Raw genomic sequence first — 56377 nt, 5'->3', positions numbered from 1 at the left:
GCGTGGGCCTGGGGCTCCGACATCCCCGGCACGCCGGCGTGGGTGCGCTCGCCGGGGCCGCGGCCGGGCTGGTACCTCAAGAACTTCTACGACGAGCAGCCCGCGCTCAACTTCGGCTGGACCGAGACGCCGGCCGACGAGCCGTGGCGCGACGGCGTCGACGACCCCGGACCGCGGCGCAATAAGGAGGCGCTGCGCGAGATCCTGGACTTCTGGCTGAGCCGGGGCGTGGCCGGCTTCCGCGTCGACATGGCGTTCTCGCTCGTGAAGGACGCCAGCGGGAAGAACGCCGGAGCCGTGGCCGCAGCCCAGGTGTGGCGCGACCTCCAGGAGTGGCTGGCCACCACGCACCCGGAGGCGGTGCTGGTCCCGGAGGGTTCGGAGCCGAGGACGGGCGGCGCGTCGGGCTTCGACGCCGACTTCATGCTCGTCATCTTCGCCGAGCACGCGAGCCTGTTCGACAACGGCGGCGCCGGCGTGCTGCCGTTCCAGCCGCCGGGCGAGCCGTTCTTCCACGCCGACGGTCGCGGCTCGACGCGGACCTTCCTCGACGGATGGGCCGCGGTGAAGGCCGACGACCCGGCGCGGCCGGTGCTGCTGGCGACCGCCGACCACGACTTCAGCCGGCTGCGCACCGACCCGCGCACACCCGAGGAGCTCGGCGCGGCGCTGACCTTCCTGCTGACCTGGGGCTCGGTGCCGTCGATCTACTACGGCGACGAGATCGGCATGCGCTACCTCCCGGGGATGCCGGACAAGGAGGGCTCGATCTGCAACCCGGGCTACAACCGGTCGGGCTGCCGCACCCCGATGCAGTGGGACGACTCGCCCAACGCCGGGTTCTCGACCGCCGCGCCGGACGACCTCTATCTGCCGATCGACCCCGACCCGGACCGGCCGACCGTCGCCGCCCAGGAGCGGGACCCCGGGTCGACGCTGCACCTCGTACGCCGGCTGGTGGCGCTGCGGCGGTCGACGCCGGCGCTCGGCGGCCGCGCACCGACGACCGTCCTGCACCAGGGGTACCCGTTCACGTGGCGCCGCGGCGACTCGCACGTCGTTGTGGTCAACCCGCGCCGGGAGCCGGCGTCGGTGGACCTGCCCGGGCTCGACGGTGCCACGGTGCTGCTGGGGCAGGGCGTGGAGGTCTCGTCGTCGGGGCTGAGGGTCGAGGGGTTCGGCTACGGGGTGCTCGAGCTCTGAGCCCTCACTCGAACAGCGGCCGCAGGTGGTCGTTGAGGAACACGCCCTGCGGGTCGAGCTCGCGGCGGATCGCGATGAAGTCCTCGGCCCGCGGGTAGAGGTCGAGCAGCCGCTCGCGGGTGAGGAAGTGGAGCTTGCCCCAGTGGACGCGCGCGTCGAAGTCGGCGAGGAGCGCGTCGACCGAGCGGAGGTAGGCCCAGTAGTCGGTGCCGGGAGTGCCGGACACGGAGATGACGACGGTGGGTGTCTGGTACTGCGAGGACAGGTACGCCTCGTCCGGCCCGACGGTGCGGACCTCGAGCGGGTAGATCGAATCAGGCAGGCTGCGCAGCATCAGCTCGCGCATCGCCCGCAACGCCTCCGGTGCGCGGTCGAGGGCGACGAAGTACTCCAGCTCGTGGAAGTTGGGGTCGTAGACCATCGGGTAGATCCGGTAGCACCGGTCGACGCGGTGGCCGACGGTGTCGTCGTCGGCGACGTCGGGACCGACCTCGTCGTAGACCTTGACGTAGCACTGGTCCTGCAGCCGCGCGCCGTGGCCGTCGAGGTTGTAGAGCGCGCCCGACTCCTCGGTGGGCAGCCAGAACATCCCGAAGTGCCGGTGGTCGGCGACCAGCTGGTCCCAGTGGTCGAGGACGTCGTCCCACGCGCGGAGGCCGACGTCCTCGCGCAGCCGGTAGGCCTCGGTGACCTCGAGCTCGAGCTGGGTCACGACGCCGAGCATGCCGACCGACACCTGCGCGGCGTGCAGCAGGTGGGGCTGGTCCTCGCCGATCTCGCGCACCTCACCGGACGCGGTCACGAGGCGTACGCCGCGCACCGCCCCGGACAGGCTGGTGTGGCGTACGCCCGACCCGTGCGTGCCGGTGGCGACGGCGCCCGCGATCTGCTGGGTGTCGATGTCGCCCTGGTTGCGCAGCGCGAGCCCGGCCTCCCACAGCGGCTCGTAGAAGTCGTGGATCCGGGTGGCGGGGAGCGCGGTCGCACGCCTGGCCGCGCCGTCCGTGCCGACGACGCCGCGCAGCGCGTTCATGTCGAGCAGCAGCCCGTCGGACTGCACGACGGGGGTGAACGAGTGGCCGGCGCCGGCGACCCGGACGTGGTGTCCTCGCCTGGCCGCGCTGCTGACCAGTCGGACGACCTCCTCCTCGTCGCGCGGCGCGGCGGTCGCGGCGGGGGAGAAGCTCTGGTTGCCCACCCAGTTCGTCCACGTCATGGGCCTCAGCGTGACCAGCGCGTGCGGTGGCGTCAACGGGTGATCTCGCCGGTCGTCTTGATGCGGTGGTGGCGGCGGGGGCCGCAGTTGTGGGTGCCGGTCTGGCCCGGTGGGGCGCCTCGATCGCGTGCTGCCCGTTCGGCCACACGTGTCCGACCTTTCGCCCTGTGCCTGGCAGCTCGAGGGCGAGATCTCGGACACGTGTACGGCGCCGCCGCACCGGCTCCGCACGTGCGGCGGTTCTCGCCCTTGAGGGTGCCGATGCAGGACCACGTCCGCCGCACGTGCGCTGAAGGGTCTGCACTCGCCATGAGACAGTGCCAGCGTGACCGGACGCGCACATCCCGGGGTCGACGCCTACATCGAGCCGCTGCCCGACTGGCAGCGGTCGATCTGCGAGGAGCTGCGGGAGATCGTCTGGGCCGTCGACCCCGACATCGAGGAGACGATCAAACGGACGGTGCAGCCGTACTTCGTGCTCGAGGGCAACGTCTGCGCGCTGCTGGCGACCAAGGACCACGTCAACCTGTTCCTCTACGACCCCACCGTCAGCGACCCCATGGGGGTCATCAACCAGGGCCACGGCAACGCGACGGGCCGCGCGATCCAGGTCTACGAGCACGACGAGATCGACCGCGACGCGGTGAGCGCGATCCTGGCCGAGATCGTCGACCACAACCGTCGCGGCGGGTGGCGCCGGCTCGCGAAGCAGTAGCGAGGGGCGGGCAGCCCTACGCCAGCGGGTCCGCCGGCAGGTCCTCCGGCCTGACCTCCTCCGGCGGCACGAACTGGAACGCGCTGCCCATGAACGTGTGCACGAACCCGCAACGCACGCAGATGACGCCGGTGGCGGAGGCGTTCAGCCAGTCGAGGTCGAAGAAGGTCATGCCCGTGGTCGTCATCTTCACCTCCCGTCGGTCGAAGAGCAGGCCCTCGCAGACGTGGCAGGACAGGAAGCGCTGGGCGGGACGGATGAAGACGTGCACGGGCAGAGGCTAGGGCACTCGCTAGGGTCGGAGGCATGTTCGCCGTCTACGCCGAGTCCTTCTCCTCCGACGACCCGCTGAGCGGCCTGGTGGTGGGGGAGCGCCCCGACCCCGAGGTGCCGGACGGCTGGGCGACGGTGACCGTGAAGGCGGCCAGCCTCAACCACCACGACCTCTGGTCCCTGCGCGGCGTCGGTCTGCGCGAGGAGTCGCTGCCGATGATCCTCGGCTGCGACGCGGCCGGGCTCGACGAGGACGGCAACGAGGTCGTCGTCCACGCCGTCATCGGCGACCCGTCGTGGGGCGGCGACGAGACCTACGACCCGAAGCGCTCGCTGCTGTCGGAGAAGCACCAGGGCACCTTCGCCGAGAAGGTCGTCGTGCCCCGGCGCAACCTCGTGCCGAAGCCCGCGTCCCTGTCGTTCGAGGAGGCGGCCTGCCTCCCGACCGCGTGGCTCACGGCCTACCGGATGCTCTTCACCCAGGGCCGGCTCACGCCGGGCGAGACCGTGCTGGTGCAGGGCGCCGGCGGCGGTGTCGCCACCGCGTTGATCGTCCTCGGGCGCGCCGCCGGCCTCCGGGTGCTGGCCACCAGTCGCGACGAGGGCAAGCGGGCGCGTGCGGTCGAGCTCGGCGCGCACGAGGCGTACGAGTCGGGCGCCCGGCTGCCGGTCAAGGTCGACGCGGTGATGGAGACCGTCGGCCGTGCGACGTGGAGCCACTCGATCCGCTCGCTGCGCCCGGGTGGCCGGATCGTCATCAGCGGCACCACGTCGGGCCCGAAGCTCGACGACGCCGAGCTGACCCGCATCTTCTTCCTCCAGCTCTCCGTCATCGGCTCCACGATGGGCACCCGCCACGAGCTCGACGGCCTGGTGAAGTTCCTCGACGCCACCGGCACCCGCCCGCTGGTCGACCGGACCCTGCCGATGGAGCAGGCCCACGACGGCTTCGCCGCGATGGCCGAGGGCGACGTCTTCGGCAAGATCGTGTTCACCCGGTGAAGCACGTCCTGACCGGCGCCGGGTCGGGCATCGGCCACGCCCTCGCCCGCCGGCTCACCGACCGCGGCGACGAGCTCGTGCTGCTCGCCCGCAGCCAGGCGCGCGGCGCCGAGCTGGGGCGTACGTTCCCGCAGGCGCAGGTCCTCGTCGCCGACCTGACCGACCCCGGCACCCTCAACGGGCTCGGCCGGCTGGTCGACGGGGGAGTCGACACGCTGCTGCACGTCGCCGGCGTCGTGGACCTCGGCCCGGTCTCCTCGCTGCGCCTCGCGCAGTGGGAGGAGCAGCTCACCGTCAACCTCACCGCGCCCGCGGTGCTGACCCGCGAGCTGCTCCCGCACCTGCGTGCGGCCCGCGGCACCGTCGTGTTCGTGAACTCCTCGGCCGGCCTCACCGCCAACGCCGAGTGGTCGGCGTACGCCGCGTCCAAGTTCGGCCTGCGCGCCCTCGCCGACGCGTTGCGTGCCGAGGAGCACGAGCACGGCGTGCGGGTGAGCACCGTCTACCCGAGCCGCACCGCCACCCCGATGCAGGAGAGGGTCCACGAGCAGGAGGGCCGCGACTACGACGCCTCGCAGTGGATCAGCGCCGACACCCTCGTCGAGACGATCGTCCACGTGATCGACCTGCCGGCCGACGCGACGATCCCGGACGTCACCGTCCGCCCGGGGACCTGAGGTTCAGCGCGAGCGCCAGTTGAGCGCACCGACCAGCAGCATCCGCAGCTGGGTGCGCGCGTCGGCGAGGATCCGCTCCTCGGCGTCCGGGTCCTCCACCAGCCGCTCGGCCATCGTCACCACGAACGACACGATCAGGTCCGAGAGCAGCGTGATGTCCTCGCCGGAGTACTGCTCGGCCGCGCCGCTGCGCGCGACGTCGGTGGCGAGCTCGCGGGTGATCACCTCGATCTCGCGGGCGATCGCCTCCCTCACCCGCGGCGGTCCGGCGGTGCGCTCGCGCGCGATGAAGGCGTAGTGCGGCCGGTTCTCGCGGACGTGCGCGGCCACGATCGGGAGCGAGCCGTCGATGAAGTCGCGGTACTCCGGGGCGTGGCGCCAGACGTCGAGCAGCATCAGCCTCAGCGAGCGGAAGCTCTCGTCGACGAGCGCCAGGCCGAGCAGCTCCAGCGACCCGAAGTGGCGGTAGAACGCGGTCGGCACCACCCCGACCTGCTTGGCGACCTGGCGCAGCGAGATCGCCGCGAGGTTGGAGTCGGCGGCCAGCGCGAGCGCCGCGTCGAGGATCGCGCGACGCGTGCGCTCCTTGCGCTCGGCGCGGGACTCCGGCTCCTCGGGCTCCGCCGCCCCCTGCTCAGCCATGGCCGCGATCGTAGGCCACCGCGCGTGCGGCGGATCACGGACGACACCGGTTGACGAGGTCCGACCCGACGGCCATATTTGAGTGAACACACGTTCACCGAAGAACGGAGGACGGGATGAGCACCCTCACCCGGATCGCCCGCTCCCGCACCCTGGCGGCGCTCACGTCCCCGCACGGGGTCGACCACTACCTCTCCCGCGTCAACCCGATGTGGGCCGCGCGCGAGGTGCGCGCCCGCGTCGTCGACGTACGTCGCGAGTCCGACACCCCCGGCGCGCCGGTCGCCACACTCACGCTGCAGCCGACCGCCACCTGGCGGGGCCACCGCGCCGGCCAGCACGTCCAGGTCGGCCTCGACCTGCCCGGCTCCGCGCGCCGCACCACCCGCTGCTTCACCATCTCCTCGGCGGCCTCCGGGCCGGGCGAGCCGATCACCCTCACGGTCCGGGCGCACGCCGACGGCCAGGTCAGCAGGCACCTCGTCGCTGCGCAACCCGGCCTGGTGCTCCACCTCTCGCAGGCGCAGGGCGACTTCACGCTTCCCGTCAGCCCGGCCACCCCCGGCATCGACCCGCTGCTGTTCGTCACCGGCGGCTCGGGCATCACCCCGGCGATGTCGATGCTCCGGACCCTCCTGCGCGACGGGTACGACGGCCGCGCCGGGCGTCCGGTGACGTTCCTGCACTACTCGCGCTCCGCCGAGGACCAGGTCTTCGCCGACGAGCTCGCCGCCATCGACGCAGCCGACAACGACGTCACCGTCCACCTGCGCCACGGCACCCGCGTGAGCGAGCTCGAGCTGCGGCGGTTCGCGCCGCGCTTCCGCGACACCGACACCTGGCTCTGCGGTCCGGCCGCGATGATGGACGTCGTCCGCGAGGCGTACGGCGAGAGTCCTCGTCTGCGGACCGAGCGGTTCAAGGCCCCCACCGCGCCGAGCGGCACGGCCGAGGGCGCGCTCACCTTCGCCGCCACCGACCGTTCCGTGCCCAACGACGGCACGTCCGTCCTCGAGCAGGCCGAGCGCGCCGGGCTGAGGCCCGAGTTCGGCTGCCGGATGGGCATCTGCTTCACCTGCACCGCCCGCAAGACCGAGGGCACCGTGCGCAACGTGCTCTCCGGCGCGGAGTCCTCGCTCCCCGACGAGGACATCCAGATCTGCGTCTCCGCCCCCGTCGGCGACTGCGTCGTCGACCTCTGACCCCGTCGAGGTCTCGAGGCTCGCTCCGCTCGCACCTCAACCACCGATCAGATTGGACCACCCATGAAGCCCCACCTGACCCCCGAGCAGCTCGAGGCCTTCGGCGAGGAGATGGACGCCCTGCGGCGCCGCGTCCTGGCCGACCTCGGCGAGGACGACGCGGCCTACATCCGGGGCGTCGTGAAGCGCCAGCAGCAGATGGAGGTGCTCGGCCGCGCGCTGTTCTACCTCCCGCCCGCCTGGCCGCTCGCGGTCGTCGCCCTCTCGGTCTCGAAGATCCTGGAGAACATGGAGATCGGCCACAACGTGATGCACGGGCAGTACGACTGGATGGGCGACCCCCACCTGAGCTCACGCGTCTACGAGTGGGACAACGTGTGTCCCAGCGAGCAGTGGAAGTACTCCCACAACTACGTCCACCACACCTTCACCAACATCCTCGGCAAGGACCGTGACATCGGCTACGGCATCCTCCGCATGGACGATGACCAGCCGTGGCACCCCTACTACCTCGGCAACCCGGTCTACGCCTTCTTGCTGATGGTCTTCTTCGAGTGGGGCGTGGCGATGCACGACCTCGAGGTCGAGAACATCGTCAACGGCACCCGCCGCCTCGAGGAGAACCGGGCTCTCCACGCCGGCATCATGCGCAAGGTGCGCCGCCAGGCGCTCAAGGACTACGTCCTGTTCCCCGCGCTCACCGGGCCGCTGTTCCCGCTGACGTTCCTCGGCAACGCCACCGCCAACCTGGTGCGCAACGTGTGGGCGTTCAACATCATCTTCTGCGGCCACTTCCCGGCCGGCGCCGAGACCTTCACCCAGGAGGAGTGCGAGGACGAGACCCGCGGCCACTGGTACTACCGGCAGGTCCTCGGCTCGGCCAACATCTCCGGCGGCCCGCTCTTCCACGTCATGTCGGGCAACCTGAGCCACCAGGTCGAGCACCATCTGTTCCCGGACCTGCCGGCCCGGCGGTACCCGATGATCGCGGGCGAGGTGCGCGAGATCTGCGAGCGCTACGGCCTCGACTACACGACCGGACCGCTGCGCCGTCAGCTGGCGAGCGTGGCGCGCAAGATCTGCCGCCTCGCCCTGCCAGGACGGCGTGCGCCGCAGCCGGCCGAGCCCGCGGCCGACCACCCCCTGGCGGCCTGAGGGAACGACGGAGGGGCGGACCCCACGGTCCGCCCCTCCGTCGTGCTGTGCTCAGTCCTCCGGGTCGTCGAGCCGCGCCAGCCACGTGGCCAGCCGCTCGACGGCCGTCTCGAACTCGGGGTGCGTGTCGACGAACGCCTGCATCTGGTCGGCCAGCCACGCCAAGGTGACCTCCTCGTCACCCCGGCGCTTCTCCAGCTCCTCGAGCCCGCGATCGGTGAAGTACACCCCGGGTCCTCAGTAGTCGTGACCGGCGGTGCGCGGCTCCGCGAACGCCGTGTCGAGGAGGGTCTTCTGCTCCTCGGTGTGGCGCTTGACGGTGCCGACCGACGGCGAGGCCGACGCGGGTCGGGTGACCGGCTCGACGACCAGGTCGAGCTCGGGCCACACGTTGAGCTGGTAGTGCGGCCACGGGCCCATGTTGCGGGGCTCGTCCTGCACCCAGCGGACCGCCTTGAGGTTGGGGTACTTCGCGACCTCGGCCTTGATCTCCTCGACCGGGTTCGGGTAGAGCCGCTCGACGCGCCCGATGGCGAACTTCTCGCCGTTGTCGCGCTTGCCGCGCTCGACCATCAGGTCCCACGTCACCCGGCCCGAGCACATGATCAGCGTCTCGACCTTCGCGGGGTCCGCGGCGTCGTCGCCGATGAACGCCCGGAAGGTGGTGTCGCCGACGAAGTCCTCGGGCCTGGAGGCAGCCTCCTTGCGCTTGAGCATCGACTTCGGGGTGAAGACGATCAGCGGGCGGTGCTCCTCGCCGAGCGAGTGCCGGCGCAGCAGGTGGAAGTACGACGCGGGCGTCGACGGCTGCGCCACGACCATCGCGTCCTCGGCCGACATGGTCAGGAAGCGCTCGATGCGCGCCGACGAGTGGTCGGGGCCCTGGCCCTCGTAGCCGTGGGGCAGGAGCAGGACGACGCCGGACTGCTGGCGCCACTTGGTCTGGCCGGCGGAGATGAACTCGTCGATCACCGTCTGCGCGCCGTTGACGAAGTCGCCGAACTGCGCCTCCCAGAGCACGAGCGCCTCGGGACGGGCCACGGAGTAGCCGTACTCGAAGCCGAGCGCGGCGTACTCGGAGAGCAGCGAGTCGTAGACGTGGAACTTCGCCTGGTCCTCGGTGAGGTTGGTCAGCGGGGTCCACTCGTCGGCGTTGGTCCGGTCGATGATCGTCGCGAAGCGCTGCACGAAGGTGCCGCGACGCGAGTCCTGGCCGGCCAGGCGCACCGGACGCCCGTCCATCAGCAGCGAGCCGAAGGCGAGGATCTCGCCGGTGCCCCAGTCGATCGGGCCCTCGGTGATCGCCGCCGAGCGGCGCTGCAGCTGCGGCATCACCTTCGGGTGGACGGTGAAGCCCTCCGGCGGCGTGACGTAGCTGTCGGCGATCCGCTTGAGCACCTCGGGGGAGACCGCGGTGGCGAACTCGCCGGCGGGCTTGTCCGGGTAGTCCGGGACGGTCGTCCACTCGGTCGGCGCCTCGGAGCTGGCCTCGCGGACCTCGGTGAAGACCCGCTCGAGCTGCTGCTGGTAGTCCCTGAGGACCTGCTCGGCCTCCTCGATCGTGATGTCGCCACGACCGATGAGGGACTCGGTGTAGAGCTTGCGCACCGAGCGCTTCTGCTCGATCAGGTCGTACATCAGCGGCTGGGTGTACGACGGGTCGTCGCCCTCGTTGTGGCCGCGACGGCGGTAGCACACGAGGTCGATGACGACGTCCTTGTTGAACGCCTGGCGGTAGTCGAAGGCGAGCCGGGCCACGCGGATGCAGGCCTCGGGGTCGTCGCCGTTGACGTGGAAGATCGGCGCCTGCACCATCCGCGCCACGTCCGTGGCGTAGAGCGAGGAGCGCGACGAGCCGGGTGCGGTGGTGAACCCGACCTGGTTGTTGATGACCACGTGCACGGTGCCGCCGGTGCGGTAGCCGCGCAGCTGGGAGAGGTTGAGCGTCTCGGCCACCACGCCCTGGCCGGCGAAGGCCGCGTCGCCGTGCACCAGCAGCGGCAGGACCGGGAAGTCCTCGCCCTGGTCGAGGATGTCCTGCTTGGCGCGGGCGATGCCCTCGAGCACCGGGTTGACCGCCTCGAGGTGCGAGGGGTTCGCCGCGACCGACACCTTGATCTTGTCGCCGGATCCGGCGACGAACTCGCCCTCGGCGCCGAGGTGGTACTTCACGTCGCCGGAGCCCTGCACCGTGCGCGGGTCGATGTTGCCCTCGAACTCACGGAAGATCTGGCTGTACTTCTTGCCGACGATGTTGGCGAGCATGTTGAGCCGGCCGCGGTGGGCCATGCCGATCGTCACCTCGTCGAGGCCGGCCTCGGCGGCGGCCTCGCAGATCTCGTCGACGAGCGGGATCGTGGTCTCGCCGCCCTCGAGGCTGAAGCGCTTCTGGCCGACGAACTTGGTCTGCAGGAACGTCTCGAACGCCTCGGCCTGGTTGAGCTTGAGCAGGATCCGCAGCTGCTCCTCGCGGGGCGGCTTCACGTGCGGCTGCTCGACGCGCTCCTGGATCCACTTGCGCTGCTCGGGGTCCATGATGTGCATGTACTCGATGCCGGTGGTGCGGCAGTAGGAGTCGCGCAGGATCCCGAGGATGTTGCGCAGCTTCATGAACCGACGGCCCTCGCCGCCGAACGAGCCGGTGGCGAACTCGCGGTCGAGGTCCCACAGGGTCAGCCCGTGCGACTCCACCTCGAGGTCGGGGTGGCTGCGCTGGCGGTACTCCAGCGGGTCGGTGTCGGCCATCAGGTGGCCGCGGACCCGGTAGGCGTGGATCAGCTCGAGGATCCGCGCCTGCTTGACGATGTCGTCGTCGTGGCTGGCGACGATGTCGCGGGCCCAGCGGATCGGCTCGTAGGGGATGCGCAGCGAGCGGAAGATGTCGTCGAAGAAGTCGTTCTCGCCGAGCAGCAGGCCGTGCACGCGCTTGAGGAACTCACCCGACTGCGCGCCCTGGATGACGCGGTGGTCGTAGGTCGAGGTCAGCGTCATCGCCTTGCTGATGGCGTTGCGGTTGATCGCGTCGTCGGAGGCGCCCTGCCACTCCGGCGGGTACTCCATCGCGCCGACGCCGATGATCGCGCCCTGGCCGGCCATCAGGCGCGGCACCGAGTGGACGGTGCCGATGCCGCCGGGGTTGGTCAGGGACATCGTGGTGCCCTGGAAGTCGGCGACGGTCAGCTTGTTGTCGCGCGCCTTGCGGACCATCTCCTCGTAGGCGGTCCAGAACGCGGCGAAGTCCATCGCCTCGGCGCCCTTGATGTTGGGCACGAGCAGCTGGCGGGTGCCGTCGGGCTTCTGCATGTCGATCGCCAGGCCGAGGTTGATGTGGGCCGGGGTGATCAGGTTGGGCTTGCCGTCGACGACCTCGTAGCCGACGTTCATCTCCGGCATCGACTTCAGTGCCTTCACCAGCGCGTAGCCGATGATGTGGGTGAACGACACCTTGCCGCCGCGGGCGCGGGCGAGGTGGTTGTTGATGACCGTGCGGTTGTCCCACAGCAGCTTGACCGGGACCGAGCGCACCGAGGTGGCGGTCGGCACGGACAGCGAGGCGTCCATGTTGGCGGCCGTGCGGGCGGGGGCGCCGCGCAGGACGGTGTAGGTCGGCTCGTCGCTCGCCTGGCTCGGGGCGGCGGGCTTCGGGTCCTTGGCCAACGGCGTGCTGGTGCCCTTGGCCGGCTCGTCGGCCTGCGCCGCCGGGCGCGGGGTCGACTTCGGGGCGGAGGACTGCGCGGGCTTGGCGGGCGCAGCCGGGGCGGCCGGCTTCGCGGGTGCGGCCGGCTTCGCGGGTGCGGCCGGCTTCGCCGCCGCCGGGGCGGCCTGCTTCGCGGGGGCCGGTGCGGCCTGCTTCGCGGGGGCCGGTGCGGCCTGCTTCGCGGGGGCGGACGACCCGTTGCCGAAGTAGCTCGCCCACTCGGGCGCCACGCTGGCCGGGTCCTTGTCGTACTGCTCCTTCATCTCCTCCACGAGCCACTCGTTGGCTCCCAGGTCGGATGATGGAGCAACCGAGGTGTGGTTGCTGGACTGCCCGTTCGGGGACTGCGCCACGCTTGTTTCGCCTCTTCCAGATCTCTTCGCGCGAGGGTTGGACCAAAGTCGTCGTCAAGGCTAGTCCCACACGCACGCAAATGCAGGGGCGGGGAGGCCCTTTGAGGCATGGTGTCGCCCACACGGGTCGCTACCGATCGGTATCCCCTCCCGCCCCTGCCTCGCACCGCCTGTCACCACCGCTGGAGTCGTCATGCCACGACCGTGGATCCACCGCCTCGCCGCCGTCGCCTCCGTGGCGCTCCTCGCCGCCTCGGTCGCCGGCTGCCAGTCGTCCGTCGACCCGACCGCGTCACCCGAGCGGCTGTCCCGAGGTGACGCGGGCGTCGAGCTGGCCTCGCACGGCGTCGAGACGAAGACCCGGATCCACCGGGTGTTCGGACGCCTGCCGGACCGCCGGCGCAAGGCCGTACGGTCCGAGGTCGGTGCGGTCGTGGACGGCTGGTGGGAGGCGGCCTACCTCGGTGGCACCTACCCGCGCAGCAGCTTTCCGGCGGCGTTCCCCGGGTTCACCCGCGGGGCCGAGGCACGGGCCCGCGCGGACAAGGCCCTGCTCACCAACGAGACCCAGGGCCCGTCGATCGACTCGGTGACCGCGAAGCACCGCTCGGTCGTCGTCGACGTGCTCGCCACCGGCGGTCAGGCGCGCTCGGTCACGGCCCACGTCGTGCTGCGCTTCGAGACCACGGGGGACAAGGCCGGCACCACGACGGTGCGCGGCCGCCTCTTCCTCACCCGCCGGTCGGGGGAGTGGAAGGTGTTCGGCTACGACGTCTCGAAGGGGGCGAAGCGATGAGGTTCGCGAAGCTCGTGCGGTCGGCGGCGCTCGCCGCCGTGCTCGGGGTGACCGCGCTCGTGGTGCCGCAGTCCGCGGTGCAGTCGACCGAGGTGTCGCTGACCCGGGTCCGGCACGCACAGGGCGTCGCGGTCGGCGGACCGGACGTCGTCTGGATCCTCGCGGTCGGCTCGGACGCCCGGCCCGGTGAGGACATGACCCGCTCGCGCGGCGACGCGCTGCAGCTGGTCGGGATCAACACCCGCACCGGCGCGGCCACCGCCATCGGCGTGCCGCGCGACTCGTGGGTCGCCATCCCCGGCCACGGCCGGGAGAAGATCAACGCCGCGCTCTACTTCGCCGGCCCCCGGGGCATGGCGGGCGCGATGCGCAACCTGGTCGGCATCGAGCCCGACTACGTCATGGTCACCCGTTTCCCGTTCTTCGAGGACATGGTCGACGACATCGGCGGCATCACCGTCACCAACCCGCGCCGCTTCTCCGACCCCTACCTCAAGAAGGAGGGCTTCGCGCGCGGGCGGATCCACCTCAACGGCTACAACGCGATGGCGTTCTCGCGCATCCGCAAGGGCCTCGCCGGTGGCGACTTCGACCGCTCGGCCAACCAGCAGCGCACGCTGCGCGGCATCCACGCGCGGATCCGGTCCCAGGCCGACCGGCCCGGCTTCATCGAGCGGGGCGTGATGACGGTGATGGCCCACATGGACACCGACGCCTCCCCGCAGGAGCTCTACGAGCTGGCCCAGGCCGTCGCGCAGGTGGACCCGCGCAGGATCACGACCTGCGTGGTGCAGGGCCGGGTCGGCTACGTCGGTGCGGCCAGCGTGGTGTTCCCTGACGTGGCGCAGGCCCGTCGCCTGGGCCGTGAGGCCCGCGCGGACGCGACGCTGCGGCACTGCTGAGCGGACGCGGCGTCGGGTCGAACCCCATGGCCGGCCCGACGCCGCTGCTGCGAAGCGTACCCACTCAGCGCGGGTAGATCCGGCCCGCCGTGCGGGCCAGGTCGATGACCACGGCCTCGGAGAACAACGTGATCCGCAGGCCGATCACCTGAGACCCGCGGTAGCCGTTGTCGACCAGCTGGCGCTGGATCACGCCCGCCCCGTTCGGCAGCTCGACGACCCCGCCCGGCGGGGGCACCTCGACGGCCTGCCCGGCGATCGTGATCGAGCCGACGGCGGTGCGCACCTTCGACGCCACCCGCTTGCCGGCCTTCTGCCGCATCGCCGCCCGCGACGACACGTCGCCGATGACGAGCTGGGCCGAGGGGATCGAGACCGTGCCGATCGAGGTCCGGGACCATCCCTTGGCGACCTGCTTCCTCCGGTCCTGGTCGCCCTTGACCTGGTAGACCACGTCGTCGAGCAGGATCGGCACGGGCAGCAGCTGGCTGGCGTGGGGGACCGTGAAGGTCTGGGTCCGGCCGCGCGAGCCCTGGCACGCCAGGGCCTTGTGCTCGACGTTGCCGAAGCTGAGCGCGCCGTCGAGGACCTGGTAGTCCATCGCGGTGCCACCGGACCGGAACACGCCGACCGGGGCCGGGCCGCCCATCCGCACCCGGGCCGTCCCGAGCTCGACGAGCTGGCGGCGCTCGCCCGCGGTGACCTCGATGCGCAGCGCGGAGGCCTGCGACTGAGCGGCGTGGGCGGTGGCGCGCCCGTTCTCGTAGCCGAGGGAGATGCTGCCGAGACCGGGGATCTCGATCGGCCCGGTGACGTCGCTCAGCACCTCGAAGACCTGCTGGGCGGCCTGCTGGGTGCCGGTGAAGACGGTGCCGGAGACCTGGTCCAGGGGCTCGAGCAGCTCCTGGAGCTCGGGCGGCAGGGTGCCCACCACGGTCTCCGGGAGCAGCTCGAGGGTGATGCTGGCGAAGGTGAACCCCTCGGCGTGCCCGTAGCCCTGCGGCGTGTTGAAGGCGTCGGCCGTGGTCTGGAGCCCCTTGATCACCAGCTTCGGCGTGGTGAGCGGGCCGACGGTCCCACCGACGGTGACGTCGCCGATGGTGTTGGTGCCGCGGACGCCGTGGGTGCTGCCCTCCGCGTAGGTCTCGGTGCGGCTGGTGCTCGCCGAGACGTGGATCAGCGGGTTGTCGGGCACCGAGACCGCGGACTGCTTCTCGACGGTCTGCCCGACCGCGCGGGTGCAGAGCTGCTGGGCGTGCGCGTCCTTGAGGTCGAGCGCCTCCACGCTGTCGGTCACCAGCTTCACGCCGTAGACGTCGCCGCGGTAGCCGAAGTCGGTCAGGCGCTTCGCGCCGTCGTCGGCCCGTGTCGGGGCCACCGGTCCGGCGGCGAGGACGAGGCCGGCGGCGAGGCCGGCGCTGACGGTGGCCGCGAGGCGGCGGCGGGTGTGGTCGCGCATGACCCGTCAACGACGGACGCCCTGCGGGGTCACGCCCGGACGTCAGGGCGAAATGCCGGACGGCGGCACCCGCCTGGGTGCCGCCGTCGAGAGCGCCTCCGGCAGGATTCGAACCTGCGGCACCTGGTACCGGAAACCAGTGCTCTATCCCCTGAGCTACGGAGGCCAGCACCGGCCGGGCCGGTGCGCGCCGAACACTACCCGTCCCCCGACGACGTCGTGAAACCGCCTCGGCAGATCGGCCCGGCAGGTCAGCGCAGCGCGAGCGAGCCGGAGGTGTCGGCGGGGAAGGGGAGCGCGGCGTGCTCGGCGATGCGGGCGTCCATCTTCGCCGCGATGTCGGCCGGCCACGGGGCGGTGCGGCGCGTCGACAGGTCGATGTGCAGGAAGACCTCCTCGACGACGCACGCCACCTGCTGGTGGGTCTCGCTGAGCAGGTAGACCAGCACGTGCGCGGCCCGCTCCGAGCGCCCGAGGAGCCGCACGCGGGCCGACATCGCGTCGCCGGTGCGCAGCTCGTTGAGGTAGGTGACGTGGTGCTCGGCGGTGAAGCAGGCCTGCCCGTCGGTCAGCGGCCACATCGTCGGGATGCCGACCTCGACCAGCGACTCGTCGAGGCCCTCGCTGGCGATGCCGATGTAGTGGCGGACGTTGAGGTGGCCGTTGATGTCCTCGAAGGGCATCGGCACGGGCTGCTCGACGTAGGCCGGCAGGTCGATGAGCTGGTCGTAGGTGGGGTGCGTCGTCACAGGCCGAACCCTAGGTGAAACCGGTTCGGTCCGCCGGTCCGGCCGCCGATAGGCTTGGCGGGTGAACCCCGATCAGCTCTCCGAGACCATCGTCGACGTCCTGACGGCCCTCGTGGCCGACGGTGCGGTCACGCTGCCCGACGGCGTGCCCTCCCAGGTCACGGTGGAGCGACCCCGGCAGAAGGGGCACGGCGACTACGCCACCAACGTGGCCCTCCAGCTCGCCAAGAAGGCTGGGACCAACCCCCGCGCCTTCGCCGACCTGGTGGCCGAGCGGCTGCGCGCCTCCGACGGCGTCGCCGAGGTCGAGGTCGCGGGTCCGGGCTTCCTCAACGTGACGGTCGAGGCGGGCGCCCAGGGCCAGGTCGCGACCGACGTGGTGGCGGCGGGCGAGGCGTACGGCTCCTCGGACGCGTTCGCCGGCGAGAAGATCAACCTCGAGTTCGTCTCGGCCAACCCCACGGGTCCGCTGCACCTCGGCGGCGTGCGCTGGGCCGCGGTCGGCGACGCGCTGGGCCGGATCTTCACCAAGACCGGCGCGGAGGTCACCCGCGAGTACTACTTCAACGACCACGGCGCCCAGATCGACCGGTTCAGCTCCTCGCTGCTCGCCAGCGCGAAGGGCGAGCCCGCGCCTGAGGACGGCTACGGCGGTCAGTACATCCACGACATCGCCGCGGCGGTGATCGAGAAGCGCCCGGACGTCAAGGACCTCGACGACGCGGCTGCGCAGGAGGTCTTCCGCGAGGTCGGCGTCGACATGATGTTCGACGAGATCAAGAAGTCGCTGCACGACTTCGGGGTCGACTTCGACGTCTACTTCCACGAGAAGTCGCTGCACGACAGCGGCGCCGTCGAGCGCGCCATCGCGCGGCTCACCGAGATGGGCAACACCTACGAGGCCGACGGCGCGCTGTGGCTGCGCACCGAGAAGTACGGCGACGACAAGGACCGGGTGATCATCCGGTCCAACGGCACCCCGGCCTACATCTCCGGCGACCTCGGCTACTACCTCGACAAGCGCGAGCGCGGCTTCGACCGCTGCTTCATCATGCTCGGCGCCGACCACCACGGCTACGTCGGCCGGATGAACGCGATGTGCAGCGCCTTCGGCGACGAGCCGGGCAAGAACCTCGAGATCCTCATCGGGCAGATGGTCAACCTGCTCCGCGACGGCGAGCCGATGCGGATGTCGAAGCGCAACGGCACGATCGTCAGCATCGACGACCTCGTCGACGCGATCGGCGTCGACGCCGCCCGCTACGCGCTGGCCCGCTACCACAGCGACAGCCCGATCGACATCGACCTCGACCTGTGGTCGCGGGCGACCAACGACAACCCGGTCTTCACCGTGCAGTACGCCCACGCGCGGGTGTCGAGCCTGATGCGCAACGCCGCCGACCTCGGCGTCGAGGCGCAGTCGCACCCCGAGCTGCTCAGCCACGAGAAGGAGGGCGAGCTGCTGCGCGCCCTCGCCGAGTTCCCGCGGGTGATCAAGGCGGCGGCGGAGCTGCGCGAGCCGCACCGGGTCGCGCGCTACCTCGAGGAGCTGGCCGGGACCTACCACCGCTTCTACGACAGCTGCCGGGTGCTGCCGCGCGGCGACGAGGAGACCTCGGACCTCCACCGGGCGCGCCTCGTCCTGGTCGACGCGACCCGCGTGGTGCTCGCCAACGGGCTGTCCCTCCTCGGCGTCTCGGCGCCCGAGAGGATGTGAGGGGCTCGTGCCGACCGCCCACCCCTCCGGCTGGGCGCACGCCGACGGCGCGCTGCGCGGCCCGCACTGGCTGCGCGAGCCCGACGACCCCAACGCCCTCGTGCCGCACCTGTGGTCGCGCACGGCCACCAAGACCGACGGCGTGCTGGCCGTCGGCGGCGTGGCGCTGCCCGACCTGGTCCGCGAGCACGGCTCCCCGGCGTACGTCCTCGACGAGGCCGACTTCCGCGCCCGGGCGACGGCGTTCCGTGACGCCTTCGACGGCTACGACGTGTTCTACGCCGGCAAGGCCTTCCTCTGCACCACGGTGGCGCGCTGGCTCGCCGAGGACGGCCTGAGCCTCGACGTGTGCTCCGGCGGCGAGCTCACCGTCGCCGAGCGGGCCGGCTTCCCGATGGACCGGGTCGGCTTCCACGGCAACAACAAGACGCTGGGCGAGCTCGAGCGGGCCGTCGAGCTCGGCGTCGGGCGGGTGATCGTCGACTCGTTCGACGAGGTGGACCGGCTCGCCGAGGTGGTCTCGAGGCTCGCTGGCGCTCGCACCTCGACCACCGAGGGCATCGGCGTCATGGTGCGCGTCACCGCCGGCGTCGAGGCGCACACCCACGAGTACATCGCCACCGCCCACGAGGACCAGAAGTTCGGGTTCTCCATCGCCAGCGGCGACGCGCTCGAGGCCGTGCGCCGGGTCCACGCCGCCCCCGGGCTGCGGCTGCTCGGCCTGCACTCCCACATCGGCAGCCAGATCTTCGACACCTCCGGCTTCGAGGTCGCCGCCCGCCGGGTGCTGGCGCTGCACGCGGAGGTGGGCCGCGAGCTCGGCGTCGAGATGCCGGAGATGGACCTCGGCGGCGGGTTCGGCATCGCCTACACCACCCAGGACGACCCGTCGTCGCCCGACGCGCTGGCGGCCGGCATGACCGCGATCGTCGAGCACGAGTGCCGCGCGCTGGGCATCGCGGTGCCGCGGCTGTCCATCGAGCCCGGCCGCGCGATCGTCGGGCCCTCGATGTGCACCGTCTACGAGGTCGGCACCGTCAAGGAGGTCGCCCTCGACGGCGGAGCCCGGCGCTCCTACGTCTCGGTCGACGGCGGGATGAGCGACAACATCCGCACCGCGCTCTACGACGCCGACTACTCCGCGACCCTGGCCTCGCGCGGGTCGGAGGCCGGGGCGACGCTGGCCCGCGTGGTCGGCAAGCACTGCGAGGCCGGGGACATCGTCGTCAAGGACGAGTTCCTGCCCGGCGACGTGCGCCCCGGCGACCTGGTCGCGGTGCCCGGCACGGGGGCCTACTGCAGATCCATGGCGTCCAACTACAACCACGCCCTGCGTCCTCCGGTGATCGGAGTTCGGGACGGGAAGACTTTCACCGTCCTGCGACGAGAGACTGAGGCCGACCTGTTGGCGACCGATGTGGGTGTTCTCTGATGACTGAGGGTGACGAGCGGCTGCGCGTGGCCGTGCTGGGCTGCGGTGCGGTCGGCTCCCAGGTGGTGCGGCTGCTCGCCGAGCAGCACGACGACCTCGCCGCGCGCGTCGGTGCGCCGGTCGAGCTGGTGGGCGTCGCGGTCCGACGCCTCGACGCCCCTCGCGAGGTCGAGGTCCCCGAGGGCCTGCTGACGACCGACGCCGCCGGGCTGGTCGCCCGCGACGACGTCGACCTCGTCGTCGAGGTGATCGGCGGCATCGAGCCTGCGCGCGGGCTGATCCTCTCGGCGCTGGAGAACGGCGCGAGCGTCGTCACCGCCAACAAGGCGCTGCTCGCCGAGGACGGTCCGACGCTCTTCGAGGCCGCCGCGAAGGCGGGACGCGACCTCTACTACGAGGCCGCGGTCGCCGGCGCGATCCCGATCCTGCGCCCGCTGCGCGAGTCGCTGGCCGGCGACAAGGTGACGCGGGTGCTGGGCATCGTCAACGGCACCACGAACTTCATCCTCGACAAGATGGACACCTCGGGCGCCGGGTTCTCGGAGGCCCTGCAGGAGGCCCAGGACCTCGGCTACGCCGAGGCCGACCCGACCGCCGACGTGGAAGGCTTCGACGCCGCGGCCAAGGCCGCGATCCTCGCCAGCCTGGCGTTCCACTCCCGCGTCACCGCCTCCGACGTGCACCGCGAGGGCATCTCCGAGGTCACCGCCGCCGACGTGGCGAGCGCCCGCGACATGGGCTCGGTCGTCAAGCTGCTCGCCATCTGCGAGCTGCGCGGCGACCAGGTCGCCGCCCGCGTGCACCCGGCGATGATCCCGCGCTCGCACCCGCTCGCCAGCGTCCGCGAGGCCTACAACGCCGTCTTCGTCGAGTCCGAGGCCGCGGGCCAGCTGATGTTCTACGGCCCCGGCGCCGGCGGCGCCCCCACCGCCAGCGCGGTGCTGGGCGACCTGGTGACGGTCGCCCGCAACCGCCTCGCCGGCACCCGCGGTGCGGGCGAGTCGGCCTACGCCGACCGGGCGGTGCAGCCGATGGGGGAGACCCGCACCCGCTACCACGTCGCGATCGACGTCGACGACCGCGCGGGCGTCCTGGCCGCGGTCGCCAACGCGTTCGCCGACCACGATGTGTCGATCCAGACCGTCCGGCAGGAGGGTCGCGGCGCCGACGCCCAGCTCGTCGTCGTCTCCCACGCCGCCCCCGACGCTGCCCTCGCCGCGACGGTCCAGCAGCTGCGCGAGATGGACATCGTCCGCGAGGTCACGTCCGTCATGCGCGTGGAGGGTGGGGACGAATGACCCACCAGTGGCGGGGCCTGATCGAGGAGTACCGCGACCTCATCGACCTGCTCCCCGAGGGGCTGGAGGCGGTGACGCTCCGCGAGGGCGGGACGCCGCTGGTCCACTCCGGCTGGCTGTCCTCGCTCACCGGCGGCGAGGTCTGGCTCAAGGTCGAGGGCGACAACCCGACGGGGTCCTTCAAGGACCGCGGGATGACCACCGCGATCTCGGTCGCGAAGCACGAGGGCGCGCAGGCCGTCGTGTGCGCCTCCACCGGCAACACCTCGGCGTCGATGGCGGCCTACGCCGCGAAGGCCGGGCTCAAGCCGCTCGTGCTGGTGCCGGAGGGCAAGATCGCCGCCGGCAAGATGGCGCAGGCGGTCGTGCACGGGGCCCAGATCATCATGGTCCGCGGCAACTTCGACCACTGCCTCCAGATGGCCAAGGGGCTGGCCTGGAGCTATCCGGTCGCGCTGGTCAACTCGGTCAACCCGGTGCGCCTCCAGGGCCAGAAGACCGCCGCCTTCGAGATCTGCGACTTCCTCGGCGACGCACCGGACTACCACCTGCTCCCCGTCGGCAACGCCGGCAACATCTCGGCGTACTGGATGGGCTACGAGCAGTACGCCGACCTCGGCCGGACCAGCAGGCGCCCGGTGATGCGTGGCTTCCAGGCCGAGGGCGCCTCGCCCCTGGTCACCGGTGAGCCGTTCCCGGACCCCGAGACGAAGGCCACGGCCATCCGCATCGGCAACCCCGCGTCCTGGAAGCTCGCCGAGGCCGCCGCGCAGGAGTCCGGCGGCCGGTTCGCGGCCGTGAGCGACGCCCAGATCCTCGCCGCGCAGGTCGAGCTGGCCCGCCACGACGGGGTGTTCGTCGAGCCCGCCTCTGCGGCGGGCATCGCCGGACTGCTCGCCGAGCTCGCGGCGGGGGAGAGCTACGCCGGGGCGACCGTGGCCATCACCGTGACCGGCCACGGCCTCAAGGACACCGCCACGGCGCTCGAGTCGTTCGGTGACGTCGTCGACACGGTCGTCGACGCCGACGTCGAGGCGGCGGCCGCCGCGGTCGGGCTCGCCTGAGGATGGCCACCTTCGTCGACGGTCCGGTGCGGGTCACCGTGCCGGCCACCTCGGCCAACCTCGGGCCGGGGTTCGACTCCCTCGGCCTGGCGCTGTCGCTGCGCGACGAGCTCGAGGCGGAGGTGCTGCCCGAGGGCCTCGTCGTCGAGGTCGAGGGGAGCGGCGCCGAGGGGGTGCCGCGCGACGAGTCCCACCTGGTGGTGCGCTCGATGCGGGCCGCCTTCGCGCTGATGGGGGAGCAGCCTCCCGGCCTGCGGCTGTCGTGCCGCAACCGGATCCCGCACGCCCGCGGGCTCGGGTCTTCCTCGGCGGCCATCGTGGCCGGCGTGGTCCTGGCCCGTGCGCTGGTCGCCGGCGGCCAGCTGCTCGCCTCCGACGACACGCTGTTCGAGCTCGCCGCCGACCTCGAGGGGCACCCCGACAACGTCGCCCCCGCCTTCTACGGCGGCTTCGTGATCTCCGGTCGCGAGGACGAGCGCTGGTACGCCGTGCGCGCCGGCGTCGACCCCCGCATCGCGGCGGTCGTCTTCGTCCCGCCGACCGGGGTGGAGACCACCGTGGCGCGGGGGCTGCTGCCGGACGTGGTGCCGCACGCCGACGCCGCGGCCAACGCGGGCCGGGCCGCGCTGCTGGTCGCGGCGCTCACCGGCCAGCCCGAGCACCTCTACGCCGCCACCCGCGACTGGCTCCACCAGGACCAGCGCGAGCCGGCCATGCCGGACAGCCTGGCCCTGGTGCGCGCGCTGCGCGCCGACCGGGTGCCGGCGATCGTGTCGGGGGCGGGGCCGACGGTCCTCGCGTTCGGCACCACCGACTCGGCCGCGCTGGCCGGGCGGTGTCCGGAGGGCTGGTCGTGCCACGTGCTGGGTGTCGACCCCGAAGGCGCCCTGCTCGCCTGAGCCGCCTGCTAACCTGACGGCGCGCCGTTCGGCGCACCTGCCCGTCCCGGTCCGTGACCGCGTGGACGGGCGCCCACCACCCGCCCCGCGGACCGCTCGTCGGTGACCCGCAGGCGACGCGACGTGCGAAGGACCCACGTGACCGAGACTCCCTCTGCTCCGGCGGAGAACGTTGACGCGACCACTCCCGACGGCCCGGCCCCGAAGGCCGCCCGCAAGTCCGGCGGGCTGAGCTCGATGCTGCTCGCCGACCTCAAGTCGATGGCCGCCGGCCTCGGCGTGGCCGGCGCCGGCTCGATGAAGAAGGCCCAGCTCGTCGAGGCGATCAAGGCCGCCCAGTCCGGTCCGAAGCAGGAGGCCACGAAGCAGGAGGACGAGCAGGCCGCGGAGCCCGTCACCCGCACCACCGTCCGCACCCGAACCCGCCGCCAGCGCCAGGCCGAGCAGGCGGGCGAGGCTGACCGGGCGCCGGAGCAGGCGCCGGAGCAGTCGTCCGAGCGGGAGTCCGAGGACAAGCCCGAGCAGAAGCCCGAGCAGAAGGACCGCAAGGCCAAGCAGGACCAGAAGCAGGGCAAGCAGGAGCGCCAGCAGCAGGACCAGAAGCCCAAGCAGGACCGCCAGCAGCAGGACCGCCAGCAGCAGGACCGCCAGCAGCAGGAGCAGAAGCAGGCTCAGCAGAACCAGCAGCAGCAGGCCAACCAGCAGTCCGACGACGACGAGGACGGCGAGGGCGGCAGCCGCCGCAACCGCCGTCGCCGCGGCCGCGACCGCACCACGGCGCGTACCGGCGGGCGCAACGAGCCCGACACCACGATCCTCGAGGACGACGTCCTGGTCCCGGCCGCGGGCATCCTCGACGTGCTGGAGAACTGCGCGTTCGTGCGCACCTCCGGCTACCTCCCCGGCACCGAGGACGTCTACCTGTCCCTCTCGATGGTCCGCAAGTACCACCTGCGTCGCGGTGACGCGGTCGTCGGGCAGGTGCGCCAGCCCCGCGAGGGCGAGCGGCGCGAGAAGTTCAACCCGATGGTGCGCATCGACAGCGTCAACGGGACCGAGGCCGAGGGCGCCAAGGAGCGCCCCGAGTTCGGCGCCGCCACGCCCGTGCACCCCTACCAGCGGCTGCGGCTGGCCACCGACGCGGACCTCGTCGGCAAGGTCGTCGACATCGCGGCGCCGGTCGGCAAGGGCCAGCGCGGTCTGGTGCTGACCCCGCCGCGCACCGGCGCGACGTCGCTGCTGCAGTCGGTGGCCCAGTCGGTCACGACCAACAACCCCGAGTGCCACGTGATGGTGGTGCTGGTCGACGCGCGGCCCGAGGAGGTCACCGACTTCCAGCGCGCGGTCAAGGGCGAGGTCGTCGCCTCGACCTTCGACCGGCAGCCGGCCGACCACACCCTGGTCGCCGAGCTCGCCATCGAGCGCGCCAAGCGCCTGGTCGAGCTCGGCCACGACGTGGTCGTCCTGATCGACTCGTTGACCCGGCTCGGTCGCGCCTACAACCTCGCCGCCCCGGCCAACGGTCGGGTCCTCGGCGGCCTCGTCGACGCGTCGGCCGTGCACCCGGTCAAGGAGTTCTTCGGAGCGGCGCGCAAGGTGGAGGACGGCGGGTCGCTGACGATCCTCGCCACCGTCGCGGTCGGCAGCGGATCGGCGACCGACGAGTTCTTCCTCGAGGAGCTCGCCGGCACCGAGAACCTCGAGCTGGTGCTCAGCGCGGAGAAGGCGGCCAGGGGCATCGTCCCGGCGGTCGACGTCGCCGCGTCGGGGACGCGCCACGAGGACCGGCTGCTCGCCCCGGCCGAGGGTGCGGTCGTCGGCGACCTGCGCAAGCAGCTCGCCGCCGCGGAGACCCCGCAGGCCGTCGCGAAGGTCATCGGGGCGCGCTGATCACCCCTCGCCATCCGGGGAATGCCCGGATTGGCGCCGCTGTTCAGACCGGTGGCACACTTGTGCGCCGGCTCCGGTTCACGTCACTACGCATCCACGCGGGCGACCCGGAGCACATCGAGAGGAAGCCATGAAGAAGGACACCCACCCCGAGTACGTCGAGACGGCCGTGACCTGCACGTGCGGCGCGTCATTCACGACCCGCAGCACCGCGACCTCCGGCTCGATCCACGCCGACGTCTGCTCGCAGTGCCACCCGTTCTACACCGGCAAGCAGAAGATCCTCGACACCGGCGGTCGCGTCGCCCGGTTCGAGTCCCGCTACGGCAAGAAGGCTGCTGCCAAGCCCGAGACGGCTGAGAGCAAGTAGCCCACGTCAGGCGCCGGTCGCCCGCTCACCGCGGGTGGCCGGCGCCTTGTCGTCTGCCGGGGCCGTCACACAGGAAGCAGGAGCACCATGTTCGAGGCCGTCGAGGGCATGCGCGAGGAGCACGCGGAGCTCGAGCAGCGCCTGGCGCTCCCGGAGACCCACGCCGACCAGCGCCTGGCCAAGCAGCTCAACCAGCGCTACGCCGAGCTGACCGCCGTCGTCACGACCTGGCAGAACTGGCTCCAGCTCGGTGACGACGTCGAGGCCGCCCGCGAGCTGGGCACCGACGACCCGGCCTTCGCGCAGGAGGCCGAGGAGCTCGCCGCCCGGCGCGAGGCCGCGGCCGAGCGGCTGCGCCGGCTGCTGGTGCCGCGCGACCCCGCCGACGGCAAGGACGCCCTGCTCGAGATCAAGTCGGGGGAGGGCGGCGAGGAGTCGGCGCTGTTCGCCGGCGACCTGCTGCGGATGTACTCCCGCTACGCCGAGGCCCGCGGCTGGGCGGTGGAGGTCCTCGACGCCACCGAGTCCGACCTCGGCGGCTACAAGTCGGTCACGGCCGCGGTGAAGGCGCGCGGCACGGTCGAGCCCGGCCAGGCGCCGTACGCCCTGCTCAAGTTCGAGGGCGGCGTGCACCGCGTGCAGCGGGTGCCGGTGACCGAGTCGCAGGGACGGGTGCACACGTCGGCGGCGGGGGTGCTGGTGTCGCCCGAGGCCGAGCCGATCGACGTCACGATCGACGACAACGACCTGCGCATCGACGTCTACCGCTCCAGCGGTCCCGGCGGCCAGAGCGTCAACACGACCGACTCGGCGGTGCGGATCACCCACCTGCCCACCGGCATCGTCGCGAGCTGCCAGAACGAGAAGAGCCAGCTGCAGAACAAGGAATCCGCGATGCGGATCCTGCGATCGCGCCTGCTCCAGGCCGCCCAGGACGCCGCCGACGCGGAGGCCAGCGATGCCCGGCGCTCGCAGGTCCGCACGGTCGACCGCTCCGAGCGGATCCGGACCTACAACTTCCCGGAGAACCGGATCTCCGACCACCGCACCGGCTACAAGTCCTACAACCTCGACCAGGTGCTCGACGGCGACCTCCAGCCGGTGCTCGACTCCTGCGTCGAGACCGACATGGCCGCCCGCCTGGCCGCGCTCGAGTCGTGAGGGCTCGTGTCGTGAGGGACCTGCGCCGCAGCGCGGCCGAGCGGCTGCGCGTGGCCGGGGTCGCCTCGCCCGAGCGTGACGCCGACCTGCTCCTGGCCCACGTCCTCGACGTCCCGCTCGGCCGGCTGCCGCTGGTCGACGGCCTCGACGCCGCCCAGCGAGAGGCGTACGACGTGCTGCTCGCGCGCCGCGCGGCCCGTGAGCCGCTCCAGCACCTGACCGGCTCGGCGGCCTTCCGGCACGTCGAGCTGGCGGTGGGTCCGGGGGTCTTCGTCCCGCGTCCGGAGACCGAGCTCCTCGCCGGCTGGGCGGTCGACGCGGCGCTCGCGCTCGACCGGCCCGCGGTCGTGGTCGACCTCTGCACGGGGTCGGGCGCGATCGCGAAGTCGGTCGCCGACGAGGTGCCAGGCGCCGAGGTGCACGCCGTCGAGCTCGACGAGGGCGCGCTGGCCTGGGCCGAGCGCAACCTCGCCGGCACCGGCGTCGACCTGCGCCACGGCGACCTCGCGACCGCGTGCGAGGACCTTGCCGGCTCGGTCGACGTGGTCGTGTGCAACCCGCCCTACATCCCGCTCGAGGCCTGGGAGTCGGTCGCGGCCGAGGCACGCGACCACGACCCGCACCTCGCCCTGTTCTCGGGCCAGGACGGCCTCGACGCGATCCGGGTGCTGGAGCGCCGCGCCGCCGTGCTCCTGCGGGCCGGGGGAGTGGTCGGCGCCGAGCACGCCGACGTCCAGGGGGAGTCCGCGCCGGCCGTCTTCGCGGCGACCGGGCGCTGGGCGGAGGTGGCCGACCACCGCGACCTCGCGGGTCGGGCTCGTTACCTGACCGCGCGACTGGCACGATGAGCGCCGTGGACAGGATCGACACCTCGACCCCGGAGGGACGCGAGCAGGCGGTGACCGCTGCTGCTGCCGCCGTACGACGCGGAGAGCTGGTGGTGATCCCCACCGACACCGTCTACGGCATCGCCGCGGACGCGTTCTCCCACGACGCCGTGCAGGCCCTCCTCGACGCCAAGGGCCGCGGCCGCGAGATGCCGCCGCCGGTGCTCGTCTCCGCGGCGACCACGCTCGACGCCCTGTCCGAGGGCGTGCCGGCGTGGGCCCGCACGCTGGTCGAGCGGTTCTGGCCGGGGCCGCTGACGCTCGTGTGCCGCCAGCAGGGCTCGCTCATGTGGGACCTCGGCGAGACGCGCGGCACCGTCGCGGTGCGGATGCCCGACGACGAAGTCGCGCTCGCGGTCCTCGAGCGCACCGGCCCGCTGGCGGTGAGCTCGGCCAACCTCACCGGCCGCCCGGCCGCCACCGACGCCGACGCCGCCGAGGAGATGCTCGGTGACGCCGTCGCCGTGATCGTGGACGCCGGGACCTCGCCGGGCGGGGAGGCGTCGACGATCGTCGACGTCACCGTGCCCGAGGGCCGCGTGCTGCGCCTGGGGGCGCTCTCCCTCGAGGTGCTCAACGAGGCGCTCACCGAGCACGGCGTGGTGCTCGCCGACCAGGGCTAGGGCCGATGCGGGAGTACCTCCTCGTCTTCCTGGTCGCCCTGTCGGTGACCTACCTGCTCACCGTCGTCGCCCGGGAGATCGCGCTGCGCACGGGCGCGGTCGCCAAGGTCCGCGACCGCGACGTGCACGCGGAGCCGATCCCGTACCTCGGGGGTCTCGCGATGCTCGGCGGCCTGTGCGCGGCCTACCTCGTGGCCCAGCGGCTGCCGTTCCTGTCCCGCAGCGACACGGTCGTCTTCGACGACGCCGGCGTGGTGCTGCTGGCGGGCGCGCTGGTGTGTGCCGTCGGGGTGCTCGACGACATCTTCGAGCTCGACGCGCTCACCAAGCTCGGCGGCCAGGTGCTCGCCGCGGGCCTGCTCGTCGCCCTGGGAGTCCGGTTCTGGTTCTTCCCCGGCGCCGACGGCACCCAGTTCGTGCTCGACGACGCGCAGGGGAGCGTGCTGACGCTCATCGTGGTGATCGGCACCATGAACGCGGTCAACTTCGTCGACGGGCTCGACGGCCTGGCCGCCGGCGTGGTCGGCATCGGCGCCGCGGCGTTCTTCCTCTACTGCTACACGCTCTCGGCCACCAACAACCTCACGCTGGCCACCACCGGCGCCCTGCTGAGCGCCGCGCTCGCGGGCGCGTGTGCCGGCTTCCTGCCCCACAACTTCCACCCCGCGCGCCTGTTCATGGGCGACTCGGGGTCGATGCTGCTCGGACTGGTGCTCTCGGCGAGCGCGCTGACCCTGACCGGCCAGTTCGTCGGCATGCCCACGACCGGGGGCAACAGCCTCTTCGTCACGGTGCTCCCGGTGCTGCTGCCCATCTCGCTGCTGATGGTGCCGATCGTCGACCTCGTGCTCGCTGTCGTGCGCCGCACGCGTGCCGGTCGCTCGCCGATGAGCGCCGACAAGCAGCACCTGCACCACCGGCTCCTCGAGATCGGCCACTCCCAGCGACGGGCGGTGCTGATCATGTGGATGTGGGCGTTCACCATTGCGACCGGTGCGGTGATCGTGAGCCTCTACGAGACCGACCTGGTGTGGGTGGCCGTCGGCACCATGCTGGCGATCACCGTCGCGATGACCTTCGTGCTGCCCAAGGTGCACCGGCCCCGCAAGACCGGGCTGGGGGACACCGGGCTGCCGGAGAACGCCGTCGTCGAGGGGCGCGAGGACCTCGAGGAGGGCCCCGTTTCGGGGCCCGGCAGGACTTTGTGATAGTTTTCACGAGCAGTCGGACAGACCCAGCAGACCACGACGAACAGGCCGCCGCCATGACGACCGAGTCGCAGCACCACCCCCGTGCAGGGGCCCAGCCCCTCGCCGGGGCGCCGGGGATGCGGGTCGTCGTCCGGGCCGCCGGGCTCACCGCGGCCGTCGGTGCACTGATGGTGCTCGTCGCCCTCGTCGTGCACGGCGGCGAGGCGGCCGCCGCGGCCGCCACGGGTGCCGCGATGGTGGTCGCCGTCGTGTCCTTCGGGACGGTCGCGCTGCACCTGGTGGCCAGCGTGATGCCCCGTGCGTCGCTGCTCGTCGCCCTCGTCACCTACCTCACCCAGCTGGCGGTGGTGATGCTGGTGTTCCTGGCGATCAGCCGCGGGGACGTCTTCGCCGACGACCGCGCGCGCGGCTGGCTGGCCGCGTCGATGGTGGCCGCCACGCTCGTGTGGACCACCGCGCACCTGCTCCTCACCGCTCGTGCCCGCACCCCCTACTTCGACCTCCCTCCCGGGGGTGAGTCGTGAGCACGACGACTGCTAGAGTCCGCAGCGCCATGGCCGAGTCCAGCGCGACTTCCTCCACGCCCCCGCGCAGCAACGGTGCCCCCAGCTACCTGGTGGCCGGTGTGCTGTTCTACGGGGCGGTCGGATGGGTGCTGGACCAGTGGCTGGGCACCCGCTTCCTCGTGGCGGTGGGCGTCCTGCTGGGCGGTGGGCTCGGCACCTACATGATGATCGTGCAGCTCCAGCGGCAGACGGCCGCGGACCTGCCACCCACGAACACCCAGAACACGAACGAGGAGTCGGAGTGAGCATCACCCAGCCTGTTGCGGCAGAGGGCGGTTCGGAATTCCACGCCCCCGGTCCCGGGAGCTTCGAGCTGCCGCCGATCTTCGGTGACGTCACGAAGCCCATGGTGCTGCTGACCCTGTCGGCCGTGCTCGTGTTCGGCTTCTTCTACCTCGCCTCGCGCAACGCCTCGCTCGTGCCGGGCCGCCTGCAGTTCGCCGGCGAGATGGTCTACGGCTTCGTGCGCAACAACATGGCGCGCGACAACATCGGGTCCGAGCACTACATGAAGTTCGTGCCGTACCTCTTCACGCTGTTCACCTTCATCCTGGTGAACAACTACTACGGCGTGATCCCGTTCCTGCAGTTCCCGAGCTTCTCGCGCATCGGCTTCATCGTCCCGCTGGCGCTGCTCAGCTGGGGCATCTACGTCGGTGCCGGCATCTGGAAGCACGGCCCGCTCGGCTACCTCAAGCACGCCACGATGCCCGGCGGCGTCAAGGGCCCGATCCTGCTGCTGCTCGTGCCGCTGGAGTTCTTCTCGAACATCATCATCCGGCCGGTCACGCTCACGCTGCGTCTGTTCGGCAACATGTTCGCCGGCCACCTGCTGCTGATCCTGTTCGCCACCGGCGGTGCGGCCCTGCTCGCCAGCGGCAACCTGCTCTACGGCGCCGTCGGGGTCCTCTCCTTCGGCCTCGGCATCGGCGTCAGCTTCCTCGAGATGCTGGTCATGTTCCTGCAGGCCTACGTCTTCACCCTGCTGTCCTCGATGTACATCGGCGAGGCCCTCGCCGACGAGCACTGAGGCACACCCCGCACCACCCACAAGTTTCGCCAGAAAAGTCGGCACCACCAGCGGTGTCGAACGACGAAAGGAAAAAGCCGTGGAAGGCTCCATCAACCTGGTCGGTCTCGGCCTGTCCGCCATCGGTCCCGGTGTCGGCATCGGCCTGATCTTCGCCGCCTTCATCTCCGGTGTGGCGCGCCAGCCCGAGGCCCAGAGCCGCCTGCAGTCGATCGCCATCCTTGGCTTCGTCCTCGCCGAGGCGCTCTTCATCATCACCGTCGCGCTCGCGTTCGTCCTGCCTCTCTGACGACCTCGCAGCCCAGCTCTAGACCGTAGGAGTTCGACTCATGGACCACATCGTCCTGGCGGCGGCGGAGGGGGAGACCCACAGCCCGGTTCTGCCGGTCCTGTCCGAGGTCATCCTCGCCCTGATCGTCTTCGCGATCCTCTTCGTGCTCATGCGCAAGTTCGTCATCCCGAACTTCGAGAAGACGTTCGCCGAGCGCACCCAGGCCATCGAGGGTGGTCTGAGCGCGGCCGAGTCCAAGCAGGCCGAGGCCGACGCCAAGCTCGCCGAGCTCGAGAAGCAACTCGCCGACGCCCGGCACGAGGCGGCGCGCATCCGTGAGGAGGCGCGCGAGCAGGGTGCCCAGATCGTGGCGGAGATGCGGGAGCAGGCCCAGGCCGAGTCCACCCGCATCGTCGAGCACGGCAAGGCGCAGATCGAGGCCGAGCGCCAGCAGGCGGTCACCTCGCTCCGTGCCGAGGTCGGCACGCTCGCGACCGGCCTGGCCGGTCGCATCGTGGGCGAGAGCCTGGAGGACGAGGCTCGCCAGAGCCGCGTCGTCGAGCGCTTCCTCGCCGACCTCGAGGCCCAGGGCACGACGGGGAGCGTCAACTGATGATGCGAGGTGCGTCTGCCGACGCCTACGCCGCGACGGCCGGGGCCCTGACGGGCACCGGCGACGCCGGTGCCGTCGGTCAGGACCTGTTCGGCGTGGCCGACCTCCTGCGCTCCGAGCCGGGCCTCCGGCGCGTCGCCACCGACGCGTCGGTGCCGGGGGAGGCCAAGGCCGGCCTGGTCCGCGAGGTGCTGGGCGGCAAGGTCTCCGACCTGGCGCTCGCCGTGGTCACCGTCGCCGTCGCCCAGCGGTGGACCGCCAGCCGCGACCTCGCCGACGCGCTCGAGCGCATCGGCGTGGTCTCGGTCGCGCAGTCCGCCGGTGGTGACGCCGACCGGCTGGAGGACGAGCTCTTCGCCTTCGGCCAGGTGGTCCAGGGCAGCCCCGAGCTGCGCGACGCCCTGTCGGACCCGGCGCGCAGCCGCGCCGACAAGGCCCGCCTGCTCGGTGACCTGCTCGGCGACAAGGTGCACCCCGCGACGGTCCTGCTGGTCCAGCAGGCGCTGTCGGGCAGCCACCGGACGGTCCAGGTCGCGCTGACCGAGTACCAGAAGGTGGCCGCCGAGGTCCGCAACCAGGGCGTCGCCACCGTGCGCGTCGCCCGCCCGCTGGCCGACGCCGACCGCGAGCGGCTGGCCGCATCGCTGTCGCGGACGTACGGTCGGGAGATCCACCTCAACGTCGTCGTCGACCCCGCGGTCATCGGCGGCATCCGGGTCGAGATCGGTGACGACGTCATCGACGGGACGGTCGCGAGCCGCCTCGACGACGCCGGGCGCCGGCTCGCCGGCTGACCCCCAGATCCAACACAACTTTCGAGCCCCATCCCATGCGGCACAGCAGAGAACAGGTGAGATGAAATGACGGAGCTGTCCATCCGTCCGGACGAGATCCGGGACGCGCTGCAGCGCTTCGTGTCGGACTACAAGCCCGAGTCGGCGACCACGGAAGAGGTCGGCACCGTCGCGGAGGCCGCTGACGGCATCGCCCGCGTGAGCGGACTGCCCTCGGTCATGGCCAACGAGCTGCTCGAGTTCGAGGACGGCACGCTGGGCATCGCGCTCAACCTCGACACCCGCGAGGTCGGCGTCGTGGTCCTCGGTGACTTCGACAAGATCGAGGAGGGCCAGACGGTCCGCCGCACGGGCGAGATCCTCTCCGTCCCGGTGGGCGAGGGCTACCTCGGCCGCGTGGTCGACCCGCTCGGCCAGCCGATCGACGGCCTCGGCGACATCGAGACCTCCGGCCGCCGCGCCCTCGAGCTCCAGGCCCCGACCGTGGTCCAGCGCAAGTCGGTCCACGAGCCGCTCGCCACCGGCATCAAGGCCATCGACGCGATGACCCCGATCGGCCGCGGCCAGCGCCAGCTGATCATCGGCGACCGCGCCACCGGCAAGACCACCATCGCGATCGACACGATCATCAACCAGAAGCAGAACTGGGAGTCGGGCGACCCCGACAAGCAGGTCCGCTGCATCTACGTTGCCATCGGCCAGAAGGGCTCCACCATCGCCTCCGTGCGCGGTGCCCTCGAGGAGGCCGGCGCCCTGGAGTACACCACCATCGTGGCCTCCCCGGCGTCCGACTCGGCCGGCTTCAAGTACCTCGCCCCCTACACCGGCTCGGCCATCGGCCAGCACTGGATGTACGACGGCAAGCACGTCCTCATCGTGTTCGACGACCTCACCAAGCAGGCCGAGGCCTACCGCGCCGTGTCGCTGCTGCTGCGCCGTCCGCCGGGCCGCGAGGCCTACCCCGGTGACGTCTTCTACCTGCACAGCCGGCTGCTCGAGCGCTGCGCGAAGCTCTCCGACGACATGGGCAAGGGCTCGATGACCGGCCTGCCGATCATCGAGACCAAGGCCAACGACGTCTCGGCGTTCATCCCGACCAACGTCATCTCGATCACCGACGGCCAGATCTTCCTGCAGTCGGACCTGTTCGCGGCCAACCAGCGCCCCGCCATCGACGTGGGTGTCTCGGTCTCGCGCGTGGGTGGTTCGGCGATGACCAAGGCGATGAAGGCCGTCACCGGCTCGCTCAAGGTCGACCTGGCGCAGTTCCGCGCCATGGAGGCGTTCGCCATGTTCGCCTCCGACCTCGACGCGGCCTCGCGCCAGCAGCTCGACCGCGGCCAGCGCCTGATGGCCCTGCTCAAGCAGCCGCAGTACTCGCCGTACCCGGTCGAGGAGATGACCGCCTCGCTGTGGCTCGGCACCACCGGCCGCCTCGACAAGGTCCCCACCGACGACGTGCTGCGCTTCGAGGGCGAGTTCCTCGACTACCTGCGTCGCTCGCACGAGGGCATCCTCGCCGGCATCCGCGAGTCGCTGAAGTTCGACGACGCCGCGGAGGCGGAGCTGGTCGCGGCCTACGACTCCTTCCTCGACCAGTTCGAGACTTCCGACGGCCAGAGCATCAAGGCCGGCAAGGAAGAGCACGTCGCCCTCGAGGACGAGGACGTCGAGCAGGAGCAGATCGTCAAGCAGAAGCGGGGCTGACGCAATGGCTCTCTCGGTACGCGAGTACCGCGCGCGGATCAAGTCGACGGAGTCGATGAAGAAGATCACGCGTGCCATGGAGCTCATTGCTGCGTCGCGGATCATCAAGGCACAGCAGAGGGCACAGGCCGCCGCGCCCTACGCCCGTGAGCTGACCCGAGCGGTGTCGGCCGTGGCGACGTTCTCCAACGTCGACCACGCGCTGACCACCGAGCCGGAGGACCCGAAGAAGGCTGCCGTCCTCGTGGTCACCTCCGACCGCGGCCTGGCCGGCGCCTACTCCTCGAGCGTGCTCAAGGAGGCCGAGCGCCTCGTCGAGAAGCTCAAGGGCGAGGGCAAGGACGTCGACCTCTACGCCAGCGGTCGCAAGGCGGAGGCCTACTTCAAGTTCCGCCAGCGCCCCGTGGTGCAGGCGTGGACGGGCTTCTCCGACCAGCCGACCTACGACGTGGCGGCCGAGATCGGCGCGACGCTGATCGAGGCGTTCCTCGCCGAGACCGGCGAGGAGGCGACGGCCGTCGACGAGGTCCACGTGGTCTACACGCGGTTCCGCTCGATGCTCAGCCAGGAGCCGACCGCCGTGCGCCTGCTGCCGCTGGAGGTCGTCGAGGGCACCGAGGCGCCCGACAAGGCCGACCTGCTCCCGCTCTACGAGTTCGAGCCGTCGCCCTCCGAGGTGCTCGACTCGCTGCTGCCGCGCTACGTCCAGAGCCGGATCTTCTTCGCCCTGCTGCAGGCGGCCGCCTCCGAGCTGGCCGCCCGTCAGAAGGCGATGAAGTCCGCGACGGACAACGCCGACGAGCTCATCAAGAAGTACACCCGAATCGCCAACCAGGCCCGCCAGGCCGGCATTACCCAGGAAATCAGCGAGATCGTCGGTGGCGTCAACGCCCTTGCCGACGCCAACGCCGGGAGTGAGTGAGAGAAATGACTGCCACTGTTGAAGAGACCCAGGCCGCCGGCTCCGCCGGCTCGGTCGGTCGCATCACGCGCGTCATCGGCCCGGTCGTGGACATCGAGTTCCCGACCGACGCGATGCCGGCCATCTACAACGCCCTCAAGGTCGAGCTGACCCTGGGCGGCGAGACCCAGAGCATCACCCTCGAGGTCGCCCAGCACATCGGCGACGGCATGGTCCGCGCCATCTCGATGAAGCCCACTGACGGCCTGGTCCGCGGCGCGCAGGTGACCGACACCGGTGAGTCGATCACCGTCCCGGTCGGCGACGCGACGCTCGGCAAGGTGTTCAACACCACCGGCGACGTGCTCAACCTCGAGGAGGGCGAGACCTTCGAGGTCAACGAGCGCTGGGGCATCCACCGCAAGGCGCCGGCCTTCGACCAGCTCGAGGCCAAGACCCAGATGTTCGAGACCGGCATCAAGGTCATCGACCTGCTCACCCCCTACGTCCAGGGCGGCAAGATCGGCCTGTTCGGCGGTGCCGGCGTCGGCAAGACGGTGCTCATCCAGGAGATGATCGCCCGCGTCGCCAAGGACCACGGTGGTGTGTCGGTGTTCGCCGGTGTCGGCGAGCGCACCCGTGAGGGCAACGACCTCATCGTCGAGATGGAGGAGGCCGGCGTCATCGGCCAGACCGCCCTCGTCTTCGGCCAGATGGACGAGCCGCCGGGCACCCGCCTGCGCGTCGCCCTCGCCGCGCTGACGATGGCGGAGTACTTCCGCGACGTGCAGAAGCAGGACGTGCTGCTCTTCATCGACAACATCTTCCGCTTCACCCAGGCCGGTTCCGAGGTCTCCACGCTGCTCGGCCGCATGCCGTCCGCGGTGGGCTACCAGCCCAACCTCGCCGACGAGATGGGCCAGCTGCAGGAGCGCATCACCTCGACCCGTGGTCACTCGATCACCTCGATGCAGGCGATCTACGTCCCCGCCGACGACTACACCGACCCGGCGCCGGCGACGACGTTCGCGCACCTCGACGCGACCACCGAGCTCTCGCGAGAGATCGCCTCGCTCGGCATCTACCCGGCGGTGGACCCGCTCACGTCGACCTCGCGGATCCTCGACCCGCAGTACATCGGCGACGAGCACTACCGCTGCGCGGTCCGCATCAAGCAGATCCTCCAGCGCAACAAGGAGCTCCAGGACATCATCGCGATCCTCGGTGTCGACGAGCTCTCGGAGGAGGACAAGATCATCGTGTCCCGCGCCCGTCGCATCCAGCGCTTCCTGTCCCAGAACACCTACGTCGCCAAGCAGTTCACCGGCATCGAGGGTTCGACCGTCCCGGTGGCCGACACCATCGAGGCGTTCAACAAGATCGCTGACGGCGAGTACGACCACGTGGCCGAGCAGGCCTTCTTCATGTGCGGCGGTCTGGACGACGTCGAGCAGAAGTGGGCCGAGATCCAGAAGAGCCTCTGATGGCCGGGTCCACCGACAAGGTCCTCCAGGTCGAGCTGGTCGCTGCCGACCGGCTCGTCTGGTCGGGCCAGGCCACCATGGTCATCGCCCGCACGACCGAGGGTGACGTCGGGATCCTGCCCAACCACGCGCCGCTGCTGTCCTCGATCATCGAGGGCGTGGTGGACGTGCAGACCGTCGAGGGCGAGACCTGGATCGCGGCCGTCGACGCCGGCTTCCTGTCGGTGGCCGACAACCGCGTCTCGATCCTCTCCGAGCGGGCCGAGATGTCGCACGAGATCGACCTGGAGCAGGCGCGGGCCGAGCTCGAGCGCTGCCAGCAGGCCGGCGAGAACGACGACGAGGCCCAGGAGAAGGTCCGTCGCGCCGAGGCACGTGTGCGTGCCGCGGAGCGGGCCTCCTGACGGAGCCGTCACAGCGACCGCTAGGGTGAGCGCACGAACCTCCGGGTTCGTGCGCTCACTGCTTTGTGGAGGTGTGGATGCCGGTCTGGGAGTGGTTGCTCGACATCGTCGGGGTCTGCCTCCTCCTCGCCCTGCTCTACGGCATCTCGCTCATCGTGCGACGCCGTCTCCTGGCCCGCCACGGCGGCACGTTCGAGCTCAGCTTCCGCGTCCGCACCGAGCACCCGGGACGCGGCTGGCTGCTCGGCATCGGTCGTTACTCCGGCCAGTCCCTCGAGTGGTTCCGGATCTTCTCGCTGTCACCGCGCCCGAAGCGGGTGTGGGCGCGCGACCTGCTGGAGTACTCCGGTCGCCGGGCCCCGGCCGGACCGGAGGAGATGTCGCTCTACGACGGTCACGTCGTCGCGGCCTGCCACTACGACGGCCACCCGCTCGAGATCGCGATGAGCGAGTCCGCGCTCACCGGCTTCCAGTCCTGGCTGGAGTCCGGCCCGCCCGGCACCGACTGGGACCGCCGCTAGTCCCGCCCCCGTACGCCGCGCCGGTGGGCGGTGTGCCACCCACCTTCGCGAGCGGTGGAGTGTGGGTCAGCCACCGCTGGGGTGCGTGTCGGCGTACGCCGCGCCGGCGGGCGGTGTGCCACCCACCTTCGCGAGCGGTGGAGTGTGGGTCAGCCACCGCTGGGGTGCGTGTCGGCGTACGAGGCCGGGGCCGGGCCGGTCGAGCCGCCCACCCGCAGCTCGACGGGCAGCAGCACGTTGTCCGCGGGCTCGCCGGCTGCGCGGGCCAGTGCCGCCCGGGCCGCTGCCCGGCCCTTCGCGGCGATCGGCTGGACGACGGTGGTGAGCTCGAGGTCGAGCCACGGGGTGGCGACGCCGTCGAAGCCGGCGATGCTGAGGTCGCCGGGGACCGTGAGTCCGCGGCGCCTCGCCTCCAGCACGGCGCCGGCGGCCTGGACGTCGCTCTGGCAGACCAGCGCCGTGGCGTCCGGCCCGGTCGCCAGCCACGCGCCGACCACCTCCTGTGCGGCGGCGAGGTCGCTCGCGCACGCCCCGACGACGGTGGCGTCGGGGAAGACGTCGCGCAGCCCGGCCTCGCGCTCGCGCTGCGGGTGGGAGCCCTCCAGGGTGAGCGTGGCGACGTGCCGGTGGCCGAGGTCGTGCAGGTGGGACGCCAGTGCGGCCGCGCCCGTGCGGTGCTCGATGTCGACGTAGGTGGTGCCGGGCCACGAGGGACCCTCGATCACCACCAGCGGCACCTCGCGCGCGACCAGGTCCGCGTGGGGCGCCCAGGTCTCGCGGCCGCAGATGTCGAAGATCACCGCGTCGAGCGGCAGCCGCGCGTGGGCCTCCTCGTCACCCATCAGCAGCAGGCCCTGCCCGGCGCTGCCGAGCACCTCCGACATCGCGTCGAAGAGGGGGAGCGCGGCGGGGTCGCGGAACGCGGCGCTGAGCGGGCCGACCGCCACCCCGACGACGCCGCTGCGGCCCTGGCGCAGGTTGCGCGCGAGCGGGTTGGGGCCGGCGTAGCCCAGCGAGGCGGCGGCGGAGAGGACCCGGTCACGGGTGGCGGCGGCGACGGGCTTGTTGCCGGAGAAGGCCAGCGACGCCGTCGACAGCGACACCCCCGCGGCGTCGGCGACGTCGGCGAGGGTGGGCGTCCGAGTTGATCCGGCCATGGCCCGGAGGCTACCATCGAAACGATTCGATCGAAACGATTCGCAGGAGCACCCGCATGGCCCAGCTGACCGCCGCACGCAACGCCGTCGGCCTCGCCTTCTTCCTCAACGGCCTGGTCTTCGCCAGCTGGGTGTCGCGCATCCCCGAGGTGCGCTCGAGCTTCGAGCTGACCAACGGCCGCCTCGGCCTGGTCCTGCTCGCTATCTCGATCGGGTCCGTCGTCGCCCTGCCCACCACCGGCGCCCTGATCACCCGCTGGGGGACCGTCCGGATCGTCCGCGGCGGCGCGGTGCTGGCCACGATCGGCATGCTGACCGCAGCGCTGTCGCTGGGGGACACCCTGCCCCTGACGGTCGCCGGGCTCGCGGTCTACGGCGTCGGCATCGGCGTGTGGGACGTGGCGATGAACGTCGAGGGTGCCGAGGTCGAGCGTGGCCTGGGCCGCACGATCATGCCGCGCTTCCACGCCGGCTTCAGCGCCGGCACCGTCGTCGGTGCGCTCGTCGGAGCACTCCTGATCGAGGTCGACGTCCCGTCGTCGGTGCACCTGGCCGTGGTCGTCCTGGCGTCGTTCGTCCTGGTCTGGACGTCCTCCCCGTCCTTCCTCCCGGTGGTCGAGGACCACGCGGAGGAGCGGACCTCGGCCGCCCGCGCCTGGCTCGAGCCGCGCACCCTGCTGATCGGACTGATGGTGCTGGCGCTGGCGATGACCGAGGGCACCGCCAACGACTGGCTCGCCGTCGCCCTCGTCGACGGGCACGACGTGTCGCACGCGATGGGGGTCGCCGGGTTCGCCGTCTTCGTCGCGGCGATGACGGCAGGCCGCTTCGTCGGCACCGGCCTGATCGACCGGCACGGGCGGGTCACGGTGCTGTGGTCGACGATGGCCCTCGCCGGCGCGGGGGTGCTGCTGATCGTCTTCGCCGACCACCCGGTCGTCGTGGTGCTCGGCATCGTGCTCTGGGGCGTGGGCTCCTCGCTGGGCTTCCCGGTCGGCATGAGCGCGGCGGCCGACGACCCGCTGCGTGCCGCCGCCCGGGTCAGCGTCGTCTCGACGATCGGCTACGCCGCCTTCCTCGCCGGCCCGCCGTTCCTCGGCTTCGTCGGTGACGAGGTCGGCACGCTCAAGGCGCTGCTGGTGGTCGCGTTCCTGCTGCTGCCCGCGGCGCTGGTCGTGCCCAGCGCCCGCGAGCAGCGATCGGCCACCGCAAACACCACCACCACCACCTGAGCGCGGCTCAGTCGTCGAAGAGCCCGCGGATGTCGTCGGCCGTGATGCCCGTGGAGGTGGCGCCACCACCGTCGACGACCTTCGCGAAGAGCTCGGCCTTGCGGGTCTTCAGCGCCACGACCTTCTCCTCGATGGTGTCGGTGGCGACCATCCGGTAGACGTGCACCGGCCTGGCCTGGCCGATGCGGTGGGCGCGGTCGACGGCCTGCGCCTCCGCGGCCGGGTTCCACCACGGGTCGAGGAGGAAGACGTAGTCGGCCTCGGTGAGCGTGAGTCCGGTGCCGCCGGCCTTGAGGCTGATCAGGAAGACCGGCGCCTCGTCACGGCGGAACGCCTCGATCACCTCGTCGCGGTCGCGGGTGGTGCCGTCGAGGTAGACCGTCGGGACGCCCTCCTCGGTCAGACGGTCCCGGACCCGCCGCAGGAAGGTCGTGAAGGTGCTGAAGACCAGCGCACGGTGTCCCTCGGCCGTGGTCTCCAGCAGGTGCTCGGCGAGCAGGTCGGTCTTGGCCGACCCGACGGCGTGGTGCTCCGGGTCGACGAGCGCCGGGTCGAGCGCCAGCTGGCGCAGCCGGGTCAGCGCGCTGAAGATGGCGACCCGGTTGCGGTCGAAGTCCTCGACGAGGCCGAGGATCTTCTGCCGCTCCCTGGCGAGGTGGGTGTCGTAGAGCTTGCGGTGGCGTGGCGAGAGCTCGACGTCGAGCACCTGCTCGTGGCGCGGGGGCAGGTCCGCGGCGACGAGGTCCTTGGTCCGGCGCAGGACGAACGGACGGATCCGCGTGCGGAAGCGCTGGAGCGCCGTCTCGTCGCCCTCCTTCTCGACCGGCCCCACGACGAGCTGCCGGAACTGGCGAGCCGTGGGGTAGAGGCCGGGCGCGGTCAGCGAGAGCAGCGCCCACAGCTCCATGAGCCGGTTCTCGAACGGCGTCCCGGTGACCGCCAGGCGGAAGGGTGCGTCGACGGCGCGGGCGGCGGCGTAGGTCTTGCCCTGGTGGTTCTTCACCTGGTGCGCCTCGTCGAGCACGAGGCCGTCCCACGTCAGCGCCGTGAACTGCTCCCGCTCCAGGCGCAGCATGGCGTAGGTCGTCACGACGAGGTCGTGGGTGGACGCGATCGCGGCGACGTCGTCGGTCCGGCGAGCGACGGTGCCGATGCGCAGGCCGGGCGCATGCGTCGCTGCCTGCTGGCGCCAGGCCGTCACCACGCTGGTCGGCGCGACGACGAGGAAGGGCGACGTGGCGCCCGACGACCGGGCGTGCTGGACCAGGGCGAGCACCTGGAGCGTCTTGCCCAGGCCCATGTCGTCGGCGAGCACCCCGCCCAGGCCGTGCTGGTGGAGGAAGGCCAGCCACCAGAACCCCTCGAGCTGGTAGGGGCGCAGCTCGGTGAGCAGCCCGACCGGCTCCGGGCGCGGCACCTCCTCGAGGTCGCGCAGGGCGCTCGCCCGCGCGACCCATCGCGCGGCGCTGTCGTCGACGACGCCGACCTCGCCCAGCTCGGCCCACGTCCCGAGGTCGGCCGTCCCGACGCGCACGCGCCCGGGCGCCGCCTCGCGCAGCTCGGCGGCCAGCTCGACGACCTCGCGGAGCCGGGCGAGCTCGGGACGGTCGAGCGCGACGTAGAGGCCGCTGGGCAGCACCAGGACGTCGTCGCCCCGGGTCAGCGCGGCCAGCACGTCGGGGAGGGGGACGGCCTCACCGTCGAAGCGCACGACCACCTCCAGGTCGAGCCAGTCGGTGTGGTCGGTCGGCTCGTCGGCGACGACGAACGCGATGTCCGGCGCGGCCTCGGACTCACGGAACTCGGGTGGGTGGTGCTCCTCGACCTCCAGGTCGGCGAGCGTGCGGAGGTGGGGCAGGTCGTGCAGCGCCAGCGCGAGGGCGTCGCCGCCCTCGACCCGTGCGAGTCCGACGAGGGCGGGCGGCACGGTGGCGAGCACCTCCTGCTCGACGACCGGGTCCCGCATCCCGCCGAGCAGGGAGTCGCCGCCGAGGGGGCAGTCCTGCTCGCCGTAGCGCCAGCGCCACGCCAGCGTGGCCGCCGCCGCCGACTCCCAGGTCACGGTGAGCGCGAGCCGGGGGCGGGGAGGGGTCGGCAGCGGCAGCGACTCGTCGCCGGAGCCGACCCGGACCCGGCGGGCCAGGGGCGCGACTGCCTCGAGGAACGCCTCGCGGTCGCTCGCCGGTGCGACGACGACCGGGCCGAGCACGAGGTCCATCACCGCCTCGTCGGCCGGTCCGTCGAGGTCTGCCAGCAGCACGTCGTCGTCGACCACGATCGCCACCGACGTGATCGGTCGGCCCACGGGCAGCACCACGCCACCGCGGTGGCGGACCCCGTCGACCTCGACCGAGACCTCGAGCGTCGGCGCCCCCTCGACCTCGCTGAGGTCGGCCACCAGCTCGGCCGGCCCCTCGCTGAGCACGACGGAGGCGACGCCCGCGCCGGGCACGAGGACGACGCCGGCCGCGACCGCCGCGCGCAGGACGGGCACGAGCTGGTCGCCGTAGTCGTCGAGGGACGGCGCGGCTCCGGCGACGAGGTAGGTGTGGCGGGACGCGAGACCGCGGTGGAGCGCCTGGAGCGCGTCGACCTGGGTCGGGACGTAACGGGTGCTGGTGGAGGGGCCGGCCAGGTCGGACCAGTCCGCGCCGCTGCGCGCCCAGCCGCGCCGCGCTCCCGGCCGCACGGGGCGCATCGTGAGCTCGCCCGCGAGGCTGCGCGACCACCGCCCGGCCGCACGTCGGACCACCTCCAGGCCGAGCCCGGTGCCGGTCAGGGCCGCGCGGGCGCGCGCCTCGAGGCCGTCGCTGACCCGCCCGAGCTGCCGGCGCCACGGCGCCTCGTCGGCCGGGCGCGGCCGGGCCGGTCCCCGGAGGCACAGGGCGACGGCGGCACCGTGCTTGCACAGCCGGGCGACCGGGCACGAGCACGAGCTGAAGACCCAGTCGGCCTCGGGGTCGACCTCCGCGTGGAGCTGCACCCGGTAGGGCACGGGGGCGGTGCCGGGCACCATGGCCGTGGCGGTGAGGCTGTCGGCGGTCTCGTGGACCACCTCCAGCTCCTCGACGACGGCGACGTAGTCGCGGGCGCGCAGGATCGTGACGGGGTCGAAGAACCTCGACAGGTAGGTGGCGCTCAGCGCCTCGCGGACGTCCATGACGTCCTCATGCTGGCACCCCGGACCGACATGCCGCCGGCGTCGTCCACAGGCTCGCTGCGGGGCTTCCGGTCAGCGCTCGCCGCCCGGCACCCACAGCACGTCGCCGTTCTCGCGGTTCGCGTGCCGGGCGAGGATGAAGAGCAGGTCGGAGAGCCGGTTGAGGTAGGTGATCGCGAGGAGGTTCATCGTCTCCTCGTGCTCGGCCCAGGCAGCCCAGCCGGCGCGCTCGGCGCGGCGGGCGACGGTGCGCGCGACGTGCAGGTGGGCCGCCGCGACCGTCCCGCCGTTGAGGATGAACGACCGCAGCGCGGGCAGCTCGGCGTTGTAGTGGTCGCACCAGGCCTCGAGCCGGTCGACGTAGTCCTGCTCGATCCGCAGCGGCGGGTACTCGGGGTCGGCCACGACCGGCGTGCACAGGTCGGCGCCCACGTCGAAGAGGTCGTTCTGCACGTGCGTGAGCACCGCCACGACGTCCTCGTCGAGACCGCCGTGGGCGAGCGCGACGCCGATGTGGGCGTTCGCCTCGTCGACGCAGGCGTACGCCTCGAGCCGCGGGTCGGTCTTGGAGGTCTCGCTCATGTCGCCGAGCCGGGTGCGCCCGGCGTCGCCGGTGCGCGTGTAGATGCGCGTCAGGTTCACCATGTCGCGCAGCCTACGGGGGCGACTCGCCGGAAAAGGTGGTGCACCGGTGCAACCTCGCACGGTAGAACAACGTCCTAGGAAGTGACAGCGGTCACGGCTCGGGCGTCCGGGGGACGTCGGTGAGGAGCACCAGATGGAGATCACCGCGGACGGTTCCACGCTGGTCCTGCACGGCGCCTTCGACGTGCGCAGCACCTGGGAGGTGCGCAACGCGATCTACGCCTGTCTCGAGGACCTCGACGGCGTCGACCACGAGGTGGTCGTCGACATGACCGACGTGTCCACCATCGACCTCACCGCGCTGCGCCTGCTGGCCGTGGCCACCCGGCACGCGTGGCTCACCGGCCACCACCTGACCGTGCGCAACCCCGGTCCGGCGGTGCGACGGATGGCCCACCTGGCTCGTCTCGCGCACGCGATCGAGGTCGAGCGGGTCGCCGCCACCGCGTGACCGCCTGAGGCATCCGTCACACGTCCAGCCCGGTGACCAACCAGTAACCCGCGCCCTACTGTGTCGCCATGACGGAATCGGGTCACACGGACCGCACGGCGGCGGAGCGTCCGGCCAAGGACCGCCCGTGGGTGATGCGCACCTACGCCGGCCACTCCACCGCCGAGGCGTCCAACGCGCTCTACCGCACCAACCTCGCCAAGGGGCAGACCGGCCTCAGCGTCGCGTTCGACCTCCCGACCCAGACCGGCTACGACCCCGACAGCCCGCTGAGCCGGGGCGAGGTCGGCAAGGTCGGCGTCCCCGTCCCGCACCTGGGCGAGATGCGCACCCTCTTCACCGACATCCCACTGACCTCGATGAACACCTCGATGACGATCAACGCGGTCGCGATGTGGATGCTCGCGATGTACCAGGTCGTCGCGGAGGAGCAGAACCCCGACCTGTCGCCCGAGGAGGTCGCCGAGCAGCTGGCCGGCACCACCCAGAACGACATCATCAAGGAGTACCTCTCCCGCGGGACCTACGCGTTCCCGCCCGAGGCCTCGATGCGGCTGATCGCCGACATGATCGCCTACACCGTCCACCGGATCCCGAAGTGGAACCCGATCAACATCTGCAGCTACCACCTGCAGGAGGCGGGCGCGACGCCCGTGCAGGAGCTGGCCTACGCGCTGAGCACCGCGATCGCCGTGCTCGACCGGGTCAAGGAGTCGGGCCAGGTCTCCGAGGACGACTTCGAGAAGGTCGTCGGCCGGATCTCCTTCTTCGTCAACGCGGGCGTCCGCTTCATCGAGGAGACCTGCAAGATGCGGGCCTTCGTCCAGCTCTGGGACGAGATCGCCCGGGACCGCTACGGCGTCCAGGACCCGAAGATGCGCCGCTTCCGCTACGGCGTGCAGGTCAACTCGCTCGGCCTGACCGAGGCCCAGCCCGAGAACAACGTGCAGCGCATCGTGCTGGAGATGCTCGGCGTGACGCTGTCGAAGGACGCCCGCGCCCGCGCCCTCCAGCTGCCCGCGTGGAACGAGGCGCTCGGCCTGCCGCGACCGTGGGACCAGCAGTGGTCGCTGCGCCTGCAGCAGGTGCTGGCCTTCGAGTCCGACCTGCTGGAGTACGACGACATCTTCGAGGGCTCCCACGTCATCGAGGCCAAGGTCGCCGAGCTGGTCGCCGGCGCGAAGGCCGAGATCGAGCGGGTGCAGGACATGGGCGGTGCGATCGCGGCCGTCGACTACATGAAGTCCGAGCTGGTGTCCTCCCACGCCGCCCGCCGGGCGCGGATCGAGTCGGGCGAGGAGGTCATCGTCGGGGTCAACAAGTTCGAGACGACCGAGCCGTCCCCGCTGACCGCCGACCTCGACGGGGCGATCATGGCCGCCGACCCCGAGGCCGAGCGCACCGCGCGCGCGAGCGTCGAGGCGTGGAAGGCCGGCCGGGACGAGGCCGAGGTGGCCGAGGCCCTCGCCGCGCTGGCCGCGGCTGCGAAGACCGACGAGAACCTGATGGCGCCGACGCTGGTCGCGGCCCGGGCCGGGGCGACCACGGGGGAGTGGGCGGCGACCCTGCGCGAGGTGTTCGGCGAGTACCGCGGCCCGACCGGCGTGTCCGGTGCCGTCGCCGCTGAGGCGGGTGCCGAGCTCGCCGCGGTGCGCGAGCGGGTGCGGGCCACCGGCGAGGAGCTGGGCGGTCGGCTGCGGCTGCTGGTCGGCAAGCCGGGCCTCGACGGGCACTCCAACGGGGCCGAGCAGGTCGCGGTGCGCGCCCGCGACGCCGGCTTCGAGGTCGTCTATCAAGGCATCCGGCTCACGCCGGCGCAGATCGTGGCCGCGGCCGTGGCCGAGGACGTGCACTGCATCGGGCTGTCGATCCTGTCGGGCTCCCACATGGAGCTCGTGCCCGACGTGCTCGAGGGCCTCGCCGAGGCCGGCCTGGGCGACATTCCGGTCATCGTCGGCGGGATCATCCCCGACGCCGACGGCCGCCGGCTGCGCGAGCTCGGCGTGGCGGCCGTCTACACGCCCAAGGACTACGGCCTCACCGAGATCATGGGTGGCATCGTCGACGTGATCCGCGCGGCCCACGACCTGGACTGAGGTTAGGCTGTCCTAAGTGTTCCTGCTATCGTCCCGGCCGTGGGCAAGAAGGCCAGGGACAAGCGCAAGGGCGCGGGCGACGAGGTCGCCCGCCTGCCCAAGAAGAAGTGCTGCGAGGACACACCGAAGTGCAAGCGCTGCCCGCTGCGCATGCTCAAGGAGGGCACCCTGCCCGAGGGCTACACCGTGCACAAGCGCCGGCTCGTGACCACGGCCGAGCTCGAGCGCTCGCGTGGCAAGAAGTCGAAGAAGAAGATCGCGGCCTGACGCGCCGCGCACCCCTCGAGTCACCCGCAGCCACCAGCAGCCCCAGGAGCCCCCATGCCCGCCCCCCGCTTCGTCGACCAGCTCAACGTCCAGATCGGCAACGAGCTCGCCGCGCACCACCAGTACCTCGCGTGCGCGATCCACTACGACGCGCTCACCATGCCGCGGATGGCGGCCTTCTTCTACGCCCAGGCGCTCGAGGAGCGGGGCCACGCGATGATGATGGTCCAGTACCTCCTCGACACCGACGAGCCGGTCACCATCCCGGCGGTGCCCGCGCCGACGTCGGTCTTCCCCGACGTGGTGGCGCCGGTCGAGCTCGCGCTCGCCCAGGAGCGCACCGTGACCGACCAGATCAACGGCCTGCTGCGGATCGCGCGCGAGGAGCACGACTTCGCCTCCGAGCAGTTCATGCAGTGGTTCATCAAGGAGCAGGTCGAGGAGGTCGCCACGATGAGCGACCTGCTCGCCGTGGTCGGCCGCAACCGCGACGACGTCGAGGACATCGAGGAGTACGTCGCCCGCGAGCACGGCGCGGAGGGCGAGGACCCGACCGCGCCGCGCCAGGCCGGCGCCTGAGACTGGCAGACTCACCGCCATGCGGCGGGTCATCGTGGTCGGGGCAGGGGTCGTCGGGCTGACCTGCGCGGTTCGGCTGCTCGAGGCCGGGCACCGCGTCGACGTGGTCGCCCGCGACCTGCCGCTGGAGACGACCTCCGCGGTCGCGGCCGCGCTCTGGTACCCCTACCGCGCCGCCCCGCAGGACCGGGTGACGGCCTGGTCGGCGACGACGTACGAGGTGCTCGCGGGGCTCGCGCACGACGAGCGGACCGGGGTCCGGCTGCTCACCGGCACCGAGCTGCTGCGTGAGCACGCACCCGACCCGTGGTGGCGCAGCGCCGTCCCGACGCTGGACCGGGAGACGTCGCTGCCGCCGGGCTACGCCGACGGGTGGACGTTCGACAGCCCGGTCGTCGACATGCCGGTCCACCTGCGGTGGCTGGTGGGTCGGGTCGAGGAGCTCGGCGGCACGCTCACCCGGATGAACCTCTCCGCCCTGCCCGACGACGGGTCGCTCGTCGTCAACGCCACGGGTCTCGGCGCCCGGCACTTCGGTGCGGACCCGACCGTCCACCCGGTGCGCGGCCAGGTCGTGGTGGTGGAGCAGGTCGGGATCGACCGCTGGACCCTCGACGGCGCCGGACTGACCTACGTCGTGCCGCGCACCCACGAGGTCGTGCTCGGCGGCACGGACGTCGAGGGGGAGTGGAGCCGCACCCCGGACCCGGCCGTCGCCGAGGAGGTCCTGCACCGCGCGACCGCGCTGGTCCCCGAGCTCGAGGGTGCGCGGGTGCTGCGCCACAAGGTGGGCCTGCGGCCGGCACGCCCCGAGGTCCGTCTCGAGCGGGTCGGCGACGTGGTGCACTGCTACGGCCACGGCGGCGCCGGGGTGACGCTCGCGTGGGGGTGCGCCGACGAGGTGAAGGGGCTGCTCGATGTCTGAGGCCCCAGCCCCTGCCCGCCTGATCGTCGCCCGGCACGGAGAGGCCGCCTACGAGAGCGAGCTGCTCAGCGACGCCGGCGGCTGGCTGACCACGCTCGGCCGGGAGCAGGCCCGACGGCTCGGGGAGGACCTGCTGCCGGCCGGGGTCACGCGGGTCTGGTGCAGCCCGATGGCGCGGGCCGAGCAGACGGCAGAGATCGCTGCTGCCGTGCTGGGGGTCGACGTGGTCGTGCGAGAGGGCCTGCGTGAGTTCGGCGTCGGGGTCCACGCCGGCGCTGCAGCCGAGCCGGACCCGTTCCGGCCGACCTTCATGGCGTGGCTCCACGGTGACCTGGACGCGAGGATCGAGGGCGCGGAGAGCGGCAACGAGGTGGTGGCCCGCGTGGGGTCGGTGCTGGACGAGGTGGCCGCGGCCCACGCGGGCGGTGCCGCGCTCGTGGTGAGCCACGGCGGATCGATCTGCCTCGCCGTGCCGGTGCTCGCCCGCAACCTCGCGCCGTTCCACGCCGGTGACCTGCCGCTGCGCAACTGCGAGGTGGTCGACCTGGTCGCCGACCGCGCGGGTCTGCTCGCCCGGGCGTGGGCGGGCGCACGGGTCTGATCCGGCTCAGTCCAGCGCGCCGAGCGCCCACAGGAGCAGCAGGACCAGCGCCATCACGACCACGGCGATCCCCATCCGGACCGCCATGCCCCGCACCCACAGGGACACCAACGACTGTGGCCGTCCGTGCCGGTCGAGCGGGGTCACGTCGACGACCGCGGAGCGGTTGATCGGTCCGAGGACGTGCGGGTAGGTGTCGTCGCCGACCGGGTCGAGGCGCACCTCGGACTCCAGCCGCCGTGGGTCGATGGTGAGCAGCACCAGGTGCTCGTCGAGGCCGGCGTAGTAGCGGTCGAAGACGCCCGGCACCTGGTCGCGGCGGCTCGCGTGGATGAAGCCCTCCTCGGCGAGCGTCCGCCCGACCGTGGAGGTGGTGTAGGTGCCGGTCTCCAGGGTGCGTCGCCAGTCGGCGTCGGTCGCGACGTGGAAGATGCGGTCGGGGACGGCCTCGGTCACCGTGCGAGGGTAACGACATGAGCGAGCGCGTCTACGTGGTGACCGACATCGAGGTGGACGGGTTCGTCCCGGGGGCGAACTCGATGCTCGCCCTCGCGTCCGTGGCGGTGACGGCGAGCGGCGAGCAGGTGGGGGAGTTCGAGGCGGTCCTCGCCGGGCTCCCGGGTGCGCAGGCCGACCCCAGGGGCTGGGAGTGGTTCCAGACCCAGCCGCCCGAGGTCGTGGCCGCCGCGACCGCCGCCCCGCGCCCGGTCGCCGACGTGATGGCCGACTTCGTCTCGTGGGTGAAGGGGCCGGGCGGCGGCGATCCGGCGACGTTCTCGGTGCACACGCTGCCGGCGCAGTGGTTCGGCGACGTGCCGCACACCCACCGTGCGATCGACGACGCCCGGGGCTACGCGCACCTGCTGGTCGAGGTGCTGCGGCGCTCGCGGGAGCGGGCCACGCTCCCGGATCCTGCCTAGAACAGCCGGTGCTCGGCGTCGTCCATGCCGCGCAGCGCGTCGTAGTCGACGAGCGCGCAGGCGATGCCACGGTCGGTCGCGAGCACGCGCGCCTGGGGCTTGATCTCCTGGGCGGCGAAGATGCCGCGGACCGGCCCCTTGGCGCTGAGCAGCGGGTCGCGGTTGAGCAGCTCGAGGTAGCGGGTGAGCTGCTCGACGCCGTCGATCTCACCCCGGCGCTTGATCTCCACCGCGACCGACAGGCCGTCGGCGTCGCGGCACATCAGGTCGACGGGTCCGATCGCGGTCATGAACTCGCGCCGCACGAGGGTGAGACCCTCGGCGAGCGTGGCCGGGTGCTCGGCGAGCAGCTCCTGCAGGTGCTTCTCGACGCCGTCCTTCTGCAGACCGGGGTCGACGCCGAGGTCGTGGGAGGTGTCGTGGAGGACCTCGTCGATGAGGATCCGCAGGGTGTCGTCGGACTTCGTGGCCGACACCAGCCACTCGGCCCGACCGTCCTCGGAGGTGCCCTCACGGACCGTGCAGGGCGGCGACATCCAGTTGAGCGGCTTGTAGGACCCGCCGTCGGAGTGGATCAGCACCGAGCCGTCGTTCTTCAGCATCAGCACCCGCGTGGCCATCGGCAGGTGCGCCGAGAGACGTCCCGCGTAGTCGACCTGGCACGTGGCTACGACGATCCTCACGTCGGGGGAATCTACAGTGGCGCCGTGACCGACCACGCAGTACGTCCGGCCCGCGCGCGCGACCTGCCGCTCCTCGCCGCGATCGAGGACGCCGGGCTCCCGATGTTCGAGGAGGTCCTCGGCGACCTCACCGGCGACGCGCTCGCCTCGCCGGCGCCGAGCGGGCAGTGGCGCGCGGAGCAGCCCGGGTTCGTCCTGGTCGCCGGCGACCCGGCGATCGGCTTCGCCCACGTCGTCGACCTGGTCGGTCACGCCCACCTCGCCCAGATCTCGGTGCACCCCGACCACGGCCGCCGGGGGATCGGGGCCGCGCTGCTCGAGGCGGCGGCCGAGCGGGCGACCCTCAAGGGGCACGGCTCGCTGACCCTGACGACGTACGCCGAGATCGCGTGGAACGGGCCCTTCTACGCCCGCCACGGGTTCGTGGAGTTCGCCGCCGACGACCCGCTCACCGCCCAGCAGCAGGAGATCTCGGACGAGGAGGAGCGGCTCGGCCTGGGTCGCCACGGTCGGCGGACCTGGATGCGGCGGACGCTGCGCCCGCACCGCTCGGCCGCCGACCTCGCCGCCTTCCTCCCGACGCTCGACGCGTCGCCCCGCGACGTCGGGACCCTGCGCACGGTCGTACGCCGTCCGGCCCCGGGGGAGCGCGAGGTGCTGGAGGTCGGGCACCTCGACCTCGCCGAGGGGCTCGTCGGCGACACGTGGTCGCAGCGCGGCAGCCGGCGCACCCCCGACGGGACCGCCCACCCGGACATGCAGCTCAACCTGATGAACCACCGCCTCGTCGAGTTCCTCGCCCAGGACCCGGCGCGCGAGGCCCTCGCCGGCGACCAGATGTTCCTCGACCTCGACCTGTCACACGACAACCTGCCAGTGGGGACCGAGCTGCACCTCGGCGGACCCGACGGCGCCGTCATCGTGGTGACCGACCAGCCGCACAACGGCTGCGGGAAGTTCATCGCCCGCTTCGGCAAGGACGCGATGACCTTCGTCAACGGGCCGGAGGGCAAGCCGCGGCGGCTGCGCGGGCTGTGCGCCAGGGTGGTGCGACCCGGGCCGGTGCGACCCGGGGACGACGTCGTCGTGGTTCGCCCGTGAGCGACCCGCTCGCGCGACTCGACGAGCACCAGCGCGCCCTGCTCGAGGAGTGGCTGCCAGGGCTCGCCGTCGTGGCCGACCACAGCTGGGGCCTGGTCGAGACACGGGTGCTGGAGGTCACCAGCAGCGGTCGCACCTGGATGGTCAAGGCAGGCGGTCCCACCGACCACCACATCGCCCGTGAGATCCGGGCACACCGGGAGTGGACCGGGCCGTGGGTGGCGTCCGGGCACGCGGCGGCGCTGCGCCACGCGGACGTCGAGGCCAGGCTGCTGGTGACCGACCACCTTCCGGGGCGCCTGGTCGAGGGGACCGAGGCCCAGGACGACCCGGAGACCTACCGGCAGGCAGGGGCGCTCATCGCCCGCTTCCACGCCCAGCACGCGCAGGTGGACGACACCTGGTACGACCGGCTGCGCGACCGGGTCCGGCGCGGCCTGGACTCGGTGCACCGGATCGCCCCGGCGATCGAGGAGCAGGTGCGGGCCGAGCTCGACACCTGGGCCGGCGGACCGGCGACCGTCGTGCCGACGCACGGCGACTGGCAGCCGCGCAACTGGCTCGTCGACGGACCGACGGTGCGCGCGATCGACTTCGGGCGGGCCGACCTGCGTCCGGTCGAGGAGGACTTCAGCCGCCTGTCCAACCAGGACTTCGCCCGGGACCCCGCGCTCGCGACCGCCTTCTTCGAGGGCTACGGACGTGACCCGCGCGAGCCGCGCACCTGGCGCTACGAGCAGGTGGGGGTCGCGGTCGGCACCGCGACCTGGGCGCACCAGGTGGGCGACGAGGACTTCGAGGAGTTCGGGCACGGCCTGCTGCGCGGTCTCTACGCGGGGCGTGCCCCGGAGGAGTGACGCTCCCCACATCCCCGAGCGCCGGGCGCCGTGGGAGCATGCGTCCATGACTGAGACGGCTACCCGTGAGTTCTCCACCGTCGGCGTGATCGGCCTCGGCACCATGGGTGCCGGCATCGCCGAGGTCTTCGCCCGCAACGGCTTCGCCGTCATCGGTGTCGAGCAGAACGAGGTCGGCCTCGAGCGCGGCCGTCAGCACCTCGAGCACTCCACGGGCCGCGCGGTCAAGCGCGAGAAGCTCACCCAGGAGCAGGCCGACGAGCTGCTCGGCCGGATCACCCTCACCACCGACATGGCGGCGCTGTCGGCGGCGGACCTCGTCGTCGAGGCGGTCGTGGAGTCCCTCGAGGTCAAGAAGTCGATCTTCCGTTCCCTCGACGACATCGTGCGCCCGGACGCGGTGCTGGCCACGAACACATCGTCGCTGAGCGTCACCGAGATCTCCACCGCCAACGCCAAGCCGGGCCGCGTCGTGGGCGTCCACTTCTTCAACCCCGCGCCCGTGCAGAACCTCGTGGAGATCATCCGCACGGTCGTCACCGAGCCGGATGTGCTCGCCGACGTGCAGGCGCTGCTGCGCAGCCTGGGCAAGAACCCCGTCGTCTGCGGCGACAAGGCCGGCTTCATCGCCAACACCCTGCTCTTCGGCTACCTCAACCACGCGGTCTCGATGTACGAGGGCAAGTACGCCTCCCGCGAGGACATCGACGCCGCGATGCGGTTCGGCTGCGGCTACCCGATGGGCCCGCTCGCGCTGCTCGACCTGATCGGCCTCGACACCGCCTACGAGATCCTCGACACGATGTACAAGCAGGGCCGCGACCGCCTGCACGCGCCGGCGCCGATCCTCAAGCAGTACGTCACCGCGGGCCTGCTCGGTCGCAAGTCGGGCCGCGGCTTCTACACCTATGAGGCGCCCGACTCGCCGGTCGTCGTCGCCGACGCCCACACCCCCAGCGAGGACGACAAGCCGCGGCTGCACCACGACGTGCGGCTGGTCGGCGTCGTCGGCACCGGCACCATGGCTGCGGGCATCGTCGAGGTCTTCGCCAAGGCCGGCCACGACGTGCTGTTCACCGGCCGCAGCCAGGACAAGGTCGACGGGGTCGTCACGACCATCACGAAGAACTTCGACAAGCAGATCCAGCGTGGTCGTGCGACCGAGGAGCAGAAGGCCGAGGTGCTCGGCCGGGTCCGCGGCACCACGTCGCTCGACGACCTCCGCGACGTCGACCTGGTGGTGGAGGCGATCGCGGAGGACCTCGCGGTCAAGACCACGCTGTTCGAGAACCTCGACGAGATCTGCACCGGTGGCCGGGGAGGGGCCGGCGCGATCCTCGCGACCACCACCTCCTCGCTGCCGATCATCGCGATGGCGAAGGTGACCTCGCGTCCGCAGGACGTGATCGGCATGCACTTCTTCAACCCTGCCGCGATCATGAAGCTGGTCGAGGTGGTCTCGACCGTCGCCACCGACGAGGCCGTCACCGAGACCGTGCTCGCGCTGTGCGAGAAGGTCGGCAAGGTCGGCGTGCGCTGTGGCGACCGCTCCGGCTTCATCGTCAACGCGCTGCTCTTCCCCTACCTCAACGACGCGGTCAAGATGCTCGAGGCGCACTACGCGACCGCCGACGACATCGACACCGCGATGAAGCAGGGCTGTGCGCTCCCGATGGGGCCCTTCGAGCTGCTCGACGTGGTCGGCAACGACGTGTCGCTGGCCATCCAGCGCGAGCTCTACCTCGAGTTCCGCGAGCCGGGCTTCGCGCCGGCGCCGCTGCTGGAGCACCTGGTCACCGCCGGCTACCTCGGCCGCAAGACCGGTCGCGGGTTCCGCGACTACGGCGCGCGCTGAGCGGGTCGCGTCAGTCGAGGCAGAACACGTTGCCCTCGGGGTCGGTCATCACGAGGTGCCCCAGGGTCATCGGCGGTGCGGGCTCGTGACGCTCGACGCGCGTGGCCCCGAGCCCGACCAGGCGCTCGGCCTCGGCCTCCAGCGCGGCCATCCGCTCCTCGCCCTCGAGCCCGGGTGCGGCGCGCAGGTCGAGATGGACGCGGTTCTTGCCGGCTGCGTCCTCGGGCACGCGCTGGAAGAACAGGCGCGGCCCGACGCCGTCGGGGTCCTGCGCGGCGGACGCGGAGTTCCACTCCGACTCCGGGACGCCGACGTCGGCCAGGAAGGCGTGCCACGCCGCGAAGACGTCCTGGCCCGGCTCGGGCTCGCGGCCCGGCGGCGGCGGGTTGACGTATCCGGTCGCGGCCGCCCAGAAGCGGGACAGCTGCTCGGGGTCGTGGGCGTCGAAGGTCACCTGGATGGTCCGGCTCATGCCGGCATCCTGCCCGCACCCACCGACACCCGGGGAGGCCTCAGCGTGCGGACTGCTCGATCACCAGCGCCGCGAGCCGCGCGCGGCTGTTGATGTCGAGCTTGCGGTAGATGTGGGTGAGGTGGGCGTCGACGGTCCGCGGGGACACGAAGAGCTCCTCGGCGATGCGTCGGCTGGTCAGCCCGTGCGCGACCCGCTCGGCGACCTGTCGCTCGGCAGCGGTCAGGGCGTCGAGCACCGACGGTGGTGCCGAGGCCGGGCGGTGGAAGATCGCTGTCACCGGGGCGACGACGTCGGCGGAGAGGTCGGCGCCGTCGAGCCATCCCTGCGGGGCGGACGGGGCCGGCGCGACGTCGAAGTCGGCCGAGTAGCCCCACCGCACGGCCATGCGCGGCGCGCGGAGCGCGAAGGCCGCCGCGGCCAGCAGCCGCGCCTCGGGCAGCTCGCGGGCGCGGGCGACGCCGGCGAGGCCGTCGAGCACGTCGGCGCCGCGCAGCGGCAGGCCCATCGTGCGGCAGTCGTCGAGCGCGGTGAGGTAGGTCGTCGTCGCCTGCTCGAGGTCACCGAGCTGGACCAGCGCGCGTCCGAGCAGGAGTCGGGCCTCGACCCCGTCGCGGCCGAGCCGCGCGGAGTCGGCGAGGGCCACCACGTCGGCGGCCAGGCCCGCCGCCTGGCGCACGTCCCCGCGCGTGAGGAGGTCACGGCCGTCCTGGGCGAGCACGGGCAGCCGCACCGCCCACGGCAGCGACTGCCGGTCGACCGGCGTCGGCACCCATGTCGGGTCGACGCCACGCAGCAGGGTCTCGGCCAGCAGCCCCACCCGGTCCTCGGCGAGCTGACGCGCCTCGGCCACCACGGCGCGGGTGCCGGCGACGGCCTCGGCGATCCGTCCCTGCTCGAGCGCGATGCGCGCCAGCAGGGTGCGCAGCGACAGGTCGATCCAGCGCTCGTCGTTGGTGATCCGGGCCGGCATGGCCTCGGCGATCGCCCGGGTGGCCTCCGCGAAGCGGCCCTGGGAGGCGTAGACGTCGGCGAGCGTGCGGGTGGCCTGGCGGCTGATGGAGCCGTCCGGGTCGAGCTCGATCGCTCGCCGGGCCTCGGTCTCGGCGCTGGCCAGGTCGCCCGCGTCGAGGTGCATCTCGGCGCGGATCGACGCGGTCTTGCACAGCTGCTCGTCGGGGTTCGGCGCCGCCGACGCGTGCTCGTCGGAGCGGGCGAGCAGCCACAGCCCCTCGTAGGTGCCGCGCATCTCCGAGGCCGCGATCCCCGCCCGGCGGGCGATCTGGGCGCCGATCTCCGGCGGGCCGTCACCGCTGGCGAGCGCGCCCTCGAGGATCTCCACGGCGTCGCGGGTCCGCATCGAGGTGTAGAGCGAGGAGAAGATCCGGTTGGCCACCGAGTAGCCCTGCCCCCGGGACTCCGGCCGGGCGCAGGCGGTGAGGACGGCCTGCCGCATGGCCGGCAGGTCGTGGAGCCACTCCGCGTCGGCGGCGCCGTAGTTGTCGTGCGCGGGTGCGTGCTCCTCGGCCCAGGCCAGCAGGCCGTCCTCGACTGCCGCGACGTCCGAGTCGTCGGCCAGCGCCCGGGCCCGGCCGCGGATCGGGGACAGCATGTCGAAGCGGCCCCGTCCGTCGACCTCCAGCAGGCTGCGACGGACCAGGTTGCCGGCGACCTCGGCAGCCTCGGCGGCGGTGACTCCGAGCACCCGGGTGAGCACGCCCATCCCGACCGGGAAGTCGAGCAGGCCGATCCGCCGCAGCGCGGTCGCGCTGTCGGGGTCGAGCAGCCCGTGCGCGGAGTCGACCGCCTGGTCGAGGCTGACCGCCGACATGGCGTTGCTGAGCCCGACGAGGGCGCTCTGGACGGCCACCTGCTCGATCAGCAGCGGCAGCCCGCCGGTCGCGCTGAGCAGGCGGCGTACCTCGTGGGCCTGGCCGTCGAGGTCGACCGCCTGGCCACCGGCCGCGCGGATCCGGCGCAGGAAGAGGTCGACGGCGGGGCCCTCCAGCGGCGCGCGCGGCGCGGGCACCGGCAACGGGCCGACCCGCACGACCGACTCGTAGGGCTGGCCGGCCGTGGCCAGAGCGGTCACGACCAGCCGCGAGTCGCTGGTGCTCTCGAGCACCGACTGCAGCAGGGGGCCGGCGGCCGTGGCGTCGAGGTCGAGGCCGTCGAGGACCAGCAGGCCGTCGTGGGTGTCGAGGGCACGCCCCAGCGCACCGACGAGGCTGTCACCGGGCGCCGTCTCGGCCCCCAGCGTCTCGAGCGCCGCGACGAGCACCTCGTCGAGGCTGCGGAGGGTGCGCGCGTCGACCCAGGCGGCCGGCGACTCCTCCGCGAGGTGGCGCACCAGCAGCGTCTTGCCGCTGCCGGGCGGCCCGACGACCGTGACCCAGCGCGACTCGACGACCGCCTCGCTCAACGCGAGCCGGACGTCGTCACGACCGAGGCAGGGGGAGAGCACGCCCTGAACATATCGCCCTCCGTAGGAG

The 56377-nt window shown here is 72.1% G+C and carries 55 protein-coding genes and 1 tRNA gene (1 of these 56 only partly in view); 41 read left to right on the top strand and 15 right to left on the bottom strand.

The annotated features are described in order from the left end of the window. Positions 1-1203, top strand: partial view of an alpha-amylase family glycosyl hydrolase gene (locus KDN32_RS23365; protein ID WP_211732803.1) — the 3' portion only. 402 nt of this gene lie to the left of the window's left edge; the window shows 1203 of its 1605 coding nt (coding positions 403-1605); its start codon lies beyond the left edge, outside the window; its stop codon occupies positions 1201-1203. A gap of 4 nt (positions 1204-1207) precedes the next feature. Here KDN32_RS23365 and KDN32_RS13670 read toward each other — a convergent pair whose 3' ends face one another. Continuing rightward, positions 1208-2419: a D-arabinono-1,4-lactone oxidase gene (locus KDN32_RS13670; protein ID WP_211732802.1), complete on the bottom strand. Its 1212-nt coding sequence runs from the start codon at positions 2417-2419 to the stop codon at positions 1208-1210. 325 nt (positions 2420-2744) lie between these two features. On the opposite strand from KDN32_RS13670, the gene KDN32_RS13665 reads away from it, so the two are divergent. Next, a complete protein-coding gene (locus tag KDN32_RS13665) occupies positions 2745-3134 on the top strand; it encodes a DUF1801 domain-containing protein (RefSeq protein ID WP_211732801.1) in 390 nt (129 codons plus the stop codon). Positions 3135-3150: 16 nt separating this feature from the next. Here the strand turns inward: KDN32_RS13665 and KDN32_RS13660 are convergent, their stop codons facing one another. Continuing rightward, entirely contained in the window at positions 3151-3405 is a 255-nt protein-coding gene (locus KDN32_RS13660; RefSeq protein WP_211732800.1) for a hypothetical protein, read from the bottom strand. 35 nt (positions 3406-3440) lie between these two features. On the opposite strand from KDN32_RS13660, the gene KDN32_RS13655 reads away from it, so the two are divergent. Together KDN32_RS13655 and KDN32_RS13650 are read left to right on the top strand one after the other, a co-directional pair. After that, positions 3441-4409: a zinc-binding dehydrogenase gene (locus tag KDN32_RS13655; RefSeq protein WP_211732799.1), complete on the top strand. Its 969-nt coding sequence runs from the start codon at positions 3441-3443 to the stop codon at positions 4407-4409. Further along, positions 4406-5086: an SDR family oxidoreductase gene (locus KDN32_RS13650; protein ID WP_211732798.1), complete on the top strand. Its 681-nt coding sequence runs from the start codon at positions 4406-4408 to the stop codon at positions 5084-5086. The genes KDN32_RS13655 and KDN32_RS13650 overlap by 4 nt, the downstream gene beginning before the upstream one ends. 3 nt (positions 5087-5089) lie before the next feature. On the opposite strand, the gene KDN32_RS13645 is transcribed toward KDN32_RS13650, so the two are convergent. Then, on the bottom strand, positions 5090-5728 hold the full coding sequence (locus tag KDN32_RS13645) for a TetR family transcriptional regulator (RefSeq protein WP_211732797.1): 639 nt from the start codon (positions 5726-5728) through the stop codon (positions 5090-5092). A gap of 116 nt (positions 5729-5844) precedes the next feature. Between KDN32_RS13645 and KDN32_RS13640 the strand changes: the two genes are divergently transcribed. Together KDN32_RS13640 and KDN32_RS13635 are read left to right on the top strand one after the other, a co-directional pair. After that, a complete protein-coding gene (locus KDN32_RS13640; protein WP_211732796.1) occupies positions 5845-6930 on the top strand; it encodes a flavin reductase family protein in 1086 nt (361 codons plus the stop codon). Between the two features lie 63 nt (positions 6931-6993). Next, on the top strand, positions 6994-8085 hold the full coding sequence (locus KDN32_RS13635) for a fatty acid desaturase family protein (protein WP_211732795.1): 1092 nt from the start codon (positions 6994-6996) through the stop codon (positions 8083-8085). A gap of 51 nt (positions 8086-8136) precedes the next feature. Here KDN32_RS13635 and KDN32_RS13630 read toward each other — a convergent pair whose 3' ends face one another. Beyond that, positions 8137-8313 (bottom strand): DUF6104 family protein, encoded by a 177-nt coding sequence (locus KDN32_RS13630; RefSeq protein ID WP_183079702.1) that lies wholly within the window; start codon positions 8311-8313, stop codon positions 8137-8139. Between the two features lie 9 nt (positions 8314-8322). After that, positions 8323-12135, bottom strand: coding sequence for a multifunctional oxoglutarate decarboxylase/oxoglutarate dehydrogenase thiamine pyrophosphate-binding subunit/dihydrolipoyllysine-residue succinyltransferase subunit (locus tag KDN32_RS13625; protein WP_211732794.1), 3813 nt, complete (start codon positions 12133-12135; stop codon positions 8323-8325). Between the two features lie 193 nt (positions 12136-12328). Between KDN32_RS13625 and KDN32_RS13620 the strand changes: the two genes are divergently transcribed. Both KDN32_RS13620 and KDN32_RS13615 read left to right on the top strand, forming a co-directional pair. Continuing rightward, a complete protein-coding gene (locus KDN32_RS13620; RefSeq protein WP_211732793.1) occupies positions 12329-12931 on the top strand; it encodes a hypothetical protein in 603 nt (200 codons plus the stop codon). Then, the gene (locus KDN32_RS13615; RefSeq protein WP_211732792.1) at positions 12928-13833 is read left to right on the top strand and encodes an LCP family protein; all 906 of its coding nucleotides are present in this window, start codon (positions 12928-12930) and stop codon (positions 13831-13833) included. Before KDN32_RS13620 ends, KDN32_RS13615 begins: the two co-directional genes overlap by 4 nt. Before the next feature lie 64 nt (positions 13834-13897). Here KDN32_RS13615 and KDN32_RS13610 read toward each other — a convergent pair whose 3' ends face one another. The 3 genes from KDN32_RS13610 to KDN32_RS13600 all read right to left on the bottom strand — a co-directional run bounded on the left by KDN32_RS13610 (position 13898) and on the right by KDN32_RS13600 (position 16041). After that, the gene (locus KDN32_RS13610; protein ID WP_211732791.1) at positions 13898-15292 is read right to left on the bottom strand and encodes a choice-of-anchor P family protein; all 1395 of its coding nucleotides are present in this window, start codon (positions 15290-15292) and stop codon (positions 13898-13900) included. A 93-nt stretch (positions 15293-15385) separates the two neighbouring features. After that, a tRNA-Arg gene (locus KDN32_RS13605) sits at positions 15386-15458 on the bottom strand. A gap of 85 nt (positions 15459-15543) precedes the next feature. Further along, positions 15544-16041 (bottom strand): thioesterase family protein, encoded by a 498-nt coding sequence (locus KDN32_RS13600; protein ID WP_211732790.1) that lies wholly within the window; start codon positions 16039-16041, stop codon positions 15544-15546. A 61-nt stretch (positions 16042-16102) separates the two neighbouring features. Here KDN32_RS13600 and argS point away from each other — a divergent pair, with 61 nt between their 5' ends. The 22 genes from argS to KDN32_RS13490 all read left to right on the top strand — a co-directional run bounded on the left by argS (position 16103) and on the right by KDN32_RS13490 (position 36884). After that, positions 16103-17758, top strand: coding sequence for an arginine--tRNA ligase (gene argS, locus KDN32_RS13595; RefSeq protein WP_211732789.1), 1656 nt, complete (start codon positions 16103-16105; stop codon positions 17756-17758). 7 nt (positions 17759-17765) lie between these two features. Next, entirely contained in the window at positions 17766-19190 is a 1425-nt protein-coding gene (gene lysA, locus KDN32_RS13590) for a diaminopimelate decarboxylase (RefSeq protein WP_211732788.1), read from the top strand. Next, positions 19190-20488, top strand: a complete 1299-nt coding sequence (locus KDN32_RS13585; RefSeq protein ID WP_211732787.1) for a homoserine dehydrogenase — start codon at positions 19190-19192, stop codon at positions 20486-20488. Before lysA ends, KDN32_RS13585 begins: the two co-directional genes overlap by 1 nt. Continuing rightward, positions 20485-21552 carry a threonine synthase gene (gene thrC, locus KDN32_RS13580; RefSeq protein ID WP_211732786.1) on the top strand — a complete coding sequence of 356 codons (1068 nt, stop codon included), beginning with the start codon at positions 20485-20487 and terminating at the stop codon, positions 21550-21552. Before KDN32_RS13585 ends, thrC begins: the two co-directional genes overlap by 4 nt. A 2-nt stretch (positions 21553-21554) precedes the next feature. Further along, complete coding sequence (thrB, locus tag KDN32_RS13575; protein ID WP_211732785.1) at positions 21555-22451, top strand: homoserine kinase; 897 nt, start codon at positions 21555-21557, stop codon at positions 22449-22451. Positions 22452-22589: 138 nt separating this feature from the next. Next, positions 22590-24341, top strand: coding sequence for a transcription termination factor Rho (gene rho / locus KDN32_RS13570; protein ID WP_211732784.1), 1752 nt, complete (start codon positions 22590-22592; stop codon positions 24339-24341). 130 nt (positions 24342-24471) lie between these two features. Beyond that, positions 24472-24711, top strand: a complete 240-nt coding sequence (gene rpmE, locus KDN32_RS13565) for a 50S ribosomal protein L31 (RefSeq protein WP_211732783.1) — start codon at positions 24472-24474, stop codon at positions 24709-24711. A gap of 87 nt (positions 24712-24798) precedes the next feature. Continuing rightward, positions 24799-25872, top strand: a complete 1074-nt coding sequence (prfA, locus tag KDN32_RS13560; protein WP_211732782.1) for a peptide chain release factor 1 — start codon at positions 24799-24801, stop codon at positions 25870-25872. Between the two features lie 11 nt (positions 25873-25883). Then, a complete protein-coding gene (prmC, locus tag KDN32_RS13555) occupies positions 25884-26720 on the top strand; it encodes a peptide chain release factor N(5)-glutamine methyltransferase (RefSeq protein ID WP_211732781.1) in 837 nt (278 codons plus the stop codon). 5 nt (positions 26721-26725) lie between these two features. Further along, positions 26726-27382 carry an L-threonylcarbamoyladenylate synthase gene (locus tag KDN32_RS13550; RefSeq protein WP_372446541.1) on the top strand — a complete coding sequence of 219 codons (657 nt, stop codon included), beginning with the start codon at positions 26726-26728 and terminating at the stop codon, positions 27380-27382. Between the two features lie 5 nt (positions 27383-27387). Beyond that, positions 27388-28590: an MraY family glycosyltransferase gene (locus KDN32_RS13545; protein WP_211732779.1), complete on the top strand. Its 1203-nt coding sequence runs from the start codon at positions 27388-27390 to the stop codon at positions 28588-28590. Between the two features lie 56 nt (positions 28591-28646). After that, positions 28647-29117: a hypothetical protein gene (locus tag KDN32_RS13540; RefSeq protein ID WP_211732778.1), complete on the top strand. Its 471-nt coding sequence runs from the start codon at positions 28647-28649 to the stop codon at positions 29115-29117. A 29-nt stretch (positions 29118-29146) separates the two neighbouring features. Beyond that, positions 29147-29404 (top strand): AtpZ/AtpI family protein, encoded by a 258-nt coding sequence (locus KDN32_RS13535; protein ID WP_211732777.1) that lies wholly within the window; start codon positions 29147-29149, stop codon positions 29402-29404. After that, positions 29401-30189, top strand: a complete 789-nt coding sequence (atpB, locus tag KDN32_RS13530) for a F0F1 ATP synthase subunit A (protein WP_307854081.1) — start codon at positions 29401-29403, stop codon at positions 30187-30189. The genes KDN32_RS13535 and atpB overlap by 4 nt, the downstream gene beginning before the upstream one ends. A gap of 79 nt (positions 30190-30268) precedes the next feature. Continuing rightward, complete coding sequence (gene atpE, locus KDN32_RS13525; protein ID WP_030482691.1) at positions 30269-30478, top strand: ATP synthase F0 subunit C; 210 nt, start codon at positions 30269-30271, stop codon at positions 30476-30478. A gap of 40 nt (positions 30479-30518) precedes the next feature. Then, positions 30519-31073 carry a F0F1 ATP synthase subunit B gene (locus KDN32_RS13520; RefSeq protein ID WP_211732776.1) on the top strand — a complete coding sequence of 185 codons (555 nt, stop codon included), beginning with the start codon at positions 30519-30521 and terminating at the stop codon, positions 31071-31073. Then, a complete protein-coding gene (locus tag KDN32_RS13515) occupies positions 31073-31867 on the top strand; it encodes a F0F1 ATP synthase subunit delta (protein ID WP_249217055.1) in 795 nt (264 codons plus the stop codon). Before KDN32_RS13520 ends, KDN32_RS13515 begins: the two co-directional genes overlap by 1 nt. Positions 31868-31933: 66 nt before the next feature. Beyond that, positions 31934-33574, top strand: a complete 1641-nt coding sequence (gene atpA / locus KDN32_RS13510) for a F0F1 ATP synthase subunit alpha (RefSeq protein WP_211732775.1) — start codon at positions 31934-31936, stop codon at positions 33572-33574. A gap of 4 nt (positions 33575-33578) precedes the next feature. Then, a complete protein-coding gene (locus KDN32_RS13505; protein WP_211732774.1) occupies positions 33579-34496 on the top strand; it encodes a F0F1 ATP synthase subunit gamma in 918 nt (305 codons plus the stop codon). A 5-nt stretch (positions 34497-34501) separates the two neighbouring features. Continuing rightward, the gene (gene atpD, locus KDN32_RS13500; protein WP_211732773.1) at positions 34502-35959 is read left to right on the top strand and encodes a F0F1 ATP synthase subunit beta; all 1458 of its coding nucleotides are present in this window, start codon (positions 34502-34504) and stop codon (positions 35957-35959) included. Next, on the top strand, positions 35959-36363 hold the full coding sequence (locus KDN32_RS13495) for a F0F1 ATP synthase subunit epsilon (RefSeq protein WP_211732772.1): 405 nt from the start codon (positions 35959-35961) through the stop codon (positions 36361-36363). The genes atpD and KDN32_RS13495 overlap by 1 nt, the downstream gene beginning before the upstream one ends. A 77-nt stretch (positions 36364-36440) precedes the next feature. Continuing rightward, positions 36441-36884, top strand: coding sequence for a DUF2550 domain-containing protein (locus KDN32_RS13490; RefSeq protein ID WP_211732771.1), 444 nt, complete (start codon positions 36441-36443; stop codon positions 36882-36884). Positions 36885-37033: 149 nt separating this feature from the next. Here the strand turns inward: KDN32_RS13490 and KDN32_RS13485 are convergent, their stop codons facing one another. Continuing rightward, complete coding sequence (locus KDN32_RS13485; protein ID WP_211732770.1) at positions 37034-38041, bottom strand: LacI family DNA-binding transcriptional regulator; 1008 nt, start codon at positions 38039-38041, stop codon at positions 37034-37036. A 56-nt stretch (positions 38042-38097) separates the two neighbouring features. Between KDN32_RS13485 and KDN32_RS13480 the strand changes: the two genes are divergently transcribed. Beyond that, positions 38098-39273 carry an MFS transporter gene (locus KDN32_RS13480; RefSeq protein ID WP_211732769.1) on the top strand — a complete coding sequence of 392 codons (1176 nt, stop codon included), beginning with the start codon at positions 38098-38100 and terminating at the stop codon, positions 39271-39273. Positions 39274-39280: 7 nt separating this feature from the next. On the opposite strand, the gene KDN32_RS13475 is transcribed toward KDN32_RS13480, so the two are convergent. After that, entirely contained in the window at positions 39281-42433 is a 3153-nt protein-coding gene (locus tag KDN32_RS13475; RefSeq protein ID WP_211732768.1) for a DEAD/DEAH box helicase, read from the bottom strand. 72 nt (positions 42434-42505) lie between these two features. Beyond that, positions 42506-43078, bottom strand: a complete 573-nt coding sequence (locus KDN32_RS13470; protein ID WP_211732767.1) for a cob(I)yrinic acid a,c-diamide adenosyltransferase — start codon at positions 43076-43078, stop codon at positions 42506-42508. A 133-nt stretch (positions 43079-43211) separates the two neighbouring features. Here KDN32_RS13470 and KDN32_RS13465 point away from each other — a divergent pair, with 133 nt between their 5' ends. From KDN32_RS13465 to KDN32_RS13440, 6 genes are all read left to right on the top strand, one after another. Beyond that, the gene (locus KDN32_RS13465) at positions 43212-43529 is read left to right on the top strand and encodes an STAS domain-containing protein (protein ID WP_211732766.1); all 318 of its coding nucleotides are present in this window, start codon (positions 43212-43214) and stop codon (positions 43527-43529) included. Between the two features lie 68 nt (positions 43530-43597). Continuing rightward, positions 43598-45625, top strand: a complete 2028-nt coding sequence (locus tag KDN32_RS13460) for an ethylmalonyl-CoA mutase (RefSeq protein ID WP_211732765.1) — start codon at positions 43598-43600, stop codon at positions 45623-45625. Between the two features lie 39 nt (positions 45626-45664). Beyond that, entirely contained in the window at positions 45665-45892 is a 228-nt protein-coding gene (locus KDN32_RS13455; RefSeq protein ID WP_211732764.1) for a hypothetical protein, read from the top strand. A 54-nt stretch (positions 45893-45946) separates the two neighbouring features. Beyond that, on the top strand, positions 45947-46471 hold the full coding sequence (locus KDN32_RS13450; protein ID WP_211732763.1) for a ferritin: 525 nt from the start codon (positions 45947-45949) through the stop codon (positions 46469-46471). 19 nt (positions 46472-46490) lie between these two features. Then, positions 46491-47396: an FAD-dependent oxidoreductase gene (locus KDN32_RS13445; RefSeq protein ID WP_211732762.1), complete on the top strand. Its 906-nt coding sequence runs from the start codon at positions 46491-46493 to the stop codon at positions 47394-47396. Next, complete coding sequence (locus KDN32_RS13440; protein WP_211732761.1) at positions 47389-47997, top strand: histidine phosphatase family protein; 609 nt, start codon at positions 47389-47391, stop codon at positions 47995-47997. The genes KDN32_RS13445 and KDN32_RS13440 overlap by 8 nt, the downstream gene beginning before the upstream one ends. Positions 47998-48003: 6 nt before the next feature. Here the strand turns inward: KDN32_RS13440 and KDN32_RS13435 are convergent, their stop codons facing one another. Continuing rightward, positions 48004-48453, bottom strand: coding sequence for a DUF952 domain-containing protein (locus KDN32_RS13435; protein WP_211732760.1), 450 nt, complete (start codon positions 48451-48453; stop codon positions 48004-48006). 17 nt (positions 48454-48470) lie between these two features. On the opposite strand from KDN32_RS13435, the gene KDN32_RS13430 reads away from it, so the two are divergent. Beyond that, the gene (locus KDN32_RS13430; protein ID WP_211732759.1) at positions 48471-48917 is read left to right on the top strand and encodes a hypothetical protein; all 447 of its coding nucleotides are present in this window, start codon (positions 48471-48473) and stop codon (positions 48915-48917) included. On the opposite strand, the gene nucS is transcribed toward KDN32_RS13430, so the two are convergent. Continuing rightward, positions 48914-49600: an endonuclease NucS gene (nucS, locus tag KDN32_RS13425; protein ID WP_211732758.1), complete on the bottom strand. Its 687-nt coding sequence runs from the start codon at positions 49598-49600 to the stop codon at positions 48914-48916. The genes KDN32_RS13430 and nucS overlap by 4 nt on opposite strands. 24 nt (positions 49601-49624) lie before the next feature. Here nucS and KDN32_RS13420 point away from each other — a divergent pair, with 24 nt between their 5' ends. Genes KDN32_RS13420 through KDN32_RS13410 form a run of 3 tightly spaced genes read left to right on the top strand, consistent with a single transcriptional unit; the run spans position 49625 to position 53413 of the window. Then, a complete protein-coding gene (locus KDN32_RS13420) occupies positions 49625-50701 on the top strand; it encodes a GNAT family N-acetyltransferase (RefSeq protein WP_211732757.1) in 1077 nt (358 codons plus the stop codon). Further along, positions 50698-51558, top strand: a complete 861-nt coding sequence (locus KDN32_RS13415) for a phosphotransferase (RefSeq protein WP_211732756.1) — start codon at positions 50698-50700, stop codon at positions 51556-51558. Before KDN32_RS13420 ends, KDN32_RS13415 begins: the two co-directional genes overlap by 4 nt. Before the next feature lie 46 nt (positions 51559-51604). Continuing rightward, entirely contained in the window at positions 51605-53413 is a 1809-nt protein-coding gene (locus tag KDN32_RS13410) for a 3-hydroxyacyl-CoA dehydrogenase family protein (protein WP_211732755.1), read from the top strand. Between the two features lie 10 nt (positions 53414-53423). On the opposite strand, the gene KDN32_RS13405 is transcribed toward KDN32_RS13410, so the two are convergent. Beyond that, positions 53424-53885: a VOC family protein gene (locus tag KDN32_RS13405; protein ID WP_211732754.1), complete on the bottom strand. Its 462-nt coding sequence runs from the start codon at positions 53883-53885 to the stop codon at positions 53424-53426. Between the two features lie 40 nt (positions 53886-53925). Next, positions 53926-56349: a LuxR C-terminal-related transcriptional regulator gene (locus KDN32_RS23360; protein ID WP_211732753.1), complete on the bottom strand. Its 2424-nt coding sequence runs from the start codon at positions 56347-56349 to the stop codon at positions 53926-53928. Between the last annotated feature and the right edge of the window lie 28 nt (positions 56350-56377).

Source organism: Nocardioides palaemonis (assembly GCF_018275325.1).
Classification (GTDB): Bacteria; Actinomycetota; Actinomycetes; order Propionibacteriales; family Nocardioidaceae; genus Nocardioides; species Nocardioides palaemonis.
Note: the sequence above shows the minus strand (reverse complement) of the source record. Positions and strands in the feature narration are given on the sequence as shown.

Bases quoted from the DNA above. Each gene is read 5' to 3' on its own strand.
- KDN32_RS13620 (WP_211732793.1), top strand. From the start codon at position 12,329: ATGCCACGACCGTGGATCCACCGCCTCGCCGCCGTCGCCTCCGTGGCG.
- KDN32_RS13585 (WP_211732787.1), top strand. From the start codon at position 19,190: ATGACTGAGGGTGACGAGCGGCTGCGCGTGGCCGTGCTGGGCTGCGGT.
- KDN32_RS13460 (WP_211732765.1), top strand. From the start codon at position 43,598: ATGACGGAATCGGGTCACACGGACCGCACGGCGGCGGAGCGTCCGGCC.
- KDN32_RS13490 (WP_211732771.1), top strand. From the start codon at position 36,441: ATGCCGGTCTGGGAGTGGTTGCTCGACATCGTCGGGGTCTGCCTCCTC.
- KDN32_RS13440 (WP_211732761.1), top strand. From the start codon at position 47,389: ATGTCTGAGGCCCCAGCCCCTGCCCGCCTGATCGTCGCCCGGCACGGA.
- KDN32_RS13485 (WP_211732770.1), bottom strand. From the start codon at position 38,041: ATGGCCGGATCAACTCGGACGCCCACCCTCGCCGACGTCGCCGACGCC.
- prfA (WP_211732782.1), top strand. From the start codon at position 24,799: ATGTTCGAGGCCGTCGAGGGCATGCGCGAGGAGCACGCGGAGCTCGAG.
- atpA (WP_211732775.1), top strand. From the start codon at position 31,934: ATGACGGAGCTGTCCATCCGTCCGGACGAGATCCGGGACGCGCTGCAG.
- KDN32_RS13545 (WP_211732779.1), top strand. From the start codon at position 27,388: ATGCGGGAGTACCTCCTCGTCTTCCTGGTCGCCCTGTCGGTGACCTAC.
- KDN32_RS13640 (WP_211732796.1), top strand. From the start codon at position 5,845: ATGAGCACCCTCACCCGGATCGCCCGCTCCCGCACCCTGGCGGCGCTC.
- thrC (WP_211732786.1), top strand. From the start codon at position 20,485: ATGACCCACCAGTGGCGGGGCCTGATCGAGGAGTACCGCGACCTCATC.
- atpD (WP_211732773.1), top strand. From the start codon at position 34,502: ATGACTGCCACTGTTGAAGAGACCCAGGCCGCCGGCTCCGCCGGCTCG.
- KDN32_RS13520 (WP_211732776.1), top strand. From the start codon at position 30,519: ATGGACCACATCGTCCTGGCGGCGGCGGAGGGGGAGACCCACAGCCCG.
- KDN32_RS13655 (WP_211732799.1), top strand. From the start codon at position 3,441: ATGTTCGCCGTCTACGCCGAGTCCTTCTCCTCCGACGACCCGCTGAGC.
- KDN32_RS13610 (WP_211732791.1), bottom strand. From the start codon at position 15,292: ATGCGCGACCACACCCGCCGCCGCCTCGCGGCCACCGTCAGCGCCGGC.
- KDN32_RS13475 (WP_211732768.1), bottom strand. From the start codon at position 42,433: ATGGACGTCCGCGAGGCGCTGAGCGCCACCTACCTGTCGAGGTTCTTC.
- KDN32_RS13445 (WP_211732762.1), top strand. From the start codon at position 46,491: ATGCGGCGGGTCATCGTGGTCGGGGCAGGGGTCGTCGGGCTGACCTGC.
- KDN32_RS13465 (WP_211732766.1), top strand. From the start codon at position 43,212: ATGGAGATCACCGCGGACGGTTCCACGCTGGTCCTGCACGGCGCCTTC.
- KDN32_RS13635 (WP_211732795.1), top strand. From the start codon at position 6,994: ATGAAGCCCCACCTGACCCCCGAGCAGCTCGAGGCCTTCGGCGAGGAG.
- KDN32_RS13645 (WP_211732797.1), bottom strand. From the start codon at position 5,728: ATGGCTGAGCAGGGGGCGGCGGAGCCCGAGGAGCCGGAGTCCCGCGCC.
- thrB (WP_211732785.1), top strand. From the start codon at position 21,555: ATGGCCACCTTCGTCGACGGTCCGGTGCGGGTCACCGTGCCGGCCACC.
- KDN32_RS13480 (WP_211732769.1), top strand. From the start codon at position 38,098: ATGGCCCAGCTGACCGCCGCACGCAACGCCGTCGGCCTCGCCTTCTTC.
- KDN32_RS13670 (WP_211732802.1), bottom strand. From the start codon at position 2,419: ATGACGTGGACGAACTGGGTGGGCAACCAGAGCTTCTCCCCCGCCGCG.
- KDN32_RS13430 (WP_211732759.1), top strand. From the start codon at position 48,471: ATGAGCGAGCGCGTCTACGTGGTGACCGACATCGAGGTGGACGGGTTC.
- KDN32_RS13540 (WP_211732778.1), top strand. From the start codon at position 28,647: ATGACGACCGAGTCGCAGCACCACCCCCGTGCAGGGGCCCAGCCCCTC.
- KDN32_RS13535 (WP_211732777.1), top strand. From the start codon at position 29,147: ATGGCCGAGTCCAGCGCGACTTCCTCCACGCCCCCGCGCAGCAACGGT.
- KDN32_RS13615 (WP_211732792.1), top strand. From the start codon at position 12,928: ATGAGGTTCGCGAAGCTCGTGCGGTCGGCGGCGCTCGCCGCCGTGCTC.
- KDN32_RS13410 (WP_211732755.1), top strand. From the start codon at position 51,605: ATGACTGAGACGGCTACCCGTGAGTTCTCCACCGTCGGCGTGATCGGC.
- KDN32_RS13515 (WP_249217055.1), top strand. From the start codon at position 31,073: ATGATGCGAGGTGCGTCTGCCGACGCCTACGCCGCGACGGCCGGGGCC.
- KDN32_RS13450 (WP_211732763.1), top strand. From the start codon at position 45,947: ATGCCCGCCCCCCGCTTCGTCGACCAGCTCAACGTCCAGATCGGCAAC.
- KDN32_RS13505 (WP_211732774.1), top strand. From the start codon at position 33,579: ATGGCTCTCTCGGTACGCGAGTACCGCGCGCGGATCAAGTCGACGGAG.
- rpmE (WP_211732783.1), top strand. From the start codon at position 24,472: ATGAAGAAGGACACCCACCCCGAGTACGTCGAGACGGCCGTGACCTGC.
- KDN32_RS13405 (WP_211732754.1), bottom strand. From the start codon at position 53,885: ATGAGCCGGACCATCCAGGTGACCTTCGACGCCCACGACCCCGAGCAG.
- KDN32_RS13470 (WP_211732767.1), bottom strand. From the start codon at position 43,078: ATGGTGAACCTGACGCGCATCTACACGCGCACCGGCGACGCCGGGCGC.
- KDN32_RS13495 (WP_211732772.1), top strand. From the start codon at position 35,959: ATGGCCGGGTCCACCGACAAGGTCCTCCAGGTCGAGCTGGTCGCTGCC.